The organism is Burkholderia sp. AU45388, assembly GCF_030481585.1.
GTDB lineage: Bacteria > Pseudomonadota > Gammaproteobacteria > Burkholderiales > Burkholderiaceae > Burkholderia > Burkholderia sola.
Genome location: NZ_JAUJPV010000020.1, coordinates 1 through 57,671 on the forward strand (window position 1 = coordinate 1; position 57,671 = coordinate 57,671).

Consider the following 57,671-nt stretch of genomic DNA (forward strand, 5'->3'; position numbering starts at 1 on the left):
AAGGCGACGAAGCGGCGGCGCTCGCGAAGACGCTGCGCGACTGGGTCGGCAAGCAGATCGGGCCGATCGCGAAGCCGAAGGACATCCGCTTCGGCGACAACCTGCCGAAGACGCGCTCGGGCAAGATCATGCGGCGCCTGCTGCGCTCGCTCGCGAAGGGCGAGGCGATCACGCAGGATACGTCCACGCTCGAGAATCCGGCCATCCTCGAGCAATTGAACCGCTCGATGTGACATCGCCCGCCACGGCGGGCCTATCGCTTCACCGCGGCGCCGAAGCACGACCGCCCGCCTCTCACACCGGGCTCGCGGTCGCTTCGGCGCCGGCGACAAGCATCGCCGTGCGTTCCCCGACGGCACGGCATGCAGGCGGCTCGCATCGCTTCCGCCATTGCATTTTTAATTAGTCGTACGCATTACAACACTCACAAAACGGAGACAGACGATGAAGGGAATGACACGAACGATGTGCGCGGCGCTGCTTGGCGCGGCCGCCAGCACGAGCAGCTTCGCGCAGAGCAGCGTCACGCTGTACGGCGATCTCGATGCCGCATTGCTCTATACGAGCCGGTCGCTCGATTCGGCGACCGGCGGCAACGCCGGCCGCCAGTTCGCGCTGACCGACACCGGCATGACGCCGACCAACTTCGGCATCACGGGCACCGAGGATCTCGGCGGCGGGCTGCACGCGAGATTCAAGCTGGAAAGCGGCTTCAACATCACGGACGGCGCGTTCGGCCATTCGAACGGCAACTTCTTCGGCCGCCAGGCATGGGTCGGGATCGACGGCGGCTTCGGCGAAACGAAGGTCGGCCTGCAGTTCTCGCCGTTCGTGCTCGCGATCCTCGGATCGGATCCGCGCAACGTCTCGCACTTCGGCGCGGCGCTGGTGCCGTATGTCGACAACGTGCTCGTGACGGGCCTCTTCAACCCGAACGCGATTTCGTACACGAGCCCGACGATCGCCGGGCTGACGGCCAGCGCGATGTTCGGCTTCGGCGGGAAGGCCGGCGACTTCCAGGCGGGACGCCAGTATTCCGGCAGCCTCACCTATACGAACGGCGGCTTCATGCTCAACGCGGCGCTCTACGACGGCAACGGCGGCACGTCGCCGACGCCGGTTGCGAGCACGGTCGCGTTCGTCGGCCGCACGATCGGCGCCGCCTACACGTTCGGGCCGGTGACCGGCAAGGCGTCGTTCACGAGCTACAAGGTCGCCGGCTCGTTCAGCAACGACGTGTATAGCGCCGGCCTCGATTACCGCGTCACGCCGGCCCTCGACCTGAACACCGGCGCGTGGTACACCACCGACCGCAACGATTCGCACAATCATTCGCTGCTCGCCGCGATCGGCGCCGACTACAGCCTGTCGAAACGAACGGGCCTGTATGCGCAGGTCGGCGTGGTCAACAACCACGGCGCGATGAATACGGGCCTCGGCATCACGGGCGGCGCGTTGTACGGGTTGCCGGGCACGACGGTCGGCGTCAACGCCGGCATCCATCACGTGTTCTGATACAGCCGCCGAGGACGGGCGAGTGCCACGCGCCGCCCGTCCGGACACGGAAACGACGCATAAACGTCGCGCAGACGTCATGCGAACGTCACGCACACGCGCCCCACCCGGCGCCGGCCCGGCCATCCGGCGCGCCGATCTCGATGTTTACCCGACCTCAAGTCCGCGGCCGCGCGGCCGTCAAGTCAGGAACGCATGCGCAACATCCGCCGGAAACCCGGCGCGCGTGCCCTCAAGGAGACCCACCAACGTGAACTTCTTCGGAATCGGCCGCGGCCGCCGTTCGTCGCGCGCGCTCGTCGGCGACATCGCAGAGCAGGCCGGCAGGCTCGGCATCGAGATCTGCGACGTGTCGGGCCACGTCGAGGAAGTCGCGGCCCGCGTCGCCCGGCAGGCGGAGGTCTGCCACACGCTGCGCGAATCGGCCGCCCTCACGCTGCGCGGCAACCACCGGATCGCCGAGGCCGCGCAGCAGGTGCGCAACGTCAGCGCCAATGCGTCGAATGCGGTCCAGCAGTCGCAGCAGACGATCGAAGCGTCGCTCGCCGACATTCACGGGCTCGTCGAGGGCGTCACCACGATCGGCGACCAGATGAGCGCGCTGCGCGATGCGCTCGACCACGTGCGGGCGGTGTCCGAGGAGATTTCCGTCATCGCGCGCCAGACCCACCTGCTCGCACTGAACGCCGCGATCGAGGCCGCGCGCGCCGGCGAGTCGGGCCGCAGCTTCGCGGTCGTCGCGGCCGAGGTCAAGAACCTGTCCGCGAAAACCGGCCAGGCGACGGCCCAGATCGAGACGACGCTCGCGCGGCTCGCCGAGCAGACCGAACACCTGCTCGCGGAAGGCACCGACAACGCCGCCCGCGCGCATCGCGTGCGCGAGGGCACGCGCACGATCGGCGAGGTCGTGCACGCGACCGGGCACGCGATCACCGAACTTGCGGGCGAAGCCGAACAGATCGCGTCGTTGACGGACGAGATCGAGGCGCAGTGCCATCGTCTCGACGAGCAGGTCGGCGAGATGGCGTCCGGCGTCGAGAACTCGGCCGACAACTTCTCGCAGGCCAAGGACCGCCTCGGCAATCTGCTCTCCGTCTCCGAGACGCTGATCGAGCTCACCGCCGCGACCGGCATCGAATCGCCGGACACGCGCCTGATCGACACCGCGCGAAGCACGGCCGCCGCGATCGGCAAATGCTTCGAGGTGGCGATCGGCCGCGGCGACATCACGCTCGACGCGCTGTTCGACACGCACTACGAACCGATTCCGGGCACCGACCCGCAACAGTTCATGACGCGCTTCACGGCGTTCACCGATCGCGTGCTGCCGGCCATCCAGGAGCCGGTGCTCGACGTCGACGCACGCGTCGTCTATTGCGCGAGCTTCGACCGGCAGTGCTACCTGCCGACTCACAACCGAAAGTTTTCCCTGCCTCAGCGCGCGGACGCCGCGTGGAATGCGGCCAATTGCCGGAACCGCCGGATCTACACGGACCGCACGGCGCGCATGTCCGTGGCGCATGACAAGCCGTTCCTGCTGCAGACCTATCGCCGCGACATGGGCAACGGCCAGTTCGTGCTGATGAAGGACGTGTCCGCGCCGATCGTCGTCGGCGGACGGCCATGGGGTGTCCTGCGGATCGGCTACACCGTCTGAACCGGCGCGGGCGGGCCGCGCGCTACTGCTCCAGCCCCACGCCCAACGGCCGCTGATCGCTGCGGCCGTGATCGTCGACCACCCGCACCGTATAGCTGCCGGCCGTGCGCGGCTGCCAGAACAGCGTGTCGCCCGGCGCGCTGCGGCCAACATACGCATCGTTGACGAACCAGTACAGCGCATGCGCGCTCGCATCGGCGCTCGCGTTGAACGCGATGCGCGTGTCGTCGGTGCTTTTCACGCGCATCGCGTACGTACTGCCGCGCAGCGGCGACGTGATGCGCGGCGGGTCGCCTTCGACCTGTCCGGCATCGCGACAATCGGCATTCTGCGGCGGCCGCCGGCGCGGAATGCCGGCCTGCGCGAACACCTGCTGCAAATCCGACGGCCAGAACTCGAAGACCTCCGTATGCGTGCGCTTGCCGTCGTACGGCGGGCACGCGGCCTTCCCCGTCGCGTCGTCGATCACGACGGGCCGGTGCACGGTGCTCACGCGAATCGGCGACGTGCCGGGGATGAACCACGTCCAGCCCTGCTGCGGACACCATTCGTTCGGCAAATCGCCGCTCGCGAGGCAGACGCGCACGCGCTTCAGTTTCGGCGGCACCGCGCGCGGCGGCTCGACGAGCGTGCGCTCCGCATTCATCGCATCGACGACCTGGAAGAACAGCGGCGCGGCCGCGTCGACACCGACGAACGCGGTATTGGTCGAATTGTCGAAATTGCCGACCCACACGACCAGCACGTACGGGCCGAACACGCCGGCCGTCCACGCATCGCGAAACGACCACGACGTGCCGGTTTTCCAGTACACGGGCACGCTCGACGGCTGCGCGCCGCTCGTCTCGTCGGGGCGCAGGTGCTGGCGCAGCATGTCCATCGTCATGTAGCTCGCTTCGGCGCTCAGCAGGCGCCGGCCGGGCAGCGCCGGTTCGTCCGCGCGCAGCCGCAGCGGGCGGAACTCGCCGCGGTTCGCGAGCATCGCATACAGCGCCGCGAGATCCTGCATCGTCACTTCGCCGCCGCCGAGCACGAGCGCGAGCCCGTAGTGCCGCGCGCTCGCGAGCCGGCGCACCCCGGCGTCCTGCAGGAACCGGTACAGGTCGGGCGACTTGAGCTGCGACGCGACCCACACGGCCGGCACGTTGCGGCTGCGGTTCAGCGCGTCGGTCGCCGTGATCGGGCCGAGGAAATGACCGTCGAAGTTCTCCGGCGCATACGGGCCGAACGACGTCGGCACGTCGCGCAGCACGGTCTGCGGATGCAGCACGCCCTGGTCGAAGCCGAGCGCATAGATGAACGGCTTGAGCGTCGAGCCCGGCGAGCGCCGCGCGAGCGTGCCGTTCACCTGCCCGTCGATCGTGCGGTCGAAGAAGTTCGCGGAGCCGACCAGCGCCTTCACGCCCATGTCGCGCGTATCGACGAGAATGGCCGCCGCGTTGCGCACGCCGCGCGTATCGTTGCGTGCGACGTAGCGTGAAATCTGCCGTTCGAGCGTACGTTGCAGGTCGAGATCGAGCGTCGTCGCGAGTCGCGCGCCGCCATCGCTGTCGCGGTTGCCATCGTCCGCCGCGCCGCCCGACGTCGTGCGCCACGCGCTGCGCGCGGCGAGCGCCTGGTCGACCGCATGCGGCGCATCGAACGGCAGCGCGGACAGCGGACGCATCGCGAGCGGCAACGCAAACAACGGCTCGAGCGACGCATCGCCCGGGTGCTTCGTCAGCCAGCGCGCATACAGCCGGTTGCGCGACACGGCCAGCGCACGATTGATCGCGTCCTGCCCGCCGCGCACGCGCCGCGCCGGATCTTGCGGAATCACCGCGAGCGCGAGCGCCTCGGGCAGCGTCAGCGCGTCCGGCATCCGGTCGAAATAGACGACGCTCGCGGTGCCCGCGCCTTCGACGTTGCGGCCGTACGGCGCGTCGTTCAGATACGCTTCGAGAATTTGCCGCTTCGAATAGAACAGTTCGAGCTGCACCGCGCGGGCGACCTGTTCGAGCTTGCCGGCCGGCGTGCGCGTGTTCAGCTTCCACAGCGAGCGCGCGAGCTGCATCGTCAGCGTCGAGCCGCCTTGCGGATTGCCGCCGCGCACGTAGGTGATCCACGCACCGCGCAAGAGCCCGTACGGATTGAAACCCGGATGCCACCGGAACCAGCGGTCCTCGTGCAGCATCACCGCTTCGACGAGTTGCGGCGACATCCGGTCGAGCGGCACCCACAGCCGGTAGCGATCGTCCTTCGCGAGCGTCAGGCGCAGCAGCCGGCCCTGCGCGTCCGTCACCGCGACCGACGACGGTTTCCAGTCGCGCAGCGGCGGATGCGGCCACAGCCGGCATGCGGCCAGCACGCCGAACACGAGCAGCGCGCCGACGAGCCAGTTCTGCCACCGATGCAGCCAGCGGCCGGCGCCGTGCAGCGCGTGCTGGAGCACGGATGCGTCAGCCACGCCCGCTGGCGCCTGACGACGGCCGTGACCCGCAGCAGCGGTACGACCGCCCCGTCATCGCACGCGCTCCACCGTCAGCGCCGTGCCGCCCGGCGCCTGCGCCTGCACGCGGCGGTCGTACATCGATTCGCCGTAGGCAGGCGGCGCAACGAAGCGGCCCGCGTTGCTCGCCTTGATCCGGTACACGAACTCGCGCACGTCGGTCGTCGCGGTGCCGTAGATCACCACGCGGTCCTCGCGGATATCGGCGAACTGCGGCTGCCACGTCGAGCCCTTCACGCCGATCGGCGAATGCCACGGCGCATCGGCCACCGGCGCCGACGCACTGTCGTCGCCGTTGCCGTCCTGTGTATCGGTCGCGGGCGGCGGCGCGATCACCGGATCGAAACCACCCGGCAGCAGGTCGACGATCGCGACGTTGCCGACGTTCGCCGAACCGGTCGCGCGAATCTTCAGGTGCACGTCGATCTCCTGGCCGAGCGCGATCCTGGCGAGCGGCTTGCCGTCGGTATCCGTGTAGTCGCGCACGATCTCGAGCCCGTTCCTGATCGCCTTCGTCGACGTGCCGCGGTCGTAGCCCGACTGGCTCGCGACCCACCATGCCGGCAGCGCGCTGCCGTTCACGAAGTCGACGCGCGACGCGCCGGCCGCCCACGTGCCCGAGCGCACGAGGTTCTCCTGGATCGACGATACGTCCTTCGGCGCGGCCCCCGAGCGCACCTCGTTGATCGCGAGCCGGTCGAGCTGGCCCGCGTTCGACGCCGCATACGCGTCGAGCGCGAGAATCGTCATCGCCGACGACAGCGTGTTGTAACGGTTGTCGACGAGCGGCGCGGCGAGGTTGTCCATCGCGCGCGGCGACAGCTTGCGCACGCGCTCCGGGAAGTGCTTCGCGAGCAGGTACAGCACGCTCGCATCGCGCGTCAGCGGGTCGATGTAGTAACCGGTCGAATAATCGCCGTCGGACGCGCGCTTGCGTTCGAGCAACGCCTGCGGCCCGGCGATCAACGTGGCGGCCTCCTTGTCCTGCTTGAGCAACTGATACGACGCGGCGAGCCACGCCGCCGCGAGATCGTTGCGCCAGTCGTTCGGATAGGCCGCCTGCAGCCGCTTCTGCACGGCCGCGAGGCTGTTGGTCGTCACGTTGCCCTGGCGCGTAAGCAGATACACCGCGTACGCGCGCTGTCGCAGCAGATCGAGCGAGCCGAGCGAATCGTTCGCGGCGAGCCGCTGCAAGTACTGGTTGCCCGCGTCGAGCATGTCCTTCGGCACCGCGACGCCGCGCTCGCGCGCGTCGAGCAGCACGTGCATCGCATACGCGGACACGAACGGATCGGCATCGGGCGTCGCGCTCCACAGGCCGAAGCCGCCCTGCGCGTTCTGCCGGCCGCGCAGCACGCCGAGGAACTGCGCGATCGCGCTCGCGTTCGCCGCATCGACGCCGGCCTCGGGCGCATGCATCGCGCTCGTCAGCGCGCGCGCCGACAGCCATTTCGCCGCGAACACGCGCGGCACGGCCGCGCTCACCATCTGCTCGCTGCAGTAGTGGTCGAAGTTGACGAGATACGACGACAGCCCTTCGGACAGCACCAGCGGCGCCGTGGAAATACTCGCATCGCGCGACGCATACGCGTCGTACATCGACCGCAGGTTCGGCACGCTCGCCTTCTTGCCCGGGTCGAGCCGCGCGACGTCGAGCTGCGTGCGGAACGCGGCAGCCGGCCGCACCGACACGTCGACACGCTGCTGCGCGCCCTTCGCGCCGTAGCGCGCGCCGAACGACAGCGCGCCCGAGCCGAGCGTATCGGTCGCCTTCACGCGGAACAGCGCGACGCCTTCGTGCTGCGACGCGAGCGCGACGTTCTGCGTCGCCGGCCCGATCACCTGCAACTGCGGGCCCGTCTTCAGCGTGACCGCCACCGGCACCGGCTGGTTGCCGACACCCGTCAGGTTATTCGCGACGCCGACGCTGACGTCGGCCTCGTCGCCCGGCGCGAGCGTCGTCGGCACGTTCGGCGACAGCACGAAATCGCCGCGCACCGTCGTCGCGCCTTCGAACGTGCCGACAAGATCCGGCGACACCGACACGGCCATCACGCGCAGCTTCCCGTTGAAGTAGTCCGGCACCGTATAGCTCAGGCGCGTGTCGCCGTTCACGTCGACGATCCCCGACCAGTAGACGACCGGCTTGTCGCGCTTGCGCTTGAACGGGTTCAACTGGCGGCCGATCGCGTCGTCGGCGTCGCCGCCGGGCGCGGCCATCGCCATCAGCTTCTCGAAGTCCGGCAGGATCAGGTCGAGGATCTGCGACGTGCCGACTTCGAGCATCCGCTTGCGGAAGAAGAACTTCAGCGGATCGCCGAGCTTGTAGCGCGCGACCTGCAGGATGCCCTCGTCGACCGCGAACACCACGACCTTCGCGGGCTTCGCGGAATGCACGGTGAAGTTGACGGTATCGCCCGGCTTCACGAGCGCCGGCGCATCGACGCTCACCGCGTTGCGGCGCGCATCGAGGTTCACCGAGAACGGCACGACGCCGTAGCTCAGCGGGCTCATGAAGATCTCGTCCGACGACGGGTCACGAATGTACTGCACGTTGATGTAGCCGTTACCTTCGAAGCCGGCCGGCACCGTGATGTGCTGGATCGAGCTCGTCGTATCCGCATGGAACCACGCGTGCGCATACACCTTGTCGCGCTCGATCGTGATCAGGCCGCTGCCCGCGTAAGGTGCGCGGATCGCGATTTCCACCTGCTCGCCCGGCTTGAAGTCGTGCTTTGAGAGGCTTACTTGAAGCTCCGCGTTGCGGTCGAGCGAACGCGTGACGTTCGCGTCGCCGGTGACCGAATACTCGATCCGGTTCACCGCGGCGCCGGCCGCATTGCGGATCACGAGCGCGTAGCTGCCCGGCTTGTCGGTGCGCAGCGCGTAGTCGAGCCCGGCTGCCGGAATCGACAGCGGCTTCTCGTCGACCGGCACTTCCTTCAGCCGCGAATCGTATTTGTACGCGCCGGAATCCTGTTTGGTCAGCACCGACACGTAACGCTGCTCGACGAGTTGCGCGCGCAGGTCCTTCACGTCGATCGCCTTCGCGCCCGGATCGATCGCGACGAGCCGCACCGTGCGCGGGCTGCCGCGCTTCACGTAGCCGAGATCGTCGACCGACTTGTAGCCGACGAGCCAGTCGTTGTTCGACACGAGCGTCTGCGCGTTCGCGGCGACGTTGCGGCCGCCTTCCGCTTCATACGCCTTCGCCTGGAAGTAGAGCTGGTAGGTCGCGTCCGCGTATTTGTCGAGATCGAGATCGAATTCGGCATGGCCCTTGTCGTCGGTCGTGCCGTCCTGCAACGTGGTCGTATAGCCCTCCTTCGCGCGGCGTGCGTCGAAGAAGTGATAACCCTGCCAGCTGCGGAACGACGGCCACACGGGGCGCAGCGTCAGCGTGGCCGCGACGCGGCGCTTCTCGGCCGGCGTGCCGAACAGGTTCTGCGCATCGACGATGCCCTTCAACCCCTTCGGCTTCACCCACCCTTCGACGACCTGCTGCGACAGCTTCGCGTCGACCTTCATCCGGTCGGGCAGGAACTCCTTCACCTGCACCGTCGTGCTGCCGATCGGCTCGGCGCCCGGCTGGCCGTCCTTGACGATGTAAAGGTTGACCGTCCACGTACCGGTGGGCGCCGTTTCGGCGGTCGTGTAGCCGAGCTCGGTGAAACCGGTCGCGTCGACCGTCACCGGCTTGCGCTCGACGGTCATCCCGCGCGGGTCGACGATCTCCGCCTGCAGCGGCACGCCGGCCGGGCTGCGCGCCCAATTGGCCGCGCGCACGATCAGGCCGATGTGGAACGGATCGCCGGGCCGGTACAGGCCGCGATCCGAGAACAGGTACGCGGACAGTTGCCCCTGGCCCGTCGCGTTCCGTTCGCCGTCCACGTCGAAGCGCGAGAAGTCGAGCTGCCGGTCGCGGCCGGCCACCGGCAGGAACGACAGATCGGTGTCCTTCTTCACGACGTACAGTTGCGGCCGCTTCTCGCGGTCGAGCCCCTTGAACGCGGGGAAATGCACCACGCCGTCGGCGCCGGTGGTCTGCGTGAACAGCGCCTGCCCGTTCACCGCGAGCACCGATACCGTTGCGCCCGCAGCCGGCTTGCCCGTGCGGATCGACTGGATGAACACGTCCTGGCTGCCGTCCAGCGCCTTCTTGACCAGCATCCCGAGATCGGTCACGACGATCAGGCGCGTGTCGCCGAGCGCGTTGTCGCCGTCGTCGCCGTTGCCGCTGCTATCGCCCGAATCGGCGTTGTCGGACGAATCCTGGCTGCCGTCGCCGGACGATGCATCGCCATCTTTCGCGTCGTCGGCCTTCTTCTCGGCCGCCGGATCATACTTCGACAGGTGCAGCAGGAACACGCCGCGCTTGTCGCCTTTCAGGTACTGACCGAGATCGACGCCTTCGTAATGCGCCTTGCCGGGGTCGCCGGCCGGAAACGCGCGAGTCTGCACGAAGCGCTCGACGATGTGATCCTCGCTGAACGAATACGACAGCTCGGGCCGCGCGTACGTGCCGTTGTTGAAGCTCACGAGATGCTGGATCTGGTCGGGCAGCACGCGGCCGATCTCGACCTTCATGCCCGGCAGGTTGCGCGACACGACCGACAGCCGCTTGCTGCCGCTCATCGACAGCAGCGAGCCGTCGGCCATGAAGCGCAGCAGCTTCGGATAGTCGGGCACCGTGAACGCGGTCGTCGCCGCCTCGGCGAGCAGGTAGCCGCCCGCCGATTTCAGGTTGCCCTCGATTCGCACGACGATACGATCGCCCGGCGTCGCGTGATACTTGAAGCTTTGCAGCGTCGCGTAGTCGTTCTCGGTGGGCACCGCTTCGAGCGGCAGCGGCTTCGACTGCTTCAACACCGCGTCGCTGACGTCGGCCAGGTTCCATTCGTATGGCGGATCGTCGTCCGACTGATCGACGCCCGGCTTGCGCTTCGGCAACACCCACGCCTTCGCGCGCGCGGCCAGCTCGGCGCTGCGCACGCCGTCGGACGCTTCGGCGACGAGCACCTGCTCCGGCTCGTAGCGCTCGTTGTCGACCAGGGTCGGCGCGATATTGCCGATCGACAGGCTGTACAGCCCCGGCACGCCGACCGACGCATGCAGCACGTCCGGCGTGCCGTTGCCGCCGCGCGCGCTCTTCACGCCCTTGTCGACGTCGAGCCGCACCGTCAGCGGATCGCGCGGAATCTCGAGCGGCTGCGAGTAGACCCACGCGCTCGTCTTCATCTTGTCGTAGTTGACCGTATAGCGCAGCGGCGACACGGTCTTGCCGTCGCGGCCGACCAGCACCAGGCCGATGCGCTTCTCGAACTCGGCCGGATCGACCGGGTAGTTGAAGCGCAACTGCAGCAGCGCCTGCTTCTCCGCCGGATTGTCGGGGTTCTGGTAGAACTGGTTGTCGCCGAACGCCGCGGCGAATGCCGGCACGTCGAACGCGAAACGGTCGTCGCGCATCGTCACCTGCGGCGCGAACACGCGATGCACGGCAAAGCGCACCTCGACGTGCGCGCCGACCGGCCAGTCGGCCGCCGGCGTGAAGCGCAGCGTCTTGTCGTCGGCCCACTCCCACGCGCCCTTCAGCGCGGGCGTCATCTCGATGCCGTCGCCGGCCGGCTTGCCGACCTGTTCGATCGGCGCGGCCGATCGAGAGAACGCCACTTCCAGCGGATGCACGGTGATCTTCGGCTTGTCGGTGTCGTCGACCTCGTAGGTCGTGATCGCCGGCGCCTTCACGGTGAAGGCGACGGTTTCGGGCTCGGGCGGCTTCGGGCGATGCTTGAACCAGTAGCCGCCGTAACCGAGCGCGGCCGCGAGCAGCACGAGGCCGCCGGCATGCCACGGGCGGCGGCGCACGGCCGCGGCGGTGACGCCCATCCATGCGGGCGCCGTCCACGACACGTCGCCGACCAGCGGCCGCAGCGCGCAGCCGAGCAGCCACCACACGAAGCCCGCCGCGCGAATCGGCAGGAGCAGCAGGAAACGCAGCAAATCCATTTTGTTATTTCCTTGTCAAGGACATGCTGCCCAAGCGGCAACCTTCCCCGAATCGTTATGGGTCTGTGACGGCGCGGCCCGGTTGCGCCGTGATGATTGGGTATGTTCGACCGGATGCTGGGCGCCATTATCGATCAGACCCGAAACGATGGAAATATCGGCGTGCCGCCGCGCAACGCCAGCCGCCGACCGGCCGGTCGGATGGATTTCCACGGGTTCCAGGCCCGCCGCCCGATCTCTGCGCATGGCCGCGCGGCGTTCGCTAGAATGCGCGGCTCGGCAGGATCGAATCGAAATGAAAGGAAACCGCTTGAAACTCCCGTTCGAATGGCAGATCGGGCTGCGCTACGCGCGCGGCGGCCGGCGCTCGGTGGGCGACGGCTTCGTGTCGTTCATCGCCGGCGCCGCGATGGCCGGCATCGCGCTCGGCGTGGCCGCGCTGATCGTCGTGCTGTCGGTGATGAACGGCTTTCGCACCGAGGTGCGCGACCGGATGCTGTCGGTGCTCGCGCACGTGGAAATCTTCTCGCCGTCCGGCGCGATGCCCGACTGGCGGCTGACCGCGCACGAATCGTTACAGAATGCTGCTGTGCGTGCCGTCGCACCCTATGTCGACGCGCAGGCGCTGCTGACGAACGCCGGCAACGTGACGGGCGTCGCGCTGCGCGGCATCGACCCCGTGCTCGAGCCGCGCGTGTCCGAGATCGCGCGCAAGCTGAAGACCGGGCGCCTCGACGCGCTCGTGCCGGGCGAGATGGGCATCGTGCTCGGCGCCGCGCTCGCCGACGCGCTGCACGTGAAGATCGGCGACCGCATCACGTTCTTCGCGCCCGGCAACACCGCGCGCCCGGGCGACGCGCTGCCGCGGTTCCGCCAGTTCAACGTGATCGGCACGTTCGAGTCGGGCCACTACCAGTACGACAGCGCGCTCGCCTACATCCACATCCGCGACGCGCAGCAACTGGCCAACGTGAGCGCGCCGACCGGCATCCGGCTGCGCATCGACGATCTGCAGCGCGCGCCGGAGATCGCGCTCGCGCTGTCGCGCACGCTGTCGGGCAACCTGTATATCCGCGACTGGACGCGGCAGAACCGCACGTGGTTCGAAGCCGAGCGGCTGCAGAAACGGATGCTGTCGCTGATCCTGATGCTGATCGTCGCGGTCGCCGCGTTCAATCTCGTGTCGTCGCTCGTAATGACGGTCACGCAGAAGCAGGGCGACATCGCGATCCTGCGCACGCTCGGCGCGCCGCCCCGCTCGATCATGAAGATCTTCGCGATCCAGGGGATGACGATCGGCCTCGCCGGCACGCTGGCGGGCGTCGCGCTCGGCTGCGCGATCGCGGTGAGCATTCCGGTGGTGCTGCCGGCAATCGAACAATTGCTCGGCATCCGCTTCCTGACGCCGTCCGTGTATTTCCTCAGCGCGCTGCCGTCGAAGCTGTCCGCAATCGACGTGATCGGGATCGCGTCGGCCGCGTTCCTGATGTCGTGCGTCGCGACGCTGTACCCGAGCTGGCGTGCCGCGCGGGTGCGGCCGGCCGAGGCGCTGCGCGACGAGTAGGCGCGAGCGACTCGATCGGCGCGGCGTTACGCGATCTCGTGGAAGCCGACGCTGTTGCCGCCGTCCGGCGCGTAGCCGGCGAGCACGTCGAAGCCGACGTTGACGAGCTCCGTGCGCATGCCGTAGGACTTGTCGCCGGATGCGTCGACGAAAATCGCCGCGCCCGACGACAGCTGGCGCGCGGTGTTCAGCAGCGCCAGCGTGCCGCGCGCCGTGCCGGCCGACGCGTCGATCGTCAGCGTCGTGCCGTCTTGCGTGGTGAAGTGCCCGCCGGGCGGCACGGGCGGCGGGTTGTCCGCGACCGACCGGTTGAGCAGACTCATGAAGTGAAAGCGCGCGTCGGCGCTCTGGCTTGCCGCCGTGCGATCGCTGTCCGTGAACGTGTCGCCGCGCACGGCCGCGCCTTGCGCGGCCAGGTCGACGGCCTGCTCGTGAAAATCGTGCGTCGCGAGCACGAGGCCGGCGTTCGAATTCAGCGTCGACTCGATCCATGCGCGGTCGCTCTCCGTCATCGTCTTCGACACGACCTTGATCCCGCCGTCGTCGGTCATGAAGTCGAACTGCGCATCGGCCAGATCCGGACGTTTCGCGACGATGTCCTGAAGGCTCGTCGCGAGCGCATCGGTCATGCCGCGCAGCTTCATCGTCAAATCGCCCACCATCGACAACTGTTTCGTCATCGCCGCCTGCATCGCCTCCGGATCGATCGCCCGGACGCTGATTGGCGTGTCTGGTTGCGCGCCGGCCGCCGTCGTATCCGTCGTCTGGCGCCCGTCGAGCGCCGCCTGCGCCATTTGCGCGAGCGTAAGGCCGCCCGTCGCCGTAACCGGTATCGTCATTGCCCTCGTTCTCTCTCGTTGTGAGCCTGTTTTTTCCTGTTTACGGACGGATTGCCGGGAAGTTGAGCACACATGCGCACCCATATCGAAACTTTGTTTGATTCAAGCTAAAAAAGTTTGACACGAACATTTCACTGAGATAACTTTTGCGCAAGCTTCCGGAAAGCAATCCGGCCAGCGTGCCGACTCGCGTCGCGCTTTCCTGCCGTTGCAGCACCGTCGTTCGCAACATTCCCGCCTCATCGCATCGTGCCGTTCCGTTTCATCCGAAACCTGAAGGAAGCCCGGGCATGCCCGCATTTGATTCGCACTCCTGCTTTCGCAGCGAACCGCCGCACTGACGATTCCCGTTCGGGGCGACGCGCTCGCCTCGACGCCGGCCGGATGCGCGCCGCCTGACGCGCGCCGGCACCGGGCGAGATCCTCATCCGTCTCGCCCGCCGTTTTTGATGGTGCAGTTCCGCTTCATCCGACGCAGCACCCGGCCAGGCAGCAGGGGGCGTATCGCGAGCCGGCCGGTTCCAGACAATCACAAGAGACGAGGTCGATTCAATGAACATTCATCGAACCGAAGTGCGGCGCGCATGGCTGCCGGCGCTCGTGGCGGCCGCGACGCTCGCCGCGTGCGGCGGCGACGACGGCGGCAGCGTGGCGGGCGCGTCGGCGCTCGCGCAGGCCCAACAGGAGGGAGCCGCCGCTGCGGCCGATACATCCGGCACGCAATCGCTCGCGTCGCGCTTTTCGCCGTCCGGCGTGCCTTACGCGAATCCGGCGAGCGGCGGACGCTACAAGCCGGTGATCAGCAACGGCCAGGTGCAACCGTCGCTGTCGGGCGGCACGATCGAGGAAAACGCGTGGGTCGACACGCCGGTCGATTCCGACGGCGACGGCACGCGCGACCGCATCCACGTGCGGATCGTGCGGCCGTCCGAAACCGCGAACGGCGCGCGCACGCCCGTCATCGTGCTCGCGAGCCCGTATTACGCGGGGCTCGCCGACAGCCCCAACCACGACGTCGACGTCGAACTCGACGGCACGCCGCATCCGGCCGCGGCCGCCGGCGCCCCGGCATCGGCCTCCACGCGCATCCTCGCCGCCGCGCCGCAATCGCGGATGCTGCAGCAGGTCGAGGCGGCGGCCGCCGGCCGCTCGTGGATCGAAAGCTACTTCGTGCCGCGCGGCTTCACGATCGTCTATGCGGATTCGCTCGGCACCGCCGGCTCGGACGGCTGCCCGACGATCCTGACGCGCGACGAATCGGTCGCGATGGCGTCGGTGATCCGCTGGCTCGGCCGCGACGCGACCGCGAAGGACGCGAACGGCAAGACGGTCGTCGCGAACTGGTCGACCGGCCACGTCGGCATGTACGGCGTGTCGTACGACGGCACGCTGCCGAAGATGGTCGCGAGCCTGCGCACCCGCGGGCTCGACGCGATCGTGCCGATCGCCGGGCTGTCGAACATGTACGGCTACTACCGCTCGGGCGGCCTCGTGCGCGCGCCGGAAGGCTATCAGGGCGAGGATGTCGACGTGTACATCAAGGCGCTGCTGACGAACGCGCATCCGGAGCGCTGCACGCACCTGATCGACGAAGCGCTGCAGCAGGAAGACCGCAAGACCGGGGACTATTCGCCGTTCTGGGCCGCGCGCGACATTCCGACCGCGTTCGCGGTCGCGCCGGCGCTCGTCGCGCAAGGGCTCACCGACGACAACGTGCGTGTCGACCAGTCGACGTCGTGGTATCTGGCGATGCGACGCCAGGGCGTGCCGACCCAGCTGTGGCTGCATCGTCTGAAGCACACCGATCCGACCCGCGTGCCGGCGATGGCCGACGCATGGACGGCGGAGGTGAACCGGTGGTTCACGCGCTACCTGATCGGCTATGACAACGGCGTCGAGCAGGATCCGCGCGCGGTGATCGCGCAGGCGGACGGCACGCTGCTGAAGGAAGCCGACTGGGCCGCGCGCCACGCGACGCCGGTCACGTACTTCGCGGGCGGCGACGGCGCGAGCACCGGCACGCTGCTGCGGCTGCCGAGCGGCGGCCCGCTCGCGCGCTTCACCGACGATGCGCGCATTCCCGCGCTCACGCTGGCGAACACGCCGACCGGCGAAAACCGCAGCCGCTTCGAGACCGCCCCGCTGACGGCCGCGGCACGCCTATCCGGCACCGCGACCGCGCGCGTCAGGCTGACGTTCACGGGCGTCGCGAACGTGACGGCGCTGCTGGTCGACCGTGCGCCGGACGGCACGGCGACGATCGTCACGCGCGCGTGGACCGACCCGCGCAACCGGCTCTCCGAGTGGGTGTCGCAACCGGTGCTGCCCGGCATGCCGTACGACCTGAAGCTGACGTTCATGCCGCGCGACTACAAGCTGGAAGCCGGCCACCGGCTGGGGCTCGTCGTCCTCTCCAGCGATTACGAGGCGACGCTGCGGCCGACGCCGGGCACCGGGCTGACGCTCGATCCGGCCGGCACGTCGGTGACGGTGCCGCTGGCTTCGCCGCCGGCGGGCGCGTAACCGTGCGCCGGCTGCCGGCGTAACGGCGCCGCGTCCCCCGCCTGCATGCCCGTCGATGCGGGCGGGGGATCGCTAGATGAAGGAGTATCAGGTCGATCGTCGCGAAATCGTGCCGAGCGGCGAACACCACCCGTTCGGCTGAATTGATCCCGATGCCGACAAGCCGGCGAACCCGCCGGATTTCTGTCAAGCATTCTGCAAGCAGGCGGACTGATTCGACGCCGCCATCCGGCGCTCACACCGGCGTCAACACCGGCTGCCCCGCGAAGTGCCGCGCCGCGTTCTCGAGAAACTGCCCCACCGAACGATCGAGCGCCTCGGGCGACCAGCCGCCCATGTGCGGCGTCAGCACGACGCTGTCGAGATCGGTCAGCGCACGCGGCGGCTCCGGCTCGCCTTCGTATACGTCGAGCCCCGCGCCCGCGATGCGCCGCTCGCGCAGCGCGTCTGCCAAAGCAGCGGTATCGACAACGCTGCCGCGCGACACGTTGACGAGAAAGCCGCCGGGGCCGAGCGCGTCGAGCACGGTGCGATCGATCAGATGCCGCGTGCCCGCGCCGCCCGGCGTCGCGACGATCAGGAAATCGGCCCACTGCGCGAGCGCGTCGACCCGGTCGAAATAGCGGTACGGCACGGGCTTCTCCGACCGGTTGTGATAACCGATCTCGATGTCGAAGCCGGCTGCGCGACGCGCGCACTTCTCGCCGATCTTGCCGAGCCCGACGATACCGAGCTTCTTGCCCGACACGTTCGGCGGCATCGACAGCCCGTCGCGCCACACGCCCGCGCGGGTCTTCGCATCGAGCTGCACGACGTTGCGCACCGCCGCGAGCAGCAGCGCGAACGCGTGATCGGCGACGCAATCGTCATTGGTGCCGGCGCCCGTGACCACGGTGATGCCGCGCGCCTTCGCGTGGGCCACATCGATGTGCTCGTAGCCCGCGCCGAGCGCGCTGACGAAGGTCAGCCGCGGCAGCCGGTCGATCTCGACGGCGGTCAGCCCCGTGCTGCCGTTGGTCAGCACCGCGCGGATCGTGCCGCCGTGCTCGGCGATCGCGCGTTCGCGCGCATCGGAAGTCGGGGCGTAACGCACGTCGAACGACGCGGCGATCTCGCGATGCGCGTCGCCGCGCAGTGCGATGAGGACCAGCAGCTCGGGCTTCATGTCAGCAAGTGTCCGCAGGCGGGGTGAATTTCAGTGTAACAAGCCCGTGCGACGGTTGCGGGTTATCCCCACATCGGCTGTGGACACGCCGCCGCACGCGGTTTGCCAAAGCCCGCTCAGTCAAGTAACTTTCGGCGTACGCCCCCGTCCTGGAGATTGGCCCCGATGAAGCTCGCCCTGCCCGCCCGGATCCTGGGCCTCGCGTTCGCCGCCGCGATCGTCGCGCCCGGCGCGCACGCCGACACGCCCGTCGTGGTGTCGTCGAAGATCGACACCGAAGGCAACCTGCTCGGCAACCTCATTTCACAGGTGCTGAAGGCCCACGGCATTCCCGTCACCGAGAAGATCGCGCTCGGCACGACGCCGATCGTGCGCAAGGCGCTCACGAGCGGCGAGATCGACATCTACCCCGAATACACGGGCAACGCCGCGTTCTTCTTCAACAAGGCCGACGATCCGGTGTGGAAGAACGCGAGCCAAGGCTACGACACCGCGAAGAAACTCGACTACGCGGCGAACCATCTCGTATGGCTCGCACCGGCGCCCGCGAACAACACGTGGGGCGTCGCGCTGATCGCGCCCGTCGCGCAGTCGCAGCATCTGAAGACCTTCTCCGACTTCGGCAAGTGGGTAGCCGGCGGCGGCAAGGTGAAGCTCGCGGCCTCGGCCGAATTCGTGAACAGCGCGTCCGCGCTGCCGTCGTTCGAGAAGGCGTACGGCTTCAAGCTGAAGCCCGAGCAGCTCGTCGTGCTGTCCGGCGGCGACACGGCCGCGACGATCAAGGCCGCCGCGAACCAGACCGACGGCGTGAACGCCGCGATGGTCTACGGCACCGACGGCGGCATCGCATCGAGCGGCCTCGCGGTGCTCGACGACGACAAGCACGTGCAGCCCGTCTACGCGCCGGCGCCGGTGATCCGCGAAGCCGCGCTGAAAGCGCATCCGCAGATCGCCGACTTGCTGAAGCCCGTATTCGCGAGCCTCGACCTGAAGACGCTGCAATCGCTGAACGCCCGCATCCAGCTCAACGGCGAGCCGGCGGCCGGCGTCGCGAAAAGCTACCTGAAAGCGAAGGGCTTCGTGAAATGACGGCGCGCGCGGCGGCGTCCGCGCGGCGCGTCACGCTCGACAAGGTCGGCATCCTGATCGGCATGCTGACGATCGTCGCGGTGTTCGGCCTGTCGTTCGCGGTCCTGCGGCCGAACCGGATAGCGGCCGGCACCGGACTGTCGGTGTTCGCCGCGCTGCCCGCCATGCAGGGCGCCGCGCTCGCCGCGCTGTGGACCGTCGGCGCGCTGTGGGCGATGACGGCGAGCCGTCCCGTGTGGCGGCTCGCGGCCGGCTGCGCGGGGCTCGCGACGCTCGCGTATGCGGTCGGCGCGGCGGCAACGCACGTCGTCGCGCCCGACGACATGCTGGCCCGCGTGTCGCCCGACGCCGGCGTCTGGCTGCTGCTGTTCGCGTGGGCCGTGCTGATCGCCGACGCGCTCGCGCGCCTCGCGTTCGGCCCGTGGCGGCGCCTCGCCGCGCTCGCCGTCGCGATAGCGGCGGTTTCGGTGCCGCTCGCGAGCGGCTGGTGGGACGGCCTCTCCGTGATGCGCGAATACGCGGTGCGCAGCGACGATTTCTGGCGCGAAGCGATCCGTCACGTATCGCTCGCGGGCGGCTCGGTGGCCGCCGCGCTCGTCGCGGGCGTGCCGCTCGGCATCGCCTGCGCGCGCGTCGCGACGGTGCGCACCGTCGCGATGCCCGTGCTCAATATCGTGCAGACGATCCCCAGCATCGCGATGTACGGGCTGATGATGGCGCCGCTCGGCCTGCTCGCCGCGCACGTGCCGCTCGCGGCCGCGCTCGGCATCCGCGGGATCGGCGTCGCGCCGGCCGTGCTCGCGCTGTTCCTCTACTCGCTGCTGCCGATCGCCTCGAGCGTCGTGGTCGGGCTCGAACAGGTGCCGCCGCACGTGACCGAAGCCGCGCGCGCGATGGGCATGACGCGTGCGCAGCGGCTGCTGCGCGTCGATCTCGTGCTCGCGCTGCCGGTGATCCTGAGCGGCGTGCGCATCGTGCTCGTCCAGAACATCGGGCTGACCGCGGTGGCCGCGCTGATCGGCGGCGGCGGGTTCGGCACCTTCATCTTCCAGGGGATCGGGCAATCGGCCGCCGATCTCGTGCTGCTCGGCGCGATCCCGACGATCGCGCTCGCACTGGCGGCCGCCGTCGTGTTCGAAGCCGCGACGTCGCTCGCGAAGGGACGTGCAGGATGATCGAGATCGAACGAGTCGGCAAACGCTTCGGCGACGCGGTCGCCGTCGACGACGTATCGCTGACGATGCAACGCGGCACGATCACCGCGCTCGTCGGCGCCTCGGGCAGCGGCAAGTCGACGCTCCTGCGCATGATCAACCGGCTGATCGCACCGACCAGCGGCACGATCCGCATCGACGGCGTCGATACGGCGACCGTCGCGCCCGAGCAGTTGCGGCGCGGCATCGGCTACGCGATCCAGGGGCATGGACTGTTTCCGCACTGGAGCGTCGCGCGCAACATCGCGACCGTGCCGCGCCTGCTCGGCTGGCCGGCCGAGCGCATCGACGCGCGCGTGAACGAACTGCTCGACCTGTTCCATCTCGCGCCGGCCGAATTCGCGGGCAAGCTGCCGCACGAACTGTCGGGCGGCCAGCAGCAGCGCGTCGGCGTGGCGCGCGCCCTTGCGGCCGAGCCCGCGATGCTGCTGATGGACGAACCGTTCGGCGCGCTCGACCCGATCATCCGCAACAAGGCGCAGGACGACCTGTTCGCGCTGCAGCGCCGCCTCGGCATCACGGTCGTGATCGTCACGCACGATATCGAGGAAGCGCTGAAGCTCGGCGACACGATCGCGGTGATGGACGGCGGCCGGCTGCTGCAGGTCGCGTCGCCGGCCGAGATTCTCGGCAAGCCGGCGGCCGGTGTGGTCGAACAGCTCGTCGCGGGCGTCGACCGGCCGCTGCGCCTGCTCGCGCTCACGCCGATCGACGCCGTGGCCGAAGCCGGCCACGCCGACGGCGAACCGATCGCGGCGACGCGCACGCTGCGCGATGCGGTGTCCGAATTGTTGTGGCGCGGCGTCGATGCGCTGCCCGTCGACGATACGGCCGACGGCAACCGCCACGCACACGGCCCCCGCCGCATCACGCTCGACGCGATCCGCTCGCACGCGAGGCAGCCCGCATGACGACGCACGGCAGCATGCGGCCCAAGCGGTCTTCGTTTCCCGCGTACGTCGCCCGCGCGGCCGCGCTCGCGCTGCTGCTCGTGCTGCTGTTGCGCCCCGCGTGGCTGCAGGGCCTGTTCGCACCGTTCGCGGACAACGGCGCACCGGTGATCTACGATCGCGCGAGCCTGCTCGATCTCACGCTCGCCCATCTCGGCACGGTCGCGCTGTCGAGCCTGATCGGCACGATCGTCGCGGTCGCGGCCGGCATCGCGGTCACGCGGCCGTTCGGCGCGGATTTCCTGCCGGTGGCGCGCAGCGTCGTCGACATCGGCCAGACCTTCCCGCCGGTCGCCGTGCTCGCGCTTGCCGTGCCGGCCGTCGGCTTCGGCTTGAAGCCCGTCCTGATCGCGCTCGTGCTGTACGGGCTCCTGCCGGTTTTCGAAAGCACGATCGCGGGGATCGAGGACGTGCCGCGCGACGTCGTCGACGCCGCGCGCGGGATGGGGATGAGCGGCTGGCAGCAACTGGTATCCGTCGAGCTACCGCTCGCGTTCCCGGTGATCGTCAACGGCATCCGCCTCGCGGTCGTGATCAATCTCGGCACCGCGACGATCGGCTCGACGGTCGCCGCGCGCGGGCTCGGCGACGTGATCATCGCGGGCCTGCAGACGTCGAACACCGCGTTCGTGCTGCAAGGCGGCGTGATCGTCGGCTTGCTCGCGGTGCTCGTCAGCGATGCGATCGGCGCGATCGCGCGGGTGGCGAGCGCGCGGCGCGCGTAGCAGCCGGTGCGAAATTCTTCGAAGGAGAAACCATGGCTGCCTTGGACACCGGCCCGTTTTTTCATGGCACGAAAGCGGATTTGCGGATCGGCGACTTGCTGACGGCAGGCTTCAGATCGAATTATCGGCATGACGTCGTGATGAATCACATTTATTTCACGGCGCTGCCCAAAGGCGCCGGCCTGGCTGCGGAAATGGCCAGAGGCGAAGGCCGGCCGCGCGTCTACATCGTCGAGCCCACCGGCGAATTCGAAAACGACCCGAACGTCACGGACAAGAAATTCCCCGGCAATCCGACGCGATCGTATCGGAGCACCTCGCCTTTGAAGATCGTCGGCGAACTCGATAGCTGGGAACCCTACGATCCGGCATTCATCCAGCAGCTCAGAAGCCGGATCGAAACCGGCATTGGCGAGATCATCAACTAGCGTTCATGCGGACTCCGATGCGTGTCCGCGCAACGATCGGCGCGTCGATCATCGCGAAAGTGACAAGCCTACACGTCGCTTTCATTCGAGCCGGTGCTCGACCACTCGCCGCGATTGGCCGATATACTATGCGCCTCCCATTTCCCCGCACTCGACCATGCGACGACGGTTCTTCTGGCTGATCGTGCTTTCGCTCGGCATTGCGCAACAGGCCGCGGCGCAGCAGGCGCCCGCATTGCATGCCTCCGCGCCCGACGCACTGGCATCGACGCCGACTGTCGCGTCCGCACCGCTCGCGAACGCCAACGATCAGCCTAACGAAGCAAACCGCCGCATCACGTCCTACCTGACCAAGAAATTCGGCGTCGCAAGAGAAAAGGCCGCGAAACTCGCCGATATCGTGAGCGTCACCGCGACGAAATATTCGCTGCCGCCGGCACTCGTTTACGCGATTATTTCGATCGAATCGCGCTTCCAGGAAAAGGCACGCGGCCAGCATGGCGCGACCGGTTTGATGCAGGTCGTGCCGTCCGCACACCGCGGTATGCTGCGCGACGTGAAGGACCTGACCGAGCCGAATGCGAACGTCGAGGTCGGTTCGCGGATCCTGTCAGGCTATGTGAAAGCAGCCGGCGGCAACGTGCAGGCCGGGCTGAAAAGCTACAGCGGCGGATCCAGTGCGTATGCGGCGAAAGTGATGCAGCGGGTCGATTCGTTCCGGTTCGTGCTCGAACCCGACGACGATGCGAAAAGCGCGAATACCGGGAACGACGAGAAGGCGCACATGGTGCCGGTCAGCGATCCGTCCGGCTCCGCGCCCGCCGCTAACCGCAACGCGAAGTAAGCAATGGGCGCCCGCGTTCGCATGGCTTCGGCCCGTCGCTGCGCAGCCCGGCTGTTCGCCATTGCCGCGCTGTCGGCCGGCCCTGTATCGGCGTTCGCCGCCGTCGACTGCGAACAGGCCGGGCCGACGATGGAAGCCGTGCGACGTTGCGTGCTCGATCAGCAGCTGCAGCAAGTCGACAGCGCGTACCGGTCGCTTGCGCGCACACTGCGACAACGCAATCCCGACGCTGCCGCCCAGCTCGCGAAATCGCAAACGAGTTGGGCCGCCTTTGCCGGCGATACGTGCGACTACGTGAAAACCGCCAATCCGCAGCAAACGATGCCGAGCGACGCCTGGCTGAGCTGTTGGGTGGATTTCAGTCAGGCACGCGTGCGCATCCTGAAGAAGTGGGAAGCCCAGTTGACGCAGCCGAACTGAACTGCCGCCCGTCCCGTGTCGCCCGTCGTTCCCGTACGCAACGCGCACGCCAGCGACCGGTGCCGATGCAGCATCGAATTGTTCCGGCATTTCAGGAACAAACGACTCAATGGCCGGGGGGGGCCTTTTTTTCTTATTTTTCTGGAAGTTTAACCGTGTGGGGGGGGGCTTTCGCGCCGCCGCCCCATGGAACCGCCGGATCACCTCCCTCGTGCCTTGATCCAGCCCCCTTTGATCAAAGCTGCCCCGCGGCCCCCGTCCACCGCAGGTAATCGCCGCGCGTCCAGTCGAGCGACACGCCCACGCGCTTCGTCCCCGGCCGGATCTTCGGCTTGTGCACCGACAGCGTCAGCGATTCCAGCGCCGGCCATTCGCGGAACGACAGCACCGCGAGATCGGCCACGAGCGTTTCAAGCAACCGCGTATGCGGCTTGTTCGACAGGAACGACGCGACGCGCGCGCAGTAGCCGTCATAGTCGATCCACTCGCCCTGCTCGCTCGGCTCGCAGCGATACCCGAGCCGCGCATCGATCACGATCGGCTGCGGCGCTTCATGCTCGTGCGCATGAATGCCGATCCGCGCGGGCACCTTCAGTTCGTCGACGAACACGCTCCAGCCGCGCCCGCGCAGGCGCGGCGCGTCGATCGCCACGAACGGTTCGTCGAACGGCTTCATGATGCGAGCGGCGCCGCGGCGTCGAGCATGATGCGCACGAAATAGTCGGCGAAGCTGCGGCGCAGGACGATTTCGAACGTGTCGTCGCCGGTCGGGATCAGCGTGATCGGCGACTTGAAGTAGTGCGACTGCGCGCACTGGCCCGGCTTGAACACGCGCGGATGCAGATCCAGCGGGCAGCCGCGCGCGATCACGTCGCGCACGCGTTCGCCGGTGATCTCGACGACCGTGTAGCCGCTGCCGACGTCGACGGCCGCCGCGTACAAGCCCTGCACGGCTTCCGCCAGCTTCGCTTCGAGCACGCCGGCCTGAACCGGCCCGTTCGACCGCACGAGCCATTCGTCGGGGCCGAGCCACAGCACGTCGTACTCGGCGCCGCGCGCCACCGTGTTCGGCACCGCGGGCGGCCGGCAGCCGACCACGCGCTCGAACGCGGCGACGAATGCCGGGTCGCTCAACTCGCCGCGCACGTTGACGAGATCGAGGAACGGCCGCTCGCGCAGCGTGAACTTCTTCGAAGCGCGCGCCTGGTGCGGCTTCAGCACGTCGGCCGCACCGACGAACGGCGATTCAAGCGTCACGCCGCCCGCGCCCGCCACCTGCGTCTGGTTTCTCGTTTCATTCCACATGCTGACGCACCCCTTCGGTATCGTAGAAAACCGGGCTCGAGATCTTCGCGGTGATGCGGCGGCCGTTGGCCAGCGGAATCACGACGCTCTCGCCCATCTTGTTCAGGCCGCCCTTCACCACCGCGAGCGCGATCGAGCGCTTCAGGATCGGGCTGTAATAGCTCGACGTCACGTGGCCGATCATCGGCGTCGGATCGGTTGCCGACACTTGCGTGTCCTTCGCGATGATCTGCGCGCCTTCCGGCAGCACGAACTGTTCGTCTTCGGTCAGCAGGCCGACGAACTGCTTGCGGCCTTCCTTCGACGTATCCGAGCGCGACAGCGAGCGCTTGCCGAGGAAGTCCTTCGATTTCGCGACGACACCGCCCATCCCGAGGTCAAACGGCGTGATCGAGCCGTCGGTATCCTGGCCGACGATGATGTAGCCCTTCTCCGCGCGCAGCACGTGCATCGTCTCGGTGCCGTACGGCGTGATGTCGAACTCGGCGCCCGCCGCCATCAGCGCTTCCCACACCGCGCGGCCCGCATTCGCCGGCACGTTCACTTCGTAGGCCAGCTCGCCCGAGAAGCTGATCCGCATCACGCGCGCCTTCGCGCCGGCGACGGTGCCGTTGCGGTAGCTCATGAACGGGAACGCTTCATTGCCGAAGTCGATGTCCTGGCACACCTTCTGCACGACCTTTCGGCTCTTCGGGCCGACCACCGCGAACGTCGCCCAGTGATCGGTGACGGACGCGAGCCGCACCTTCATGTCGGGCCATTCGGTCTGCAGCCAGCGTTCGAGCCACGTCAGCACGCGCGCCGCGCCGCCGGTGGTGGTCGTCATCATGAAATGCTGGTCGGCGAGGCGCACGGTCACGCCGTCGTCGAACACCATCCCGTTTTCGTCGAGCATCAGCCCGTAGCGGCACTTGCCCACTTCGAGCTTGTTCCACGGGTTCGTGTACATCCAGTTCAGCAGCTTCACCGCGTCCGGGCCCTGGATGTCGATCTTGCCGAGCGTCGACGCGTCGAGAATGCCGACGCTGTTACGCACCGCGAGACACTCGCGCTTCACCGCCGCATGGAGATCCTCGCCGTTCTTCGGGAAATACCACGGCCGCTTCCAGTTGCCGACGTCCTCGAACATCGCGCCGTGCTCGACGTGCCATTCGTGCACGGCCGTCTTGCGGATCGGGTCGAGGAAATCGCCCGTCTCGCGGCCCGCGAACGTGCCGAACGACACGGGCGTGTAGTTCGGGCGGAACGTCGTCGTGCCCGTTTCGGGGATCGTCTTGCCGAGCGCGCCCGCGAGAATCGCCATCCCGTTGATGTTGCCGAGCTTGCCTTGATCGGTGCCGAAGCCCATCGCCGTATAGCGCTTCACGTGCTCGACCGACTCGAAGCCTTCGCGCGCGGCGAGCAGGATGTCGGCCGCCGCGACGTCGTTCTGGAAGTCGACGAACTGCTTCGGCCCGCGCGCCGCGGCTTCACGGCTGCCGACGAGCCACAACGGCTGCAATGCACCTTCCACGGCTTCGGCGACCTGCGGCGCGGCCGGGCGCTGCGGGGCCGTGAAGCCGGCCGCCTTCGCCGCTTCCACGCCCGCATCGACCGCGAGGCGCAGCGCACGGGCGAGCCCGAATTCGCCGGCCGCCGCGCCGATGCTCGCTTCCGCCTGCACGGGCTTGCCGGGCAGGAAACACGCCTTCTCGTCGTTCCAGCACGCCTTGCCGCCCGACTGCGCGAACAGGTGCAGCACCGGGCTGAAGCCGCCCGACATCGCGACGAGGTCGCACGGTAGCGTCTGCAGCTTGCCGCCGGTCTGACCGTTCGAGTAGGACGCGACGTCGACCGACGATACGCGCCACTTGCCCGAAGCGGCCGTGACGACCGCACCGCTCATCACCGTCACGCCCTGCCGCTTGGCCGCCGCCGGCAGCGCGCCGTTCGACGACGCGCGCGAATCGACGACCGTCACCTTCGCGCCGCACGCCTTCAGGTCGAGCGCGGTCTGGTATGCGCGGTCGTTGTTCGTGAACACGACCACGTTGCGGCCCGGCATCACGCCGAAGCGATGCACGTAGGTCGACACCGCGCCCGCCAGCATCACGCCCGGCAGGTCGTTGTTGCCGAACACGATCGGCCGCTCGTGCGCGCCGGTCGCGAGGATCACGCGCTTCGCGCGGACCTTCCACAGCAGCTCGCGCGTACCCTTGCGCATCGATACCGGCAGATGATCGGTCAGGCGCTGCGTGACCGTCACGAGGTTGTGGTCCTGATAGCCGAACGCGGTGCTGCGCGACAGGATCGTCACGTCGGGCAGCTTGCGCAGCTCGGCCTCGATCTTCTCGACCCATTGCAGCGCGGGCTTCGCGTCGATCTCCGCGCGGCACGACAGCAGGCTGCCGCCGAGTTCGCGCTGGTCGTCGACGAGGATCACGCGCGCGCCGGCCGTGGCGGCCGCATGCGCGGCGGCGAGGCCCGACGGGCCACCGCCGACCACGAGCACGTCGCAGTGCGCGTAGCACTTGTCGTAGCGATCGGCGTCGAGCACCTCGGGCGCCTTGCCGAGGCCGGCCGCTTCGCGGATCTTCTCTTCGTACTTCGGCCACATGTTGCGCGGCCACATGAAGGTCTTGTAGTAGAACCCGGCCGGCATGAAGCGCGAGAACTTCTGGTTGATCGCGTACTTGTCGTTCTCGAGCGTCGGCTCGGCGTTTACGCTCGTCGCGACGAGGCCCTGATACAGCTCGATCTCGGTCGCACGCGCGTTCGGCACCGTGTACGGGCCGGTCTCGAGCTGCACGACTGCGTTCGGTTCCGCGACGTCGGCCGTCACGATCCCGCGCGGGCGGTGGTACTTGAAGCTGCGCGCGACGAAGTGCACGCCGTTCGCGAGCAGCGCGGACGCGAGCGTATCGCCCTGGAAGCCCTGATACGTGCGGCCGTTGAACGTGAACGTCAGCGGAATCGCGCGATTGATGCGGCCACCGGTGCCGAGGCGGTCTTTCTGGCTCATTTGCTCGTGCCCTCTTCGTGTGCGTTGCCGGCAGCGGCGCCCTGGTTGGCGGCCCCACCGAACTTTTCGTAACCCTTGATATCGTAGGTCACCGTGTCGCGCGTGACCTTGAACCAGCGGCGGCAACCCTGCGTATGCAGCCATTGCTCCTTGTGCAGCCCGCGCTTGTTCTCGCGCATGAACACGTATTCGCCCCATTCGCGGTCGGTCATCGTCTCGTTCGCCACCGGGCGCACGATGTCGGCTTCACCGCCGCACGTGAACTCGGATTCGGCGCGCGGCCCGCACCACGGACATTCGATCAGCAACATGTTTCTTTCTCCTTCAGTGCGGTTAGTGCGCGACGGCGGCTGCGCCGTGCTCGTCGATCAGGTGGCCCGTGTAGAAACGGTCGAGTGCGAACGGCGCGTTCAGCGGATGCGGTTCGTCGCGGGCGATCGTGTGCGCGAACACCCAGCCCGAGCCGGGCGTCGCCTTGAAGCCGCCGGTGCCCCAGCCGCAGTTGAAGTACAGGCCCTTCACGTCGGTCTTGGTGATGATCGGGCACGCGTCCGGCGACACGTCGACGATGCCGCCCCACTGGCGGTTCATCCGCACGCGCGAGAACACCGGGAACATCTCGACGATCGCCTGCAGCGTGCTTTCGATGATGTGGAAGCTGCCGCGCTGGCCGAAGCCCGTGTACTGGTCGATACCGGCGCCGATCACGAGGTCGCCCTTGTCGGACTGGCTGATGTACGCGTGCACCGCGTTCGACATGATCACCGAGTTGACGACCGGCTTGATCGGCTCGGACACCAGCGCCTGCAGCGGGTGGCTTTCGATCGGCAAACGCACGCCGGCCATGTCGGCGAGCGTCGTCGTGTTGCCGGCCGCGACCACCGCGACCTTCTTCGCCTTGATGAAGCCCTTCACCGTATCGACGCCGACCACCGCGCCGCCTTCGCGGCGAATGCCCGTCACCTGGCAGTTCTGGATGATGTCGACGCCGGCGCGGTCCGCGCCGCGCGCGAAGCCCCAGGCCACCGCGTCGTGGCGCGCGACGCCCGCACGGCGCTGGATCGATGCGCCGAGCACCGGGTAGCGGCTGTTCAGGTTGATCGTCGGCTCGATTTCCTTGATCTGCGCGGGCGTCAGGAATTCGGCGTCGACGCCGTTCAGCCGGTTCGCGTTCACGCGCCGCTCGGTGTCGCGCACGTCCTGCAGCGTGTGCGCGAGGTTCATCACGCCGCGCTGGCTGAACATCACGTTGTAGTTGAGATCCTGCGACAGCCCTTCCCACAGCTTCATCGCCTTCTCGTACAGCGCGGCCGATTCGTCCCACAGATAGTTCGAGCGCACGATCGTCGTGTTGCGCGCGGTGTTGCCACCGCCGATCCAGCCCTTCTCGAGGATCGCGACGTTCGTGATCCCGTGCTCCTTCGCGAGGTAGTACGCGGTCGCGAGGCCGTGGCCGCCGCCGCCGACGATCACGACGTCGTATTCCTTCTTCGGCTCCGGGCTCTTCCACTGCTTTTCCCAGTTCTCGTGATACGAGAGGCCGTTGCGGAACAGGCTGAATATCGAGTAGCGGCTCATGTTTGGATCCTTCGTTAGCATTCGATGACGTTCACGGCGAGGCCGCCGCGCGACGTTTCCTTGTATTTCGTCTTCATGTCGGCGCCGGTTTCGCGCATCGTCTTGATCACGGAATCGAGCGATACGTAGTGCTGGCCGTTGCCCTTGAGCGCCATGCGCGACGCGTTCAGCGCCTTGATCGCGCCCATCGCGTTGCGCTCGATGCACGGGATCTGCACGAGGCCGCCAACGGGATCGCAGGTCATCCCGAGGTTGTGCTCCATGCCGATCTCGGCCGCGTTCTCGACCTGGTCGGGCGTGCCGCCCATCACCGCGGCGAGCGCGGCGGCGGCCATCGAGCACGCGACGCCCACTTCGCCCTGGCAGCCGACTTCCGCGCCGGAGATCGACGCGGTTTCCTTGTAGATGATCCCGATCGCCGCGGCCGTCAGCAGGAATTCGACGATGCCGGCTTCGTTCGAGCCCGGCACGAACTTCACGTAGTAGTGCAGCACCGCGGGGATCACGCCGGCCGCGCCGTTGGTCGGCGCGGTGACGACCCGGCCGCCGGCCGCGTTCTCTTCGTTCACGGCCATCGCATACAGGTTGACCCAGTCGAGCATCGACAGCGGGTCGCGCAGCGACTCTTCCGAACGCGCGCGCAGGCTGCTGTTCATCTCGGCCGCGCGGCGCTTCACGCGCATCGGCCCCGGCAGGTCGCCCTCGACCTTGCAGCCGCGCTCGACGCAGGCGGCCATCGTGCGCCAGATCGCGAGCAGCCCGGCGCGCACTTCGTCGGCGGGGCGCAGCGCGCATTCGTTGCGCAGCATCAGTTCGGCGATCGACAACCCGTGCTCGCGGCACTGGCGCATCAGGTCGTCGCCGGTGCGGAACGGATACGGCACCTCGACCGCCGCACGCACGCCGTTCACACGATCGCCGTCGCGGTTCACGACAAAGCCGCCGCCGACCGAGTAATACTCTTTCTCGACCAGCAACTGGCCGTGTTCGTCGAATGCCTGGAAGCGCATCCCGTTCGGGTGCACGATGCTCGTGCCGCTCATCAGCTTGCGATAGAAGCCGATGTGTTCCTTCTCGTCGAAGCGCACCGTCTGCTTGCCGAGCAGCGACAGCGTCTTCTCCGCGCGGATCGCGGCGAGGCGCGGCTCGATCAGGTCGGGATCGATCGTGTCCGGCAGGTGGCCCTCGAGGCCGAGCAGCACGGCCTTGTCGGTGCCGTGGCCCTTGCCGGTCGCGCCGAGCGAGCCGTACAGCTCGACCCGCACGCGGCGCACGAAGCCGAGCAGGTTCGCGTCCTCGACGTGCGACGCGAAGCGGCACGCGGCGATCATCGGGCCGACCGTATGCGAACTGGACGGGCCGATGCCGATCTTGAACAGGTCGAACGCGCTGACGTTCATCTGGCTTCCTTTGGGTTGCATGCGTGAAATGTCGTTGGGCCCCAGTACATCAAAGCGTAAAATCGGCCGATAGAACAAAAACGGCATCGGCGTGGGATACCGCCGCCAAGCGCCGTGCCGGCCGGCCCGAAAGTGCGTTTTGGCGATGGTTCGCGACGAAAAACCACAAGTCCGGCCGCGGCCGATCGGCGACGCTGGCTGCATCCGCGCCGCCTCCGGCAGCCGCAACCCGCAAACAGTGTGAAACGAGTGAGACCGCCTGCCCGGCGTGACGAGATTGGCCGCGATGACCCCCGACGTACCCGCTTCCCCCCTCGCAGAACCCGCGCCGCGGCGCATCCGCTTCGGCATCGTGCTGCTGCCGAACTTCACGCTGACGGCCTTCTCCGGCTTCGTCGACATGCTGCGGCTGTCGGCCGACGACGGCGACTACAGCAAGCCCGTGCGCTGCGCGTGGAGCGTGATCGGCGAGACGCTCGCGCCGGTGCGCGCGAGCTGCGGGATCCAGATCACGCCGTGGGAGACGTTCGACGCGGCCGAGCCGTTCGACTACGTAGTGGTGGTCGGCGGGCTGCTGCATTCGGGGCCGCAGGCCGGCCCTGAAACGCTCGAGGTCATCCGCCGCGCGGCGACGGGCGGCGCGACGGTCGTCGGCATCTGCACCGGCGTGTTCACGCTGATGCGCGCCGGCGTGCTCGACGGCTACCGCACCTGCGTGAGCTGGTTCCATTACTGGGATTTCATCGAGCGCTTTCCGTCCGCCGATCCCGACCTGCTGATCGCCGACCGGCTGTTCGTGATCGACCGGCGCCGGATCACGTGCTCGGGCGGCCGCGCGTCGATCGACGTCGCCGCCGCGATCCTGCTGCGCCATTTCGATCACGCGACCGTGCAGAAGGCGCTGCGCATCCTGCTCGTCGGCGAGATGCAGAAAGGCAATGCGCCGCAGCCGCATCCGCCGGGGCTCGAACCGGCGACGCACCCGAAGGTCAAGCGCGCGATTCTTCTGATGGAACAGCACGTGGGGCGTGCGCTGCCGCTCGAGGAACTCGCGTGCAAGCTCGACCTGTCGACGCGGCAGCTCGAGCGGCTGTTCAAGGCCGAGACCGGCAAGAGCCCGCAGGCCTTCGCGAAACAGGTGCGGCTGCGCACGGCCGCGTGGCTGCTGACGAGCTCGGACCGCACGGTCGCCGATATCGCGTCGAGCTGCGGATTCGCCGATGCGTCGCACCTCGGGCGCGAATTCCGCAAGCAGTTCGGCGTGCCGCCGGCGACGTATCGCGAGCGCGGCGGCGACGTGGTCGACGTGGCCGCGATGCCCGATGCGTCGGCCGACCCGGTCGAGGACATCGCCGACTGACGGGCCCGGCGGCCGGCGCCCTCCCTAATCGATTGCAGAACGACGCACGTTTGCGTCGGCTTCGATTCTTTTGGAACCGGTTTCAGTCAATTTAGCCGACGTTGATCTTCTTCAACGAGGGTTATCCCGGGATGCTGATGCCCGCTCGAATTTGTATGATGACCACATCACCTTACAAACCAGAGCACCATGTTCGAGAAAATTCCCGCCCGTGCGATGAGCGACCACGTCGCGCAGCAACTGCTCAAACAGATCGAAGCGGGCAGCTTCTCGGCCACCGGCAAGCTGCCGACCGAGGCCGTGCTCGCGCAGGAATTCGGCGTGAGCCGCACCGTGATCCGCGAGGCGATCTCGCGGCTGAAGAACGAAGGCGTGGTCGAGCCGCGCCAGGGCAGCGGCGTGTTCGTGAACCAGCACGGCGCGATCCGGCCGCTGCGGATCGACTACGCGGAAGCCGTCGAGGCAAGTTCGCTGCCGCACCTGCTCGCCGTGCGCCGCGCGATCGAGGCGGAAGTCGCGGCCGAAGCCGCGCTGCACCACACCGACGACGACATGGCCGACATCGACGACGCGCTGCGCAAGATCGAAGAAGCGGTGGCCGAAGGGCGCGACGGCGTCGCGGAAGACGTCGCGTTCCACCGCACGATCGCGGCCGTTACCGGCAACCCGTATTTCCTGAAGACGCTGCAGTTCCTGAACCAGTACCTCGAAGCCGGCGTGAAGGTCACGCGCAGCAACGAAGCGACGCGCGAGGATTTCTCGCGGCAGGTGCGCGACGAACACGCGGCGATCGCCGACGCGATCCGCGCACGCGACCCGATGGCCGCCCGCAACGCGGCACGCACGCACATGTACAACGCGGCGCGCCGTCTCGCGGAAGCCGGCATCTGCTGAATCCGGCGGCACCCGCCGCCTTTGTCCAGAACCTCTCCCGAATCGATCAAGGTTGACCATGTCAAGAAATGTTGGAGTCATCGGCCTCGGCGCGATGGGCCTCGGCGTCGCACGGTCGCTGCTGCGCGCCGGCCTGCGCGTTCACGCATGCGACGTGCGCGACACCGTGCTGCAGGCGTTCGCCGCCGAAGGCGGCATCGCCTGCGCGACGCCGGCCGAACTCGGCGCGCAGTGCGACGTCGTCGTCACGCTCGTCGTCAATGCCGCGCAAACGGAAACGGTGCTGTTCGGCGAACACGGTGCGGTCGCGGCGATGAAGCCGGGCGGCGTCGTGATCGCGAGCGCGACCGTCGCGCCCGAATTCGCGGTCGCGCTCGGCGCGCGCATCGAAGCGGCGGGCCTGCAGATGCTCGACGCGCCCGTGTCGGGCGGCGCCGCGCGCGCGGCTTCCGGCGAGATGACGATGATGACGTCGGGCCCGGCCGCCGCCTATGCCGGCTGCGAGGACGTGCTCGCCGCGATCGCCGGCAAGGTGTACCGCCTCGGCGACGCGCACGGCGTCGGCTCGAAAGTGAAGATCATCAACCAGCTGCTGGCCGGCGTGCACATCGCGGTGGCCGCCGAAGCGATGGCGCTGGGCCTGCGCGAAGGTGTCGATGCCGACGCGCTGTACGACGTGATCACGCACAGCGCGGGCAATTCGTGGATGTTCGAGAACCGCGTGCCGCACATCCTGAACGGCGACTACACGCCGCTGTCGGCCGTCGACATCTTCGTGAAGGATCTCGGCCTCGTGCTCGACACCGCGCGCCGCAGCAAATTCCCGTTGCCGCTGTCGGCCACCGCGCACCAGATGTTCATGAGCGCGTCGAGCGCCGGCCACGGCGGCGAGGACGATTCCGCCGTGATCAAGACTTTCCCCGGCATCACGCTGCCGCCCGCCCGCTGATTCGAACGACGTGCCCGCCATGACCGCCTCCGCTTCCCGTCCCCTGCTCGGCTGCATCGCCGACGATTTCACCGGCGCGACCGATCTCGCGAACATGCTCGTGAAGAGCGGCATGCGCACCGTGCAGACGATCGGCGTGCCCGCCGACGGCGCGGCCGACACGATCGTCGATGCCGACGCGATCGTCGTCGCGCTGAAGTCGCGCACGATTCCCGCCGCCGACGCCGTCGCGCAATCGCTCGCCGCGTATGAATGGTTGTGCGCGCAAGGGTGCCGCCAGTTCTTCTTCAAGTACTGCTCGACGTTCGATTCGACCGACGCGGGCAACATCGGTCCGGTGGCCGACGCGCTGCTCGATGCGGCCGGCGGCGGCTTCACGATCGCGTGCCCGGCGTTCCCGGAGAACGGCCGCACGATCTACCGCGGCCACCTGTTCGTCGGCGACGTGCTGCTGAACGAATCGGGGATGGAGCATCACCCGCTCACGCCGATGAAGGACGCGAACCTCGTGCGCGTGCTGCAACGGCAAACGAAGTCGCCGGTCGGCCTGCTCCGCTACGACACGATCGCGCTCGGCGCGGCCGCCGTGCGGGCGCGGATCGACCAGTTGCGCGCGGAAGGCGCACGCTTCGCGATCGCCGATGCGCTGTCGGACAGCGACCTCTACGTACTCGGCGAAGCGTGCGCGGGCCTGCCGCTCGTCACCGGCGGCTCGGGCATCGCGCTCGGCTTGCCCGCGAATTTCCGCCGCGCGGCGCAGTTACCCGAGCGCGACAACGCGGCGTCGCTGCCGCGCATCGAAGGGCTGTCGGCCGTGCTCGCCGGCAGCGCATCGAAAGCCACCAACGCGCAGGTCGCCGCGTGGCGCGCGACGCGGCCGAGCTTCCGCATCGATCCGCTCGCGGCCTCGCGCGGCGAGCCCGTCGTCGAACAGGCGCTCGCCTTCGCGCGCTCGCACCTGCCGCAGCCCGTTCTGATCTACGCAACGGCAGCGCCCGACGAAGTGAAGGCCGTGCAGCAGGCGCTCGGCGTCGACGCGGCCGGCCATCTCGTCGAAAGCACGCTCGCGGCGATCGCCCGCGGGCTGCGTGAACTCGGCGTGCGCAAGTTCGTGGTCGCGGGCGGCGAGACGTCCGGCGCGGTCGTGCAGGCGCTCGACGTGAAGTCGCTGCAGATCGGCGCGCAGATCGACCCGGGCGTGCCGGCCACGGCCACCATCGACGCACAGCCGCTCGGCCTCGCGCTGAAATCCGGCAACTTCGGCACCACCGAATTTTTCGACAAGGCGCTGCGCGCGCTGGACGGAGCCGCACGATGAGCGACGAAGCAAAGCTGCGCGAAGAGATCTGCGTGGTGGGCGCGAGCCTGTATGCGCGCGGCCATGCGGTCGGCAGTGCCGGCAACATCAGCGCGCGCCTGAACGACGGCTGGCTGATCACGCCGACCGACGCGTGCCTCGGCCGGCTCGACCCGAACGACATCGCGAAGGTCGGGGCGGATGGCGAGCCCGTATCGGGCGGCAAGCCGTCGAAGACGCTCGCGCTGCATCGCGGCATCTACGCGCGCAACGCGGCGGCGCATGGCGTCGTCCACACGCATTCGACGCATCTCGTCGCGTTGACGCTTGCCGGCGTATGGCGCGACACCGACGTGCTGCCGCCGATCACGCCGTACTACGTGATGAAGGTCGGCCACATTCCGCTGATCCGTTACCGCCGCCCCGGCGACCCGGCCGTCGCGGCCGAAGTCGCGGCGCTGGCCGACCGGGTGCGCGGCGTGCTGCTCGATCGCCTCGGCCCCGTGATGTGGGGACCGTCGGTATCGCACGCGTCGTATGCGCTCGAGGAACTCGAGGAAACCGCGCGGCTGTGGTTGATGACGCAGCCGAAGCCGGAACCGCTGTCCGACGCGGCGCTCGACGAACTGCGCCAGAGCTTCGGCGCGCGCTGGTAGCGCGCCGCGGCACGGATCGACGCACCGCTTTCCCTGCCCGCCGTGTGCGCGGGCCTTTCCGTCAGCACACACACGACCGGCGGCGTACGCGCCGCCGGCACATAACATCATTGGAGACGACGATGACTGCTCTCGACGCGGCCGCAAGCCGCTCGCCCGCCGCGGCCGCCCGATCGGGCGAACTCGACCGCACCTACAAGAAAGTGTTCTGGCGCATCGTGCCGTTCCTGATGCTCTGCTACGTGGTCGCGTATCTCGACCGCGTGAACGTCGGCTTCGCCAAGCTGCAGATGTCGCAGGATCTCGCGTTCAGCGAAACCGTATTCGGTCTCGGCGCGGGGATTTTCTTTCTGGGCTACTTTCTGTTCGAACTGCCAAGCAACCTGCTGATGCACCGCATCGGCGCACGCATCTGGATCGCGCGGATCATGATCACGTGGGGCCTGCTTTCCGCGCTGTTCGCGTTCGTGCAGACGCCCACGCAGTTCTACGTGCTGCGCTTCCTGCTCGGCCTCGCGGAAGCCGGCTTCTATCCGGGCGTGATCCTGTACCTCACGTACTGGTTCCCGTCGCATCGCCGCGCGAAGATCATCGCGGTGTTCATGTCCGCGATTCCGGTGTCGGGCATCTTCGGCAACCCGCTGTCGGGCTGGATCATGGAGCGCTTCCACGGCGGCTCGGGCTTCCACGGCTGGCAATGGATGTTCATGATCGAAGCCGTGCCGGCCGTGCTCGTCGGCATCGCGACGATCCTGTATCTCGACAACAGCATCCGCGGCGCGAAGTGGCTCGACGAGCGCGAGAAGCAGTTGCTCGAAGACGAAATCGCCGCGCAGCCGCAGGAACAGCAGAAGCACGGCCATTCGCTGAAGGCCGTGTTCTCGGACCCGCGCATGTGGTGGATGTCGCTGATCTACTTCGCGTTCGTCACCGGCCAGTACGGGCTCACGTTCTGGATGCCGACGCTCGTCAAATCGACCGGCATCACCGACACGCTGCAGATCGGCCTGCTGTCGGCGATTCCGTTCGTCGTCGCGATCGTCGTGATGAACCTGTTCGGCCACAGCGCGGACAAGCGCCGCGAACGCCGCTGGCACCTGATCGTGCCGGCGCTGATGGGCGCGGTCGGGTTTGCGGTCGCCGCGTCGTACTCGCACAATACGGCGGTGTCGATCGTGTTCCTGTCGCTCGCCGCGGGCGGCGTGCTGACCTGCGCGCCGCTGTTCTGGTCGCTGCCGACCGCGTTCCTCGCGGGCTCCGCGGCCGCGGCCGGGATCGCGATCATCAACTCGGTCGGCAACCTCGCCGGTTTCGCGAGCCCGTACGTGATCGGCTACCTGAAGGACGCCACGCACAGCACCGCGTCCGGCATGTACGTGCTCGCGGCGATGCTGGTGCTCGGCGCGATCGCCGTGTGGTTCACGCCGGCCAAACTCGTGAACCGCTGATCCGCCGCAGGCCGATTCATCGTTCGACGCGGGGCGCCCGGCGCCCCGCCCCATTCATTCACAGGACCCGCCGCCATGCCACGCTTCGCCGCCAACCTCTCGATGATGTACACCGAGCATGCGTTTCTCGACCGCTTCGCCGCTGCCGCTCACGACGGCTTCAAGGCCGTCGAATACCTGTTCCCGTACGACTTCGCCGCCGAGGACATCCGCGCGCGCCTCGACGCGCACGGCCTCGAACAGGCGCTGTTCAACGCGCCGCCGGGCGACTGGGCCGCGGGCGAACGCGGCATCGCATCGCTGCCGGGCCGCGAGGACGAATTCCGCCGCGGCATCGACCAGGCGCTCGACTATGCGCGCGTGATCGGCAACAGGAAGCTGCACGTGATGGCCGGCATGGTGCCGCCGGGCGCCGATCGCGCGCGCCATCGCGACACGTATCTGGCGAACCTGCGTCACGCGGCGCAGGCCGCCGCCGCGCAGGGCGTCACGATCCTGATCGAGCCGATCAACCCGCGCGACATGCCCGGCTATTTCCTGAGCCGTCAGGACGACGCGCAGGCGATCCGCGCGGAAGTCGGCGCGCCGAACCTGAAGGTGCAGTTCGACTGCTACCACTGCCAGATCGTCGAAGGCGATCTCGCGATGAAGCTCGAGCGCGATTTCGCGGGCATCGGCCACATCCAGATCGCGGGCGTGCCGGAACGCCACGAACCGGACGTCGGCGAACTCAACTACCCGTACCTGTTCTCGGTGATCGACGCGCTCGGCTACGACGGCTGGATCGGCTGCGAGTATCGACCGAAGGCCGGCACTTCGGAAGGCCTCGGCTGGATCAAGCCGTACCTGCTGTGATTCAAGCATTCCTCTGAGGGCAAAGAACATGAAAGTACTGATCACCGGCGGCGCCGGCTTTCTCGGCCAGCGCCTCGCGCGCAAGCTGCTCGAACGCGGCGAACTCACCGGCCCCGACGGTCGCGTCGAGAAGATCGACGAGCTGGTGCTGCTCGACGTCGTCCAGGGCAGCGATTTCGGCGATGCGCGCGTGACGTCGATCGTCGGCGACATCGCCGATCGCGCGGTGCTCGACAGCGCGATCGACACGCGGACGGGCGCGATCTTCCACCTCGCGGCGATCGTCAGCGGGCAGGCCGAAGCCGATTTCGATCTCGGCATGCGGATCAACCTCGACGCGTCGCGCACGCTGCTCGAAGTGTGCCGCGCACGCGGCCACCGGCCACGCGTCGTGTTCACGAGTTCCGTCGCGGTGTACGGCGGCACGCTGCCCGACGTCGTGCAGGACGACACCGCGCTGAACCCGCAATCGTCGTACGGCGCCGAGAAGGCGATCGCCGAACTGCTGCTGTGCGACTACGCGCGGCGCGGCTTCGTCGATGGCCGCGTGCTGCGACTGCCGACCATCAGCGTGCGGCCCGGCCGGCCGAACGCGGCCGCGTCGTCGTTCGCGAGCGGCATCATCCGCGAGCCGCTGAACGGCGAGGAAAGCGTGTGCCCGGTGCCCGGCTCGACGCGGCTGTGGCTGCTGTCGCCGCGCGGCGCGATCGACGCACTGGTCGCCGGGTGCGAGATCGACGGCGCGAAGCTCGGCAACAAGCGCGTGATCAACCTGCCGGGGCTGTCGGTGTCGGTCGACGAGATGATCGCGGCGCTGCGCGAAGTCGCGGGCGACGAGGTCGTGAAGCTGATCCGTCATGCGCCCGACGAACGCGTCGAGAAGATCGTCGGCAGTTGGCCGGGCCGCTGGGATACGTCGCGCGCGGAAGTGCTCGGGCTGAAGGGCGACACGTCGTTCGCGGACGTGATCCGCAGCCATATCGCGGACGAACGGCGCTGATGGCCGTGCCGGCCGACCGGCAAGCGGCCGCATAGGCGTCGCCGCTGCCCGCCCGGCACGCCGGCAACGCCGGGCCGCATCAGCGTCGCCCGGCGGACGCCCCGACGGGCATCGATGCGCGCTTCGCACCGGGCGGCGGGCGCGCCGCGCCGGCCGCCTGCTGCCACGCGAGCAGGCCCGGCAGATAGAACGGCAGGTCGCGCACGCGGCGCGCGCGCCGGCCAGCGTGAGACAGGTCGGCGGATCGAAGCCGAGCAGCCCGCCGATAAGCGCGAAGCCGCCCTCCTGCACACCCAGGCCGCCCGGCATCGGGAACGCGATGCTGCTCACGAGCTGAATCAGCGCCTCGATCGCGAGCGCCTGCACGAACGTCGGATCGGCGCCGAGGAAGGTCAGCGCCGGCCAGATTTCCAGCGCATAGCCCGCGAACTGCAGCGTCTGCCAGATCGCCAGATAGCGCACGACGACGCCGGTCCGTCTCCAGATCATCCGGATCGACTGATCGGTGCGCGCCGATTCGCCGACCAGCGCAAATGGTCCCGACGCGAAGCACCAACGTCGTGCAAGATCGGGCGAATACGCGCCATGCCCGCGATGAATACAACGCAGCCAATGAACAAGGTGCCCCGTGCCGGCGGCCCATCTCGACCGGCGCCGCGGACTTAACGTTTCGGTAAGGATTCGACCGTAGAATCCACAGAACGCTGTCCCTTCATATCCGTCGGATGTCCGCCAGGAGCCTTCATGTCCACCCCCGCCCGTTATGACGCCGTTGCCCGCTTTCTTCACTGGCTGATCGTGGCGCTGGTCGTCGCGCAATACGCGATCGGCTGGACGATGCCCGACGTGCATCGCGATACGCAACCGGTCGGCCTGATCGCCGCGCACCTGATCGTCGGCACGGCGCTGCTCGCGGCGATGGCGTGCCGCGTGCTGTGGCGCGCGACGCACCGGCCGCCCGCCAGCGATCTGTCGCCCGCGATGCGCGCGCTGTCGGGCGTGACACATGGCGCGCTCTACGCGCTGCTGATCGTCGTGCCGCTGCTCGGCTGGATCAACGCGTCGTCACGCGCATGGGCGGTGACGCTGCTCGGCGTCATTCCGCTGCCGGCGCTGTCGGCGGCCGGCTCCGGATTCGGTCACGCGATGGGCGACGTGCACGGCATCCTCGCGTGGGTCCTGTTCGCCGGCATCTGCCTGCACGTGGCAGCCGCGCTGATGCACCGCTTCGTGCTGCGCGATCAGGTCGTGCAGCGCATGATGCCGTGGTGATCGGCCCGCATGCTCATCGTGACCGGTTGACGAGCTGATCGCGATGCCGCGCGAAGCGGCGTGCAACGAGCGGCATCGCTGCCGGCGCGCTGTCGACACGCCGCCGGGCCGGAAGGGCGTGCGGTTTGCCGTCTCGCGAACACGACGGCCAGGCTTCACACACGATCATGTCGGCACCTAGTTGCTGGTTTGCGCCGGCATGTCGGGAGCCGGCGCCCGCGTGGCCGCCGCCATTCGCGCACTATCCTGCTCGGCGAGCTTCGCTTCCGCGGCCTGGATATCGGCCGGATACTCGCCCTCATCGCCCTTGGCCGGGTCGTACCCGGCCGCTTCGAGGCGCATCAGTTCATCGCGAACCTGTGCACGCGTCAGCGGCGCGGCCGATTGTGCGAATGCCGACTGACCGACGATCGTCCCGATCATCATCAGTAGTGCGATATATGTTTTCATCATGAACTCCTTCAATGTGACGTATCGATCAACCACGGGATAGATGTGACCTGCGAATGCAGGCGGGTGAATCAGCTTCCGAAATAAATCGTGCAGAAGCTCGCGGGGCCGACGCATGCGGCGGTGCTTCGACGCGACGACATCGCCGCCGGCTTGCCCGCTTCGGACGACATGGCCGGATCGCCGCCGACTGCCGTGCTCGCCTGGCGCTGCGGCATCCGGTCGGCCTGGTGCCGGAACAGCGGGCTCACGTCCGGATACGACGTATCGGTCACGAAGCGCAGCCCGTTGTTTTCCGCATCGACGAGTTCCTGCCGGACCTGTTCGCGCGTGAGCGCCTGTGCCGACGCTTGCGTCGCGACACCTGCGAGAGAAATCGCCGCCACCGTGGCGGCCACCAGCCAGTGCGTATTCATGTTCCACTCCTCATCAGTCAACGAAACGATGTGCTGCACCCGTATGACGACGGAGGGGCGCGGTTTATTCCCGGCCGTTTCATTCGCCGCGGCCGAATATTCACCGAACTGTCATTCATTCGTCAGTCGGCGTAACCTGACGTAACGCAATGCCCGTCTTGCTTCGGGCAGACTGACCACCATCTCATCCGGCCCGCCCCTCGATCGACCATGTCCGCCGCTTACGACCATGCCGCCGCCCTGCTGCGCACGCTGTACGACCGCCATATCGACAGCGGCGCGGTGCTCGACACGGCGGCATTCCCGGATGCCGAGCGTTTCGTGCGCGCATGGCCCGCGATCCGCGCGGAGGCGCTCGACGTCGCACGCGACATGCCGCGCATCCCGCGCTTTCACGAAATCATGCGCGAGCAGTACGACATCTCGGCCAACGACGCACGCGACTGGCGGATGTTCATCATGCAGGCGTACGGCCAGCCGTTCGCGCGCAACCTGTCGCGCTGCCCGACCGTCGCGTCGCTCGTCGCGGCGTCGCCGGACGTGCTGTCCGCATCGTTGTCGTTCCTCGCGCCCGGCAAGCACATCCCGCCGCATCGCGGGCCGTTTCGCGGCATCCTGCGCGGTTATCTCGTGCTGTCGATGCCGAAGCGCGCGGACGGCACGCCGGCCGCCGTGCTGAAGGTCGACGGCCGCGAATACCGGCTCGACGAAGGCCGCTTCCTGCTGTGGGACGACACGTTCACGCACGAGGTATGGAACGACAGCGACGCGGTGCGGATCGTGCTGCTGCTCGATATCCGCCGGCGCGGGATGCCGCGCTGGCTCACGTGGCTGTCGAATGCGGTGATCGGCGTCGTGCGGCTCGGAATCCGGATCAGGGGGCGGTCGATTCCGGTTTAGCGGCTGTGCGGCGCACGGCGGCGCAGTTCCGCCTTTCGGCGCCCGCCGGATCGCCTAAACTACAAGCCGTCCCTACGCGCGGCTCCTGCCAGCTACCGCCATGGCGCACCTCTTCTTCGCCGCGTCGATCCAGCGGCATGTCGAAACGCCCGAGCGCGACATCGATGCGCATACGGTCGGCGAAGCATTCGACACCATTTTCAGCGAGCAGCCGCGGCTGCGCGGCTACATCGTCGACGACCAGGGGGCGCTGCGAAAGCACCTGTCGGTGTTCATCGACGGCCAGCCGATCCGCGACCGGCAACGCCTGTCCGATACGCTCGGGGCCGCCAGCCGCGTGTATGTCGTACAGGCGCTGACCGGCGGATAAAGGGACCGATACACCGGCGCATTCCCCATACCAAGCGCCGTCGCGCCAAGGCGGACCATCCGGAGACATCGCCATGAACGATCGACTGCTCGTCGCCACCCGCAAGGGCCTGTTCGTCCTGCAACCCGACGGGCATGGCGGCTGGACGCCCGGCGAACCGTATTTCATCGGCGAGCCTGTCAGCATGGTGCTCGCAGACCCGCGCGACGGCACGCTGTATGCGGCGCTCAATCTGGGGCATTTCGGTGTGAAACTGCATCGCCTGCGCGCAGGCGCCACCGGCTGGGAGGAATGCGCGGTCCCGGTTTATCCGCCGCAGCCCGCCGACGCGTCACCCGCCCGTGCCGATCGGCACGCGGGCAGCGGCGACGCCGACGACGCGCCTGCCGCCGCCGGGACGCCGCAGCCGCCGTGGACGCTTCAGCAAATCTGGTCGCTCGAAGCCGGCGGCACCGACGAGCCCGGCGTCCTGTGGGCCGGCACGATTCCCGGCGGCCTGTTCCGCTCCGACGACCACGGCGATTCGTGGGTACTGAACCGCCCGCTGTGGGATCGCCCCGAACGCGCCGAATGGGGCGGCGGCGGGTACGACGCGCCGGGCATCCATTCGGTGATGGTCGATCCGCGCGACAGCCGGCACGTCACGGTCGGCATCTCGTGCGGCGGCGTGTGGCAGACCGCGGACGGCGGCGCGACGTGGCGCGTCACGGCGCAAGGCATGGAAGCCGACTACATGCCGCCCGAGCGACGCGGCGAACCGAACATGCAGGACCCGCACCGCGTCGTGCAGTGCGCGGCCAACCCCGACGTGCTGTGGACGCAGCATCACTGCGCGATCTTCCGCTCGACCGACGGCGGCGAACACTGGCGGCGGATCGAAGCAGAACCGTCGAGCTTCGGTTTCGCGGTGGCCGTGCATCCGCACGAACCGGATACCGCGTGGTTCGTGCCGGCGGTGAAGGACGCGTGCCGGATTCCGGTGAATGGCCGGCTCGTCGTCACGCGCACGCGCGACGGCGGCCGCAGTTTCGAGAGCCTGTCGAACGGGTTGCCGGCCGCGCCCGCGTACGACCTCGTGTACCGGCACGGGCTCGCGGTGGACGATTCCGGCACGCGCCTCGCGATGGCGTCGACGACCGGCGGGTTATGGACGTCCGATGATGGCGGCGAGCACTGGCGACAGGTATCGGCGCATTTGCCGCCGGTGTATTGCGTCAGCTTCGGATAGCGGCGCGAGCATCGTCGGGCGCCATCCGCGCCACCGCGTCGCGCGTCCGTGCGATTTCCGCTTCGAGCCAGTCGAGAAACCGCCTGACCTGCGGTTCGCGCTCGCGCCCCGGCCGGCACAACGCGACGAAGCGCGCACCGTCGAGCCGCACCGCCGGCTCGATCGGCATCAACGCACCGCGCTCGACATGCTCGGCGGCCAGCACGGAGCTGAGCAGCGCGATACCCTGCCCGTGCAGCACGGCCTGCAACGCGTAATGCTCGTCGTCGTAATGACGAAACACCGCGCGTTCGAGCCACGATTCTCGCCCCGCCGCACGACACCACGACGCCCAGTCGACCGACACCGGCAGCGGCGTATCCCACACGGTCTCGATCAGGTCGAGCGACGCGTCGGTGCGATGCGCATCGAACCCGGCGGCCGCATACGCACCGAAATACTCGTCGATCAACGCAATCTCGTGCAGTGCCGGAAACGTGCGCGACGTCGCGCGAATCGCGAGATCGATGCGTGCATCGCGTTCGAGATCGACGAGCGCGTTCCCCGTTTCGACCTTGATGTGCAAGTGCGGATCGACGCGGCGAAACGCACCGAGACGCGGAATCAGCCACATCGCCGCGAACGCGGGCGTGGTGGTCAGCACGAGCGGGCGCGCGTCGGTTGCATTGGGACGCACCGCGTCGAGCCCGCGGCTCAACGCCAGTAACGCATCGTGACTCGCGCGAAACAGCCGCTCGCCTTCTTCCGTCAGCCGCACGCCGCCCGCGCCGCGCTCGAACAGCAGCACGCCGACGCGGCTTTCGAGCGACTTGATCTGGTGCGACACGGCGGCCGGCGTCACGGACAGTTCATCGGCTGCGGCCTTGAACGTGCCGAGCCGCGCCGACGCTTCGAATACACGCAATGCAGTCAGGGGGATTTTCGAGAACACGGGGCCTCGCGGGCCGGATGCGGCCGGGTTGAATTCGATTCAATCGGGGTGAGATTAGGTGAATTGAAGCGGGTGCGCAACGCGGCTAGCCTTGCGGGACGTCACGGCACGTCGCCGCGGCGGTTGCCCGTCGAACCGGAGGAACCCCGTGCAAGGCCTACCGCGCAGGATCACGCAGGCGGTGCTCTACGAAGCGATCGCCATTGCCTGCATCTCGCCCGCGATCGCGGCGATCTTCAGGCAGGACCTCGTCTACTCGGGCGCGCTGTCGGCGACGATGTCGGCGATCGCGATGCTGTGGAACATGATCTTCAACGCGCTGTTCGAGCGCTGGGAAGCATCGCGCCGGCAGCCGGCGCGCACGCTCGGGCGGCGGATCCTGCACGCGACCGGATTCGAGGGCGGGCTGATCTTCATCCTCGTGCCGGTCGTGTCGTGGTGGCTCGACATCTCGTGGTTCGACGCATTCGTCGTCGATATCGCGCTGTTCGCGTTCTTCTTCTGCTATGCGTTCGTGTTCCAGTGGGCGTTCGATCGCGTGTTCGACGTGCCGGCGGCGACGAAGGGGTCGTGAGCCGGGCACCTATGCGCCGCCGGAAATTTTCGGCAGTTGCCAGCCGAAGCGCACCGCCGCCATCCGCAACGCAAAGCACGCGATGCCGCCGAGCACGGCCGCGACGACCGGCGGGCAACCGAGCCGCCGGCACACCACGACGACGACCGCGCCGAGCAGCGCCGCGCTCGCATAGATGTCGGTGACCAGCACGACCGGTATCCGCGCGAGCAGCAGATCGCGCACGACACCGCCCCCGCAGCCGGTCACGGCGCCCATCAGCGTCGCAATGAACGGGTGGACGCGGAATTCGAGCGCCTTCACCGCGCCCGCGACCGCGAACAGCGCGAGGCCGGCCGCATCGAGCGTCGTCAACACCAACGGCGAGAACGACGCGACCCGCGCATGAAACACGAATGCGAACAGCCCGGCGGCGAACGCGAGCGCCGGGTAACGCCAGTCGCTCACGGCGCTGGGCGGCCGCGCGCCGATCAGCAGGTCGCGAATCACGCCGCCGCCCAGCGCGACGACGAGCGACAGCACCATCACGCCGAACAGGTCGAGGCCGGCGCCGATCGCCGCATTGGCGCCCTCGATCGCGAACACCGCCGTGCCCGCGAGATCGGCGGCCAGCACGACTTGCTCGATGCGCTTCATGCGAATGAATGGCCGAAGCACCGGAGGGTCCGGTTGCAGCCTGCGTCGACCGAAGCGGCCGTGTGATTCGGCCGCATGCGGGCTGCGAGTCGCCGCCCGGCTGCATCAAGCGTGTTGCGGATCATTGCCGTCTCCTCGATCGGGGATCGAGCAGTCTAGCGCATCGCCCGCTGGCCGTCGGCGCGAGCGCGAAGCACGCAGCAAAAAGCCGGCGCAAGCAGGTCACCCCGCTTGCGCCGGCTCAACCTTCACGTCAGGCTTCGGGCCGCGGCCGCACAGCCCGACACGTCATGCTCAATGCGCGCCGAGATACGCCTTCACCGCCGGCAGGCCCGGCTTGCCGTCGATCGTCGTCACGCCGGCCAGCCACTTGTCGAGCGCGTCCGGGTTCGCCTTCAGCCACGCGGCGGCGGCCTTGTTCGGGTCCTGCTTCTTCATGATCGGCACCATCACGTGGTTCTCGATCGCCGTCGTGAACTGCAGGTTCGACACGAACTTCGCGACGTTCGGGCAGCGCTGCGCGTAGTCGGGCGGCGTCGCCGTCAGCACCTTCGCTTCGCCGTAGTTCGGACCGAACACGTCGTCGCCGCCGGTCAGGTAGTCGATCTTCATCTGCACGTTCATCGGATGCGGCTCCCACCCGAGGAACACGATCCACTGCTTGTCGCGAATCGCGCGATTCACCTCGACCAGCATCCCGGCCTCGCTGGACTCGACCAGCTTGAACTTGCCGAGACCGAACTGGTTGCCGTCGATCATCTTCTTGATCAGCGCGTTGCCGTCGTTGCCGGGCTCGATCCCGTAGATCTTGCCGTTGAGCTTGTCCGCGTACTTCTGGATGTCCGCGAACGACTTCAGGCCGCCCTGGTACACGTAGTCGGGCACCGCGAGCGTGTATTTCGCGCCGGTCAGGTTCGGCGTCGCGAGCACCTTGATCGTGCCGGCCTTCGTGAACGGCTGGATGATCGGGTCCATCGTCGGCGACCAGTAGCCGAGGAACACGTCGATCTGCTTGCTCTTGATCCCCGCGAACGTGATCGGCACCGATGCGATCGTCTTCGTCGGGTTGTAGCCGAGCCCCTGCAGCATCGTCGATGCGAGGCCCGTGGTCGCTGCGATGTCGGACCAGCCGACATCCGCGAAGCGCACGTTCTTGCACACGGGCGGATCGGCCGCATAGACGGCCGACATCGGCGCGGCCATCCCGATCCCGCACACCGCTGCGATCAATAGGCGCTTCATCTTGCTTCTCCTCAAAGTGATGTCGTTTGCTCGAATCCGGGATCGTTTATTGAAGCCGCGCGCCGCGATCCCGGCGACGTCGCGGACCGAATGATTGCCCCGTTCAGCGCCCCGGCAACCGGCGCTCGTAGCTCGGCGCATGGCCGAACTGCGCGCGATATGCCTTGCTGAAATGACACGGCGAATGAAACCCGCAGACCGTCGTCACGCGCGCGATCGATGCGTCGGTCGTGCGCAGCAGGTCGCGTGCGCGTTTCAGGCGCAGCGTCAGGTAATAGTGGGTCGGCGATACGTTCAGGTACACCTTGAACATGCGCTGCAGATGCCGCTGCGACAGCCGCACGAGCCGCGCGAGTTCCTCGAGCGACAGCGGCTCCTCGATGTTCGCCTCCATCAGCCGCACGACCTCGATCAGCTCCGCGCGAGAGAAGCCGACGCGCGCGTCGACCGGAATCGGCTGCGTATCGGTCGAACTGCGGATGCGCTCGAGAATGAACTGCTCGGAGACCTGCGCAGCGAGCTGCTGGCCGAACCGCATGCCGACGAGGTTCAGCATCAGGTCGAGCGGCGCGGTGCCGCCCGTGCAGGTCAGCCGGTCGCGATCGACGACGAACAGCTCGTCGGCGAAGCCCACCTGCGGAAATTCGGAATGCAGCGCGGACAGGTTCTCCCAGTGCACGGTGCAGCGATAGCCGTCGAGCAGCCCGCTCGACATCAGCGCATAGGCGCCCGTGCAGATGCCGCCGAGCGGCAGCCCGCGTTCGGCGAGCGCCGCGAGCATATCGCGCGCGCCCTCGTCGACCACGTCGCGGATGCGGATGCCGCCGCACACGATCATCACGTCGGGCAGGTTCTCGTAGTCGAGCGCCTGCGTGGGCCGCACCGCGATGCCGTTGCTGGCATGCGCGGGTGCGCCGTCGAGCGAGTAGATCGACCACTTGTAGTGATCCGCCCGCCCGACGTAGTTCGCCATCCGTAGCACTTCGACCGCGCTCGAGAACGCGATCATCGAGAAGTTCGGCAGCGTCAGGAAGCCGAAATGGGCGAGGGATGAAACCGGTGAAACGCAGGCGGCGGGCGCGACAGCGACGGCGGACGTCACATCGGTCTCCTGGCGAGGAGGTTGTGAAGGACCAGCCCCGCGGCCGAAGCCGCGGGAACCGTTATCAATTCAGGGTGAGCGGCCAGGGCGCTCCTGGCCGCCGAAGATCAGGCCTGCGCGGGCGAAGCCTTCACGCGAAAGAGCTGCTTGAGGCCCGAGAACAGCGGCGCCTTCACGGTGCCCGGCGCGCGGCCGAAGCTCTCGGTGATGCGGTCGAGAATGATCGCGAGCAGCACGACCGACAGGCCGCTTTCGAAACCGAGGCCGATGTCGAGGCGCTGGATACTCGCGAGCACGTCGTTGCCGAGGCCGCCGGCGCCGACCATCGACGCGATGATCACCATCGACAGCGCCATCATGATCGTCTGGTTCACGCCCTGCATGATCGACGGCAGCGCGTTCGGGAACTGCACCTTGTACAGCAGTTGCCACGGCGTGCAGCCGAACGCCTGGCCGGCTTCGACGATCTCGCGGTTCACGTGGCGGATGCCGAGGCTCGTGAGACGCACCGCGGGCGGCATCGCGAAGATCACCGTCGACAGGATCCCCGGCACGCGGCCGAGACCGAACAGCATCGCGGCCGGAATCAGGTAGACGAAGGCCGGCATCGTCTGCATCAGGTCGAGAATCGGGCGCACGATCGCGGCGACCCACTTGCTCTTCGCGGCCCAGATGCCGAGCGGGATGCCGAGCACGAGGCTGATGATCGTCGACGACAGCGTGAGGCCGAGCGTGATGACCGTCTGGTCCCAGAAGCCCGTCGCGAAGATCAGCAGCAGCGACAGCGTCGTGAACAGCGCGAAGCGCCAGCCCACCCGCCACAGTCCGATGCCGATGAAGATCGCCATCATCAGCCACATCGGTATCGCCTGCAGGCCATGCTCGACGAATGCCGCGAGCCCCTCGATTACTTGACCGATCGTGTCGAACGTCTTCGCATCGTGGTCGAGCAGGTAGTGAACGGACTGGTCGACCCAGGTACCGAGCGGAATCATTTCAGACATGGGAGCCTCGCGAACGCGTGATGGCCTTCAGGATGAGCGCACGATCGACCGAGCCGCAGTAGCAGCCGTCGTCGTCGACGACGGGCAGTGCATTCGGGCTCGCGACCACGCGCGCGACGACATGTTCGAGCGACGCATCGCGCCGGATGCTTTCGATCGGCCGCACGGACGGCGTGTCCTGACCGAGCGCCTCGCGCGTGACGAAGCCGCGGATCTTGCGCGCGGCATCGAGCACGAACGCGTATTCGGCGCTGCCGTTCAGCGAAGCCGCGACGTTCGCGGCATCGCACTTCGACATGATCGGCACGGCGCCCGTCTGCATCAGGTCGCCGGCGGTGAGGTAGCGGCTGGTGTCGATGCCGTCGAAGAACGCGCGCACGTAGTCGTCGGCCGGGTTCGCGATGATGTCCTGGGGCGTGCCGACCTGCACGAGGCGGCCGCCTTCCATGATCGCGATGCGGTTGCCGATGCGCAGCGCTTCCTCGAGATCGTGCGACACGAACATGATCGTGCGGCGCTGCTCCTTCTGCAGTTGCAGCAGCACGTCCTGCATTTCGCGGCGCTTGAGCGGATCGAGCGCGGAGAACGCCTCGTCCATGATCATCAGCGACGGGTTCACGGCCAGCGCGCGGGCAAGGCCGACGCGCTGCTGCATGCCGCCCGACAGCTCGGACGGCAGCTTGTGCGAAAACGATGCGAGCCCGACCTGCTCGAGCACTTCCATCGCGCGGCGCTCGCGCTCCTTCTTGCCCATGCCCCCGACTTCGAGCCCGAACGCGGCATTCGACACGACGGTGCGATGCGGCATCAGCGCGAACGACTGGAACACCATGCTCATGTCCTTGCGGCGCAGCGCGGTCAGCGCCGAGCGGCGCGCCGACGCGACGTCGAGCCCGTCGATCAGCACCTTGCCGGCGCTCGGATCGACCAGCCGGTTCACGAGGCGGATCAGCGTGGACTTGCCGGAGCCGGACAGGCCCATCAGCACGAAAATTTCGCCTTCCTGCACATCGAAGGAGACGTTGTGCACGCCGACGACCTGGCCGGTGCGCTTGAGCACATCGTCCTTCGTCGCGCCGGCGGCGAGCATGTCGAGCGCCTGCTGCGGGTTACTTCCAAATACCTTGCACAGACCTTCGACCACAACCTTGGGGGCATCCATCGAAACCTTCTCCTCGTGTAGCGGGGACTCGCGCTTGTCATAGCGTGCCTACATAGTTGCCAGAAAAAACCCCGGCCTGCCGACGAATTACGACAAACGCTTGCGCAAATACGACACGCCCGCCAGCCCCGTCCGGCGGGCCGCGGCGGCGATTGCGGCGGCGCAATACGCGCACGGCCAGCAACGACGGGCATCCCGCGCCGGACTTGTGCGCAGCAGCGCGGCGAATTGCACATGAGGTTTTGCGTCAGGCCGTATCGGGCACGCGTCGTTTTGCGACAAGTCGACGTCCGTTCCCGCGTCGATCCGGTCAGACGAATAGCGCAGTGCGCATTCGCCAGTAAAAAGCATGACCGTGCAAAAAACCGTTCGACGACACCGAACGGCGCATACCACGATACCGCGTCGAACCCGGAAATCGGCCAACGCACGCTGTGATACATTCGCCGCAAACACGCCGAGCGCGACGTTGCCGCGGGCCTTTCGCACCAAGGCCTGGCCGCGCGGCGCGCGCATGCCGGTTCGCCTGCCGGCCGTGCTGAAACCGCCTCGATCCGGTGCGATCCGCGATCGAAGGACGATAACGATAGTGAGAGGGAGCAAGGCGTTGAACTGGGCATTCGCCGTAATCGGCTTCATCGTGGGCGGCATCGCTGCCTTGATCGGGGATTTCTCGGCCGGGAGCGGCTCGCTGCTCGGGGCCGCCGTCGGGTTCTGCATCGGGCACGCAATGCGGCAACGCAAGCAGCGGAACCCGCGCGCCGCGCCCGACGCGTTCGCGCTCTCCGCGACGCCGCCGCCCGCCCCGTTACCGCTCGCCGATCGCGTCGCGCGCCTCGAAGCCACTGTCGACACGCTCACGCGCGAACTCGACGCGCTGCGCGCTCAACTGGCGGGCGCGAAGGCCGGCGCGGCGACATCCGGGGGCATCGCGCAAACGGCTTCGGCCGGCGCCGCCTCCGCGCCACTGCCGACACCCGCCCCGGCCACACCCGCGCCACGACCTGTCGCCGCACGGGCGGCGACGCCGGCATCCACTTCGACCCCGGTACATGCCGCGATACCCGCGCCGGCAAGCGCAGCGAGCACCACTGCGGCGCCCGCTGACGCCACCGCCGCCGCCCACGCCGCCACCCCGATCCGCCCTGCCCCGCCCCAACCGCCCGCGCCACGCGAACCGGGCCTCGCCGAACGCGCGTTCGGCGCCGCGCGTGGCTGGCTGCTCGGCGGCAACACGGTCGTGCGGGTCGGGATCATCGTGCTGTTCTTCGGCGTCGCGTTCCTGCTCAAGTACGCGGCCGACAACGCGATGCTGCCGATCGAATTCCGCCTCGCGGGCACGGCGCTCGCCGCGGCCGCGCTGCTCGCGATCGGCTGGCGCGTGCGGCCGCGCCGCGGCGCATACGGCCTCGTGCTGCAAGGCGGCGGCGTCGGCATCCTGTACCTGACGATCTTCGCCGCGACCAAGCTGTATGCGCTGCTGCCCGTCGGCGCCGCGTTCCCGCTGATGGTCGCCGTCTGCGCGCTGAGCGCCTTCCTCGCGGTGCGGCAGAACGCGCTGCCGCTCGCGTTCATGGGCAGCGCGGGCGGCTTTCTCGCCCCGATCCTGCTGTCGACCGGCCAGGGCAACCACGTCGCGCTGTTCAGCTACTACGCACTGCTGAACGCGGGCATCTTCGCGATCGCGTGGTTCAAGGCCTGGCGCCCGCTGAACCTGCTCGGCTTCGTGTTCACGTTCACGATCGGCTCCGCGTGGGGCGTGACGGCCTATCGCCCCGCGCTGTTCGCGAGCACCGAGCCGTTCCTGATCCTGTTCTTCCTGATGTACGTCGGCATCGCGCTGCTGTATGCGGTGAAACGCGAACTCGCGCTGCGACACTACGTGGACGGCACGCTCGTGTTCGGCACGCCGATCGTCGCGACCGCGCTGCAGGCGTCGCTCGTCAAAGGCATGCCGTTCGCGCTCGCGTGGAGCGCGGTCGCGCTGTCGGCGTTCTACGTCGCGGTCGCCGCCTGGCTCGCGCGGCGCCGCGACCGCCTCGGGCTGCTGTTCGAATCGATGCTCGCGCTCGCGGTCATCTTCGCGACGCTCGCGGTGCCGCTCGCGTTCTCGGGGCCGACGACCAGCGCCGCGTGGGCCATCGAAGGCGCGGCCGTCGTGTGGCTCGGCGTGCGCCAGAAACGCCTGCTCGCGTTCGGCTTCGGGCTGCTGATGCAGGTCGCCGCGGCCGGCGCGTTCTTCACGAGCCTGCTGAGTCCGGCCGACGCGACCGCGCTGCCCGTGCTCAACGGCCCGACCATCGCGATGCTGCTGATCGCGCTCGCCGGCGTGTTCACCGGCTGGTGGCTGCACGGGCGCGGCGAAGCGCGCGCATGGCACGCGTGGATGCCCGAGATCGGCGTCGCGGCCGCCGCGTGGGGGCTGCTGTGGTGGGTCAGCGGCGGGCTGCACGAGATCCTCGTCCACGCGAGCCGTCACGTCGATCTGCATGCCGATCGCTTCGTCGTCGATGCGACCGCGCTGTTCGCGGCCGGTACCGCGTGGCTCGCGCACGGCGCGCGCCGCCGACTCGCGTGGCCGCTCGCCGAGTGGCCCGCGCTGGCCCTCACGCCGGTGCTGGCGCTGCTCGCGCTGCGCGCGTTCGATGCGCATGAAGCGCCACTGTCGGGCATGGGCGCGTTCGCGTGGCCGGTGGCCGTCGGCGCGGGGCTTGCGCTGCTGTGGCGCCAGTCGCGCGGCACGGCCGGCGCCGCTGCCGCGAACGGCGCGTCGCCGGCCGTTGCGACGGGCATCCTCGCGCCGCTGCATACGCTGACGTTCTGGACCGTGTGCGGACTGCTGTCGCTCGAAGGTTTCTGGCGCCTGCGCGCGTTCGTCCCGGAAGGCGCATGGAGCTGGAGCGCATGGGCGTACGGCTTCGGCACGCTGCTCCTGCTCGTGTCCGGCCCCGGCACGCGCCTGCGCTGGCCCGTCGCGGCGTTCCCGCGCGCCTACCAGGTGTGGGGGGCCGCGCCGCTCGCCGCGCTGCTGTGGCTGTGGAGCATCGCCAGCACGGTGAGTGACGGCGATGCAGCGCCGCTCTTCTGGCTGCCGCTGCTCAATCCGCTCGACATCGCGCAAGGCCTCGTATTCGTCGCCTTCGCCGCGTGGCTGCGTCGCCTCAAAACGCTCGGCATCGCGTGGCATCCGCGCGTCGTCGACTATCTGGCGATCGCGACCGTGTTCCTGTGGTTCAACGCGCTGATGCTGCGCACGCTGCATCACCGCTTCCACTTCGGCTACGACGTCGACACCGTGCTGTCGTCGTTCGGCATCCAGCAGGTGTTCATGGTCGGCTGGAGCCTGTTCGCATTCGCGGGGATGTGGCTCACGCGCCGCGACGGCATCGCCCGGCTCTGCGCGTTCGCGTCGCTGCCGCTGATCGTCGTGATGTGGGCGTGGACCTTCTACGCGAACTTCACGCAGGACGGCGGAAGCTGGGCGCGCGTGCCGCTGTTCAATCCGCTCGATCTCGTGCTCGCGGTCGTCTATGCGCTCGCCGCGTCGTGGTTCGTGCGTGCGCGCAGACTCGGCTGGTCGTTCGGCGCGTATCGCGTCGAGCTGCTGGGCGCGGGCGGCGCGACCGGCTTCCTGTGGTTGAACGCGATCCTGCTGCGCACGCTGCATCACTGGGCCGGCGTGCCGTACGAGCTCGGCGCGATGGCCGAATCGACGCTCGTGCAGGCATCGGTGTCCGTGTACTGGACGGTCTGCGCGCTCGCGATCACGATCTGGGCCACGCGCCACGGGTTGCGACCGCTGTGGTTCGTCGGTGCCGCGCTGCTCGCGCTCACGGTCGTCAAGCTGTTCCTGTTCGACCTGTCGCACGTCCCCGGCATCGAGCGCATCGTGTCGTTCATCGGCATCGGCGTGCTGCTGCTGTTGATCGGCTATTTCTCGCCGCTGCCGCCGAAGGCCGCCGCGCAACAGGACGGCCAGTCATGAAGCGACTCGCCGCCCTGCTCGGGCTGAGCCTGCTCGCGTCGTTCGCGGCGGCCGACGGCGCGCCGGACGCGGGGCGCGTCACGCAGCGCTTCGCGCTCGACCTCGACGGCAGCGCCGCGTATTACCAGCTCACCGTGCCGCAGCCCGTGTATGCGGCGAGCCGGCGCGACGATCTCGGCGACGTGCGCATCTTCAACGGCGCCGGCGAGCCGGTGCCGTACTCGCTCGACGCGCCGGCCGCGGCCGCGCCCGCCGTGCCGCCGTCGCGCGCACCGGTGCACTGGTTCCCGCTGCCGCCCGCGCGTGCCGAGAACGGCAACGCGCCGCTCGGCGTGACGGTCGGCCCGGACGGCGCGCTGCGCGCGGCCGTCGCGACGCCTTCGCCCGCCCGGCACGGCGCGGACCTCGTCGACCTGTCGCATACCGACGGCAGCATCGATGCACTGCTCGTGCACGTGGACGACGACAGCTACCAGGGGCGCGTGTCCGTCGAAGCCAGCGACGACCTGCGCAACTGGCGGCCGCTCGGCAGCACGCAGTTGCTCAAGGTTGGCCGCGGCAACGACATGCTGGTGCAGGAACGCATCGCACTCGACGGCGCGACGCCGCGCTACGTGCGGCTGGACTGGCTCGACGGGGCGCCGGCGATCGCGTCGATCGACGTCGAGACGCATCCGCGCGACGCACGCGGCACCGACACGGCCTCCGTGCCGCGCCAGTGGCGCGACGCCGTGCAGGTTCGCGCTGGCGCTGCGCCGGGCGAGTATCTGTTCGACACCGACGGCGCGTATCCGGTCGACCGCGTGCGCATCGACCTGCCGCAGCCGAACACCGTCGCGCGCGCGACGCTGCAAAGCCGTGCCGATGCGCAGGCGCCGTGGCGCGACGTCGCGGCCGCGGTGCTGTTCCGGCTGCAGGGTAAGGGCGGCGAGCAGCGCAATCCGCCGCTCGGGTTCGCGGCGAATACGGACCGCGCGTGGCGGATCGTCGTCGACATGCGCAACGGCGGGCTCGGCGGCGGCCGGCCGGCCGTCGCGATCGGCTGGCATCCGGCCGCGCTGACCTTCGTCGCGCGCGGCACGCCGCCGTTTACGCTCGGCGTGGGCGACGCATCGCTCATGTCGTCGGCCGTGAGCCGCGACGCGCTGCTGGTCGGCATGGCGCCCGAAGTACGGCCCGCCCGCGTCGGCGCGGCGCTGGCGGTATCGGCGCTCGCGCCGGCGGCAACCGCCGATGCGGACGCCGGACGCCGCTATGTACTGTGGGGCGCGCTGATCGTTGCGGTCGGTGTGCTCGGCACGATCGCGTGGCGCCTCGCGAAAGGCGGCGGCGACACGCGCGGCCGCGACGACTGACGTCCACACGCATTTGCGTGCGCTTGACGCGCCGTTCACGTCCATCGAGCCCGTTCATGCGTTGAGCCATCGCCATGCGCGGTCGCGCCGATTCGTCGAGTGGTCGGCTCCCGTCGTTACGTGAAGGCCACGCGACGCGTCAGCGGCGCGAATCGGAACCCGCCCGCCGCGATCGGACCACGAAGCGGCCGTGCTGACGCGGCCGCCACGGCGACATAGCACTCGCCCGCTTCCGCGCGGCGGCGCGTGACGTCCTCGTCCTGATCGACGCACGTGCAGTTGAGCCCCATCGCACCGAGCCGCGCGAACGCACGATGCGACATCGGCGTGAGTCGCGCATAGCCGTCGATTGCCGGATCGAAACGCCGGACGATCACCCGATCGGCGCACGCGAAGCGCGGCAGGGGTGCGTTCGGCGATCGCGTTCCAGGGTATCGATATGGCCATGCTCCGTGGTGAAGATGCCCGAAGTCCAGGAGCACGCCGGTCGCCGTCGCAAGAAAAAATGTCATAAGAATGCCGCGGTGACGTGGCTGACACGGGTGCCGAGCACGGTGCGCTTCGATGCCGTGCGCACGTCGCGGCAAATGCCTCGAAGCACCGATCGTTGCTCGCGCAAGCAACGCATCAAGCATCGATATCGACGCCCGGCACGCCCGTCGTTGACACGGGCGGGCAACGCGCTCCAGACTCGCGGCTCCATCACCGCATCGCGAGCGCCCATGATCACCTGCTTCCTCCGCTACGTCGTCGATCCGTACAAACTCGTCGAATTCGAAACCTACGGAAAGATGTGGATTCCGCTCGTCGAGCAGTTCGGCGGCACGCATCACGGCTACTTCCTGCCGTCCGAAGGCGCAAACAACATCGCGCTCGCGATGTTCTCGTTCCCGAGCCTCGCCGACTACGAGCGCTACCGCGAACGCTCGAAGGACGATCCGGCCTGCCAGGCCGCATTCCGCTACGCGGAGGAAACACGGTGCATCGTCAGCTACGAGCGCAGCTTCTTCCGGCCGGTGTTCGAGTAAGAACGCATCACCAAGCATCGCGCCCCGTTTTCCGGCCGAGGACGAAAAAAAGCCCCGCCTGCATCCGCGCGGCGGGGCCAACCCATGTCAGTAGAGACATCATGGAGGAGACGCGCCCATCTTATCGACCGCGGTGCAGCGTCCCAACCAAGCATTTCTGCTATCGATCCGCGGGGCCGCGCACACGATTGCCTCGCCGCACGGCATATCGATAGAACGAAAAGTCGTTTTCAGAGTGGCGACGGGGTCGTTACCATCTGGTTTTAAGCCTGTGCTCAGCCGGGCAAGCCACTCCCAGGAGCGCCCCTTGACTGCATTCGATCAACACCGCCGCCCGTTCGTCGTCGGCATCGGCGGGACCACCCGGGCCGCGTCGTCCACCGAACGCGCGCTGTCGTTCGCACTGCGCGGCGCGCAAGCCGCCGGCGCGCGCACACGCCTGTTCGACGGCCCGTTCCTCCATACGCTGCCGCACTACGCGCCCGAACACAAAACGCTGACCGACGCGCAGCGCGAACTGATCGACGCCGTGCGCCAGGCCGACGCGATCATCATCGCGACGCCCGGTTATCACGGCGGCGTGTCCGGTCTCGTGAAGAACGCGCTCGACACGCTCGAGGAACTGCGTGCGGACGAGCGCCCGTATCTCGACGGCCGCGCGGTCGGCCTGATCGTCACCGCGTACGGCTGGCAGGCGGCCGGCACCGTGCTCACGTCGCTGCGCTCGATCGTCCATGCGCTGCGCGGCTGGCCGACGCCGTTCGGCGCAACCGTCAACACGCTGGAAACGCGCTTCGAAAGCGCAGATAGCTGCTCGGATCCGAAGGTCGTCGCGCAACTCGAGAC

46 protein-coding genes and 4 pseudogenes (1 of these 50 running past the window's edge) are annotated in these 57,671 nt (G+C 68.3%); 29 read left to right on the forward strand and 21 right to left on the reverse strand.

The genetic code is table 11. From position 1 onward, the window contains the following. The 3 genes and pseudogenes from QZM72_RS26190 to QZM72_RS26200 form a co-directional block, all read left to right on the forward strand. Window positions 1–233: pseudogene (locus QZM72_RS26190) on the forward strand (acetyl-coenzyme A synthetase); the annotation flags it as partial. 211 nt (window positions 234–444) lie between these two features. Continuing rightward, entirely contained in the window at window positions 445–1,515 is a 1,071-nt protein-coding gene (locus QZM72_RS26195; RefSeq protein WP_089470443.1) for a porin, read from the forward strand. 250 nt (window positions 1,516–1,765) lie between these two features. Further along, complete coding sequence (locus QZM72_RS26200; RefSeq protein WP_301739598.1) at window positions 1,766–3,172, forward strand: methyl-accepting chemotaxis protein; 1,407 nt, start codon at window positions 1,766–1,768, stop codon at window positions 3,170–3,172. A gap of 22 nt (window positions 3,173–3,194) precedes the next feature. On the opposite strand, the gene pbpC is transcribed toward QZM72_RS26200, so the two are convergent. Beyond that, complete coding sequence (gene pbpC, locus QZM72_RS26205) at window positions 3,195–5,618, reverse strand: penicillin-binding protein 1C (protein ID WP_301739599.1); 2,424 nt, start codon at window positions 5,616–5,618, stop codon at window positions 3,195–3,197. Window positions 5,619–5,672: 54 nt separating this feature from the next. After that, window positions 5,673–11,666, reverse strand: coding sequence for an MG2 domain-containing protein (locus tag QZM72_RS26210; RefSeq protein WP_301739600.1), 5,994 nt, complete (start codon window positions 11,664–11,666; stop codon window positions 5,673–5,675). A 295-nt stretch (window positions 11,667–11,961) separates the two neighbouring features. Between QZM72_RS26210 and QZM72_RS26215 the strand changes: the two genes are divergently transcribed. Beyond that, window positions 11,962–13,230 carry a lipoprotein-releasing ABC transporter permease subunit gene (locus tag QZM72_RS26215; protein ID WP_301739601.1) on the forward strand — a complete coding sequence of 423 codons (1,269 nt, stop codon included), beginning with the start codon at window positions 11,962–11,964 and terminating at the stop codon, window positions 13,228–13,230. A 26-nt stretch (window positions 13,231–13,256) separates the two neighbouring features. Here the strand turns inward: QZM72_RS26215 and QZM72_RS26220 are convergent, their stop codons facing one another. Continuing rightward, complete coding sequence (locus tag QZM72_RS26220; RefSeq protein ID WP_301739602.1) at window positions 13,257–14,069, reverse strand: hypothetical protein; 813 nt, start codon at window positions 14,067–14,069, stop codon at window positions 13,257–13,259. A 552-nt stretch (window positions 14,070–14,621) separates the two neighbouring features. Between QZM72_RS26220 and QZM72_RS26225 the strand changes: the two genes are divergently transcribed. Beyond that, a complete protein-coding gene (locus QZM72_RS26225) occupies window positions 14,622–16,592 on the forward strand; it encodes a Xaa-Pro dipeptidyl-peptidase (RefSeq protein ID WP_301739603.1) in 1,971 nt (656 codons plus the stop codon). Between the two features lie 235 nt (window positions 16,593–16,827). Here QZM72_RS26225 and QZM72_RS26230 read toward each other — a convergent pair whose 3' ends face one another. Beyond that, window positions 16,828–17,757 (reverse strand): 2-hydroxyacid dehydrogenase, encoded by a 930-nt coding sequence (locus tag QZM72_RS26230; protein ID WP_301739604.1) that lies wholly within the window; start codon window positions 17,755–17,757, stop codon window positions 16,828–16,830. Between the two features lie 165 nt (window positions 17,758–17,922). Here QZM72_RS26230 and QZM72_RS26235 point away from each other — a divergent pair, with 165 nt between their 5' ends. From QZM72_RS26235 to QZM72_RS26265, 7 genes are all read left to right on the forward strand, one after another. Continuing rightward, complete coding sequence (locus tag QZM72_RS26235) at window positions 17,923–18,846, forward strand: ABC transporter substrate-binding protein (protein ID WP_301739605.1); 924 nt, start codon at window positions 17,923–17,925, stop codon at window positions 18,844–18,846. Beyond that, complete coding sequence (locus QZM72_RS26240; RefSeq protein WP_301739606.1) at window positions 18,843–20,021, forward strand: ABC transporter permease; 1,179 nt, start codon at window positions 18,843–18,845, stop codon at window positions 20,019–20,021. Before QZM72_RS26235 ends, QZM72_RS26240 begins: the two co-directional genes overlap by 4 nt. Next, a complete protein-coding gene (locus QZM72_RS26245; RefSeq protein WP_301739607.1) occupies window positions 20,018–20,971 on the forward strand; it encodes an ABC transporter ATP-binding protein in 954 nt (317 codons plus the stop codon). The genes QZM72_RS26240 and QZM72_RS26245 overlap by 4 nt, the downstream gene beginning before the upstream one ends. Beyond that, complete coding sequence (locus tag QZM72_RS26250) at window positions 20,968–21,735, forward strand: ABC transporter permease (protein WP_301739608.1); 768 nt, start codon at window positions 20,968–20,970, stop codon at window positions 21,733–21,735. Before QZM72_RS26245 ends, QZM72_RS26250 begins: the two co-directional genes overlap by 4 nt. A gap of 32 nt (window positions 21,736–21,767) precedes the next feature. After that, window positions 21,768–22,163 (forward strand): NAD(+)--rifampin ADP-ribosyltransferase, encoded by a 396-nt coding sequence (arr, locus tag QZM72_RS26255; protein WP_301739609.1) that lies wholly within the window; start codon window positions 21,768–21,770, stop codon window positions 22,161–22,163. 157 nt (window positions 22,164–22,320) lie between these two features. Then, window positions 22,321–23,007, forward strand: coding sequence for a lytic transglycosylase domain-containing protein (locus QZM72_RS26260; protein ID WP_301739610.1), 687 nt, complete (start codon window positions 22,321–22,323; stop codon window positions 23,005–23,007). 21 nt (window positions 23,008–23,028) lie between these two features. Further along, a complete protein-coding gene (locus QZM72_RS26265) occupies window positions 23,029–23,427 on the forward strand; it encodes a lysozyme inhibitor LprI family protein (protein ID WP_301739611.1) in 399 nt (132 codons plus the stop codon). Between the two features lie 235 nt (window positions 23,428–23,662). On the opposite strand, the gene QZM72_RS26270 is transcribed toward QZM72_RS26265, so the two are convergent. The 6 genes from QZM72_RS26270 to QZM72_RS26295 are packed head-to-tail and all read right to left on the reverse strand — an operon-like array spanning window position 23,663 to window position 30,711. Beyond that, a complete protein-coding gene (locus tag QZM72_RS26270; protein ID WP_089470458.1) occupies window positions 23,663–24,103 on the reverse strand; it encodes a dihydroneopterin aldolase in 441 nt (146 codons plus the stop codon). Continuing rightward, a complete protein-coding gene (locus QZM72_RS26275) occupies window positions 24,100–24,732 on the reverse strand; it encodes a sarcosine oxidase subunit gamma (RefSeq protein ID WP_089470459.1) in 633 nt (210 codons plus the stop codon). The genes QZM72_RS26270 and QZM72_RS26275 overlap by 4 nt, the downstream gene beginning before the upstream one ends. Beyond that, window positions 24,722–27,733, reverse strand: a complete 3,012-nt coding sequence (locus QZM72_RS26280; protein WP_301739612.1) for a sarcosine oxidase subunit alpha family protein — start codon at window positions 27,731–27,733, stop codon at window positions 24,722–24,724. The genes QZM72_RS26275 and QZM72_RS26280 overlap by 11 nt, the downstream gene beginning before the upstream one ends. Continuing rightward, window positions 27,730–28,044, reverse strand: coding sequence for a sarcosine oxidase subunit delta (locus QZM72_RS26285; protein WP_027808690.1), 315 nt, complete (start codon window positions 28,042–28,044; stop codon window positions 27,730–27,732). The genes QZM72_RS26280 and QZM72_RS26285 overlap by 4 nt, the downstream gene beginning before the upstream one ends. A 22-nt stretch (window positions 28,045–28,066) precedes the next feature. Further along, window positions 28,067–29,311 carry a sarcosine oxidase subunit beta family protein gene (locus tag QZM72_RS26290; RefSeq protein WP_006480591.1) on the reverse strand — a complete coding sequence of 415 codons (1,245 nt, stop codon included), beginning with the start codon at window positions 29,309–29,311 and terminating at the stop codon, window positions 28,067–28,069. Between the two features lie 14 nt (window positions 29,312–29,325). Further along, on the reverse strand, window positions 29,326–30,711 hold the full coding sequence (locus tag QZM72_RS26295; RefSeq protein ID WP_089470461.1) for an L-serine ammonia-lyase: 1,386 nt from the start codon (window positions 30,709–30,711) through the stop codon (window positions 29,326–29,328). A gap of 286 nt (window positions 30,712–30,997) precedes the next feature. Here QZM72_RS26295 and QZM72_RS26300 point away from each other — a divergent pair, with 286 nt between their 5' ends. The 8 genes from QZM72_RS26300 (at window position 30,998) to denD (ending at window position 39,170) form a co-directional block, all read left to right on the forward strand. Continuing rightward, window positions 30,998–32,071 carry a GlxA family transcriptional regulator gene (locus tag QZM72_RS26300; RefSeq protein ID WP_301739613.1) on the forward strand — a complete coding sequence of 358 codons (1,074 nt, stop codon included), beginning with the start codon at window positions 30,998–31,000 and terminating at the stop codon, window positions 32,069–32,071. Between the two features lie 189 nt (window positions 32,072–32,260). Further along, entirely contained in the window at window positions 32,261–32,965 is a 705-nt protein-coding gene (locus QZM72_RS26305; protein ID WP_089470462.1) for a FadR/GntR family transcriptional regulator, read from the forward strand. Between the two features lie 58 nt (window positions 32,966–33,023). Beyond that, complete coding sequence (ltnD, locus tag QZM72_RS26310; protein ID WP_301739614.1) at window positions 33,024–33,914, forward strand: L-threonate dehydrogenase; 891 nt, start codon at window positions 33,024–33,026, stop codon at window positions 33,912–33,914. A gap of 19 nt (window positions 33,915–33,933) precedes the next feature. Beyond that, on the forward strand, window positions 33,934–35,232 hold the full coding sequence (otnK, locus tag QZM72_RS26315) for a 3-oxo-tetronate kinase (RefSeq protein WP_301739615.1): 1,299 nt from the start codon (window positions 33,934–33,936) through the stop codon (window positions 35,230–35,232). Then, window positions 35,229–35,867, forward strand: coding sequence for an aldolase (locus QZM72_RS26320; RefSeq protein WP_089470465.1), 639 nt, complete (start codon window positions 35,229–35,231; stop codon window positions 35,865–35,867). The genes otnK and QZM72_RS26320 overlap by 4 nt, the downstream gene beginning before the upstream one ends. Before the next feature lie 122 nt (window positions 35,868–35,989). Continuing rightward, complete coding sequence (locus tag QZM72_RS26325) at window positions 35,990–37,315, forward strand: MFS transporter (protein WP_301739616.1); 1,326 nt, start codon at window positions 35,990–35,992, stop codon at window positions 37,313–37,315. Between the two features lie 75 nt (window positions 37,316–37,390). Next, window positions 37,391–38,170: a 2-oxo-tetronate isomerase gene (gene otnI, locus QZM72_RS26330; RefSeq protein ID WP_301739617.1), complete on the forward strand. Its 780-nt coding sequence runs from the start codon at window positions 37,391–37,393 to the stop codon at window positions 38,168–38,170. A gap of 28 nt (window positions 38,171–38,198) precedes the next feature. Next, entirely contained in the window at window positions 38,199–39,170 is a 972-nt protein-coding gene (gene denD / locus QZM72_RS26335) for a D-erythronate dehydrogenase (RefSeq protein WP_301739618.1), read from the forward strand. 79 nt (window positions 39,171–39,249) lie between these two features. Here denD and QZM72_RS26340 read toward each other — a convergent pair. Beyond that, window positions 39,250–39,701 (reverse strand): annotated as a pseudogene (locus QZM72_RS26340) (lysylphosphatidylglycerol synthase domain-containing protein); the annotation flags it as partial. Window positions 39,702–39,914: 213 nt separating this feature from the next. On the opposite strand from QZM72_RS26340, the gene QZM72_RS26345 reads away from it, so the two are divergent. Further along, on the forward strand, window positions 39,915–40,442 hold the full coding sequence (locus QZM72_RS26345) for a cytochrome b (protein ID WP_301739619.1): 528 nt from the start codon (window positions 39,915–39,917) through the stop codon (window positions 40,440–40,442). Between the two features lie 177 nt (window positions 40,443–40,619). Here the strand turns inward: QZM72_RS26345 and QZM72_RS26350 are convergent, their stop codons facing one another. Both QZM72_RS26350 and QZM72_RS26355 read right to left on the reverse strand, forming a co-directional pair. Continuing rightward, a complete protein-coding gene (locus QZM72_RS26350) occupies window positions 40,620–40,892 on the reverse strand; it encodes a DUF4148 domain-containing protein (protein WP_089470639.1) in 273 nt (90 codons plus the stop codon). A gap of 71 nt (window positions 40,893–40,963) precedes the next feature. Further along, complete coding sequence (locus QZM72_RS26355; protein ID WP_301739620.1) at window positions 40,964–41,308, reverse strand: DUF4148 domain-containing protein; 345 nt, start codon at window positions 41,306–41,308, stop codon at window positions 40,964–40,966. A 210-nt stretch (window positions 41,309–41,518) separates the two neighbouring features. On the opposite strand from QZM72_RS26355, the gene QZM72_RS26360 reads away from it, so the two are divergent. From QZM72_RS26360 to QZM72_RS26370, 3 genes are all read left to right on the forward strand, one after another. Beyond that, window positions 41,519–42,208 carry an aspartyl/asparaginyl beta-hydroxylase domain-containing protein gene (locus QZM72_RS26360; protein ID WP_089470471.1) on the forward strand — a complete coding sequence of 230 codons (690 nt, stop codon included), beginning with the start codon at window positions 41,519–41,521 and terminating at the stop codon, window positions 42,206–42,208. Window positions 42,209–42,308: 100 nt separating this feature from the next. After that, entirely contained in the window at window positions 42,309–42,578 is a 270-nt protein-coding gene (locus QZM72_RS26365) for a MoaD/ThiS family protein (protein WP_089470472.1), read from the forward strand. 73 nt (window positions 42,579–42,651) lie between these two features. Then, the gene (locus QZM72_RS26370; RefSeq protein WP_089470473.1) at window positions 42,652–43,806 is read left to right on the forward strand and encodes a sialidase; all 1,155 of its coding nucleotides are present in this window, start codon (window positions 42,652–42,654) and stop codon (window positions 43,804–43,806) included. Here QZM72_RS26370 and QZM72_RS26375 read toward each other — a convergent pair. Further along, a complete protein-coding gene (locus QZM72_RS26375; protein ID WP_089470474.1) occupies window positions 43,793–44,737 on the reverse strand; it encodes a LysR substrate-binding domain-containing protein in 945 nt (314 codons plus the stop codon). The two genes, QZM72_RS26370 and QZM72_RS26375, sit on opposite strands and share 14 nt — an antisense overlap. Before the next feature lie 148 nt (window positions 44,738–44,885). Here QZM72_RS26375 and QZM72_RS26380 point away from each other — a divergent pair, with 148 nt between their 5' ends. Next, window positions 44,886–45,311 carry a PACE efflux transporter gene (locus QZM72_RS26380; RefSeq protein ID WP_089470475.1) on the forward strand — a complete coding sequence of 142 codons (426 nt, stop codon included), beginning with the start codon at window positions 44,886–44,888 and terminating at the stop codon, window positions 45,309–45,311. Window positions 45,312–45,320: 9 nt separating this feature from the next. On the opposite strand, the gene QZM72_RS26385 is transcribed toward QZM72_RS26380, so the two are convergent. The 6 genes and pseudogenes from QZM72_RS26385 to QZM72_RS26410 form a co-directional block, all read right to left on the reverse strand. Beyond that, window positions 45,321–45,947 (reverse strand): trimeric intracellular cation channel family protein, encoded by a 627-nt coding sequence (locus QZM72_RS26385; RefSeq protein WP_089470476.1) that lies wholly within the window; start codon window positions 45,945–45,947, stop codon window positions 45,321–45,323. 294 nt (window positions 45,948–46,241) lie between these two features. After that, window positions 46,242–47,189 carry a choline ABC transporter substrate-binding protein gene (locus tag QZM72_RS26390; protein ID WP_089470477.1) on the reverse strand — a complete coding sequence of 316 codons (948 nt, stop codon included), beginning with the start codon at window positions 47,187–47,189 and terminating at the stop codon, window positions 46,242–46,244. Between the two features lie 103 nt (window positions 47,190–47,292). Then, entirely contained in the window at window positions 47,293–48,291 is a 999-nt protein-coding gene (locus QZM72_RS26395) for a GlxA family transcriptional regulator (RefSeq protein WP_089470478.1), read from the reverse strand. Between the two features lie 107 nt (window positions 48,292–48,398). Continuing rightward, window positions 48,399–49,295: a choline ABC transporter permease subunit gene (gene choW, locus QZM72_RS26400; RefSeq protein ID WP_089470479.1), complete on the reverse strand. Its 897-nt coding sequence runs from the start codon at window positions 49,293–49,295 to the stop codon at window positions 48,399–48,401. Continuing rightward, a pseudogene (locus tag QZM72_RS26405) lies at window positions 49,288–50,579 on the reverse strand (glycine betaine/L-proline ABC transporter ATP-binding protein); the annotation flags it as partial. The gene choW and the pseudogene QZM72_RS26405, both read right to left, overlap by 8 nt. Then, window positions 50,545–51,177 (reverse strand): hypothetical protein, encoded by a 633-nt coding sequence (locus QZM72_RS26410; RefSeq protein WP_256979775.1) that lies wholly within the window; start codon window positions 51,175–51,177, stop codon window positions 50,545–50,547. The pseudogene QZM72_RS26405 and the gene QZM72_RS26410, both read right to left, overlap by 35 nt. Here QZM72_RS26410 and QZM72_RS26415 point away from each other — a divergent pair. Together QZM72_RS26415 and QZM72_RS26420 are read left to right on the forward strand one after the other, a co-directional pair. After that, entirely contained in the window at window positions 51,065–54,442 is a 3,378-nt protein-coding gene (locus QZM72_RS26415) for a DUF2339 domain-containing protein (protein WP_301739621.1), read from the forward strand. The genes QZM72_RS26410 and QZM72_RS26415 overlap by 113 nt on opposite strands. After that, complete coding sequence (locus QZM72_RS26420) at window positions 54,439–55,797, forward strand: DUF3999 domain-containing protein (protein ID WP_301739622.1); 1,359 nt, start codon at window positions 54,439–54,441, stop codon at window positions 55,795–55,797. Before QZM72_RS26415 ends, QZM72_RS26420 begins: the two co-directional genes overlap by 4 nt. Before the next feature lie 206 nt (window positions 55,798–56,003). Here QZM72_RS26420 and QZM72_RS26425 read toward each other — a convergent pair. Next, window positions 56,004–56,238, reverse strand: a pseudogene (locus QZM72_RS26425) (N-acetyltransferase); the annotation flags it as partial. Window positions 56,239–56,519: 281 nt separating this feature from the next. Here QZM72_RS26425 and QZM72_RS26430 point away from each other — a divergent pair. Continuing rightward, on the forward strand, window positions 56,520–56,825 hold the full coding sequence (locus QZM72_RS26430; RefSeq protein WP_124638489.1) for an NIPSNAP family protein: 306 nt from the start codon (window positions 56,520–56,522) through the stop codon (window positions 56,823–56,825). A 307-nt stretch (window positions 56,826–57,132) separates the two neighbouring features. Continuing rightward, a protein-coding gene (locus QZM72_RS26435; protein ID WP_089470483.1) for an NADPH-dependent FMN reductase crosses the window boundary here: on the forward strand, window positions 57,133–57,671 show its 5' portion. The gene runs 112 nt beyond the window's last position; only the first 539 of its 651 coding nucleotides appear in the window; the start codon lies at window positions 57,133–57,135; the stop codon falls past the right edge of the window.

Bases quoted from the DNA above. Each gene is read 5' to 3' on its own strand.
- QZM72_RS26195 (WP_089470443.1), top strand. From the start codon at position 445: ATGAAGGGAATGACACGAACGATGTGCGCGGCGCTGCTTGGCGCGGCC.
- QZM72_RS26210 (WP_301739600.1), bottom strand. From the start codon at position 11,666: ATGGATTTGCTGCGTTTCCTGCTGCTCCTGCCGATTCGCGCGGCGGGC.
- QZM72_RS26215 (WP_301739601.1), top strand. From the start codon at position 11,962: ATGAAAGGAAACCGCTTGAAACTCCCGTTCGAATGGCAGATCGGGCTG.
- QZM72_RS26220 (WP_301739602.1), bottom strand. From the start codon at position 14,069: ATGACGATACCGGTTACGGCGACGGGCGGCCTTACGCTCGCGCAAATG.
- QZM72_RS26225 (WP_301739603.1), top strand. From the start codon at position 14,622: ATGAACATTCATCGAACCGAAGTGCGGCGCGCATGGCTGCCGGCGCTC.
- QZM72_RS26230 (WP_301739604.1), bottom strand. From the start codon at position 17,757: ATGAAGCCCGAGCTGCTGGTCCTCATCGCACTGCGCGGCGACGCGCAT.
- QZM72_RS26235 (WP_301739605.1), top strand. From the start codon at position 17,923: ATGAAGCTCGCCCTGCCCGCCCGGATCCTGGGCCTCGCGTTCGCCGCC.
- QZM72_RS26240 (WP_301739606.1), top strand. From the start codon at position 18,843: ATGACGGCGCGCGCGGCGGCGTCCGCGCGGCGCGTCACGCTCGACAAG.
- QZM72_RS26245 (WP_301739607.1), top strand. From the start codon at position 20,018: ATGATCGAGATCGAACGAGTCGGCAAACGCTTCGGCGACGCGGTCGCC.
- QZM72_RS26250 (WP_301739608.1), top strand. From the start codon at position 20,968: ATGACGACGCACGGCAGCATGCGGCCCAAGCGGTCTTCGTTTCCCGCG.
- arr (WP_301739609.1), top strand. From the start codon at position 21,768: ATGGCTGCCTTGGACACCGGCCCGTTTTTTCATGGCACGAAAGCGGAT.
- QZM72_RS26260 (WP_301739610.1), top strand. From the start codon at position 22,321: ATGCGACGACGGTTCTTCTGGCTGATCGTGCTTTCGCTCGGCATTGCG.
- QZM72_RS26265 (WP_301739611.1), top strand. From the start codon at position 23,029: ATGGCTTCGGCCCGTCGCTGCGCAGCCCGGCTGTTCGCCATTGCCGCG.
- QZM72_RS26270 (WP_089470458.1), bottom strand. From the start codon at position 24,103: ATGAAGCCGTTCGACGAACCGTTCGTGGCGATCGACGCGCCGCGCCTG.
- QZM72_RS26275 (WP_089470459.1), bottom strand. From the start codon at position 24,732: ATGTGGAATGAAACGAGAAACCAGACGCAGGTGGCGGGCGCGGGCGGC.
- QZM72_RS26280 (WP_301739612.1), bottom strand. From the start codon at position 27,733: ATGAGCCAGAAAGACCGCCTCGGCACCGGTGGCCGCATCAATCGCGCG.
- QZM72_RS26285 (WP_027808690.1), bottom strand. From the start codon at position 28,044: ATGTTGCTGATCGAATGTCCGTGGTGCGGGCCGCGCGCCGAATCCGAG.
- QZM72_RS26290 (WP_006480591.1), bottom strand. From the start codon at position 29,311: ATGAGCCGCTACTCGATATTCAGCCTGTTCCGCAACGGCCTCTCGTAT.
- QZM72_RS26295 (WP_089470461.1), bottom strand. From the start codon at position 30,711: ATGAACGTCAGCGCGTTCGACCTGTTCAAGATCGGCATCGGCCCGTCC.
- QZM72_RS26300 (WP_301739613.1), top strand. From the start codon at position 30,998: ATGACCCCCGACGTACCCGCTTCCCCCCTCGCAGAACCCGCGCCGCGG.
- QZM72_RS26305 (WP_089470462.1), top strand. From the start codon at position 32,261: ATGTTCGAGAAAATTCCCGCCCGTGCGATGAGCGACCACGTCGCGCAG.
- ltnD (WP_301739614.1), top strand. From the start codon at position 33,024: ATGTCAAGAAATGTTGGAGTCATCGGCCTCGGCGCGATGGGCCTCGGC.
- otnK (WP_301739615.1), top strand. From the start codon at position 33,934: ATGACCGCCTCCGCTTCCCGTCCCCTGCTCGGCTGCATCGCCGACGAT.
- QZM72_RS26320 (WP_089470465.1), top strand. From the start codon at position 35,229: ATGAGCGACGAAGCAAAGCTGCGCGAAGAGATCTGCGTGGTGGGCGCG.
- QZM72_RS26325 (WP_301739616.1), top strand. From the start codon at position 35,990: ATGACTGCTCTCGACGCGGCCGCAAGCCGCTCGCCCGCCGCGGCCGCC.
- otnI (WP_301739617.1), top strand. From the start codon at position 37,391: ATGCCACGCTTCGCCGCCAACCTCTCGATGATGTACACCGAGCATGCG.
- denD (WP_301739618.1), top strand. From the start codon at position 38,199: ATGAAAGTACTGATCACCGGCGGCGCCGGCTTTCTCGGCCAGCGCCTC.
- QZM72_RS26345 (WP_301739619.1), top strand. From the start codon at position 39,915: ATGTCCACCCCCGCCCGTTATGACGCCGTTGCCCGCTTTCTTCACTGG.
- QZM72_RS26350 (WP_089470639.1), bottom strand. From the start codon at position 40,892: ATGAAAACATATATCGCACTACTGATGATGATCGGGACGATCGTCGGT.
- QZM72_RS26355 (WP_301739620.1), bottom strand. From the start codon at position 41,308: ATGAATACGCACTGGCTGGTGGCCGCCACGGTGGCGGCGATTTCTCTC.
- QZM72_RS26360 (WP_089470471.1), top strand. From the start codon at position 41,519: ATGTCCGCCGCTTACGACCATGCCGCCGCCCTGCTGCGCACGCTGTAC.
- QZM72_RS26365 (WP_089470472.1), top strand. From the start codon at position 42,309: ATGGCGCACCTCTTCTTCGCCGCGTCGATCCAGCGGCATGTCGAAACG.
- QZM72_RS26370 (WP_089470473.1), top strand. From the start codon at position 42,652: ATGAACGATCGACTGCTCGTCGCCACCCGCAAGGGCCTGTTCGTCCTG.
- QZM72_RS26385 (WP_089470476.1), bottom strand. From the start codon at position 45,947: ATGAAGCGCATCGAGCAAGTCGTGCTGGCCGCCGATCTCGCGGGCACG.
- QZM72_RS26390 (WP_089470477.1), bottom strand. From the start codon at position 47,189: ATGAAGCGCCTATTGATCGCAGCGGTGTGCGGGATCGGGATGGCCGCG.
- choW (WP_089470479.1), bottom strand. From the start codon at position 49,295: ATGTCTGAAATGATTCCGCTCGGTACCTGGGTCGACCAGTCCGTTCAC.
- QZM72_RS26410 (WP_256979775.1), bottom strand. From the start codon at position 51,177: ATGCAGAACCCGACGGCGGCCCCGAGCAGCGAGCCGCTCCCGGCCGAG.
- QZM72_RS26420 (WP_301739622.1), top strand. From the start codon at position 54,439: ATGAAGCGACTCGCCGCCCTGCTCGGGCTGAGCCTGCTCGCGTCGTTC.
- QZM72_RS26430 (WP_124638489.1), top strand. From the start codon at position 56,520: ATGATCACCTGCTTCCTCCGCTACGTCGTCGATCCGTACAAACTCGTC.